This is a genomic window from Streptomyces sp. NPDC002867, assembly GCF_053591895.1.
In genome coordinates, this window is record NZ_JBSFUR010000002.1 from 1 (window position 1) to 55,727 (window position 55,727).

Annotated in this window: 55 protein-coding genes and 4 tRNA genes (1 of these 59 running past the window's edge); 37 read left to right on the forward strand and 22 right to left on the reverse strand. The window is 70.6% G+C overall.

Annotation, left to right across the window (positions count from 1 at the left end):
- Positions 1-461: 461 nt before the first annotated feature.
- Positions 462-794 (reverse strand): hypothetical protein, encoded by a 333-nt coding sequence (locus ACWD0A_RS01525; protein ID WP_451293559.1) that lies wholly within the window; start codon positions 792-794, stop codon positions 462-464.
- A 125-nt stretch (positions 795-919) separates the two neighbouring features.
- Here ACWD0A_RS01525 and ACWD0A_RS01530 point away from each other — a divergent pair, with 125 nt between their 5' ends.
- Positions 920-1,135, forward strand: a complete 216-nt coding sequence (locus ACWD0A_RS01530) for a DUF5988 family protein (protein ID WP_451293561.1) — start codon at positions 920-922, stop codon at positions 1,133-1,135.
- Positions 1,136-1,737: 602 nt separating this feature from the next.
- On the opposite strand, the gene ACWD0A_RS01535 is transcribed toward ACWD0A_RS01530, so the two are convergent.
- Positions 1,738-1,965: a hypothetical protein gene (locus ACWD0A_RS01535; RefSeq protein ID WP_451293563.1), complete on the reverse strand. Its 228-nt coding sequence runs from the start codon at positions 1,963-1,965 to the stop codon at positions 1,738-1,740.
- Positions 1,966-2,374: 409 nt separating this feature from the next.
- Here ACWD0A_RS01535 and ACWD0A_RS01540 point away from each other — a divergent pair, with 409 nt between their 5' ends.
- The 9 genes from ACWD0A_RS01540 (at position 2,375) to ACWD0A_RS01580 (ending at position 10,839) form a co-directional block, all read left to right on the forward strand.
- Positions 2,375-2,971, forward strand: coding sequence for a dihydrofolate reductase family protein (locus ACWD0A_RS01540; protein WP_451293565.1), 597 nt, complete (start codon positions 2,375-2,377; stop codon positions 2,969-2,971).
- Complete coding sequence (locus ACWD0A_RS01545; protein WP_451293567.1) at positions 2,968-3,519, forward strand: cupin domain-containing protein; 552 nt, start codon at positions 2,968-2,970, stop codon at positions 3,517-3,519. The genes ACWD0A_RS01540 and ACWD0A_RS01545 overlap by 4 nt, the downstream gene beginning before the upstream one ends.
- On the forward strand, positions 3,512-4,381 hold the full coding sequence (locus ACWD0A_RS01550; protein WP_451293569.1) for an SDR family NAD(P)-dependent oxidoreductase: 870 nt from the start codon (positions 3,512-3,514) through the stop codon (positions 4,379-4,381). The genes ACWD0A_RS01545 and ACWD0A_RS01550 overlap by 8 nt, the downstream gene beginning before the upstream one ends.
- A gap of 100 nt (positions 4,382-4,481) precedes the next feature.
- Positions 4,482-5,150, forward strand: a complete 669-nt coding sequence (locus tag ACWD0A_RS01555; protein ID WP_451293571.1) for a TetR/AcrR family transcriptional regulator — start codon at positions 4,482-4,484, stop codon at positions 5,148-5,150.
- Positions 5,147-6,808, forward strand: a complete 1,662-nt coding sequence (locus ACWD0A_RS01560; protein WP_451293573.1) for an FAD-binding dehydrogenase — start codon at positions 5,147-5,149, stop codon at positions 6,806-6,808. Before ACWD0A_RS01555 ends, ACWD0A_RS01560 begins: the two co-directional genes overlap by 4 nt.
- Complete coding sequence (locus ACWD0A_RS01565; RefSeq protein ID WP_451293575.1) at positions 6,805-7,605, forward strand: SDR family oxidoreductase; 801 nt, start codon at positions 6,805-6,807, stop codon at positions 7,603-7,605. The genes ACWD0A_RS01560 and ACWD0A_RS01565 overlap by 4 nt, the downstream gene beginning before the upstream one ends.
- Positions 7,606-7,817: 212 nt before the next feature.
- Positions 7,818-8,231, forward strand: coding sequence for a YciI family protein (locus ACWD0A_RS01570; RefSeq protein WP_451293577.1), 414 nt, complete (start codon positions 7,818-7,820; stop codon positions 8,229-8,231).
- 310 nt (positions 8,232-8,541) lie between these two features.
- Positions 8,542-9,141 (forward strand): HhH-GPD-type base excision DNA repair protein, encoded by a 600-nt coding sequence (locus tag ACWD0A_RS01575; RefSeq protein ID WP_451293579.1) that lies wholly within the window; start codon positions 8,542-8,544, stop codon positions 9,139-9,141.
- A 165-nt stretch (positions 9,142-9,306) separates the two neighbouring features.
- Complete coding sequence (locus tag ACWD0A_RS01580) at positions 9,307-10,839, forward strand: M28 family metallopeptidase (RefSeq protein WP_451294017.1); 1,533 nt, start codon at positions 9,307-9,309, stop codon at positions 10,837-10,839.
- A gap of 36 nt (positions 10,840-10,875) precedes the next feature.
- Here the strand turns inward: ACWD0A_RS01580 and ACWD0A_RS01585 are convergent, their stop codons facing one another.
- On the reverse strand, positions 10,876-12,489 hold the full coding sequence (locus ACWD0A_RS01585; RefSeq protein ID WP_451293581.1) for a helicase HerA-like domain-containing protein: 1,614 nt from the start codon (positions 12,487-12,489) through the stop codon (positions 10,876-10,878).
- A 96-nt stretch (positions 12,490-12,585) separates the two neighbouring features.
- Between ACWD0A_RS01585 and ACWD0A_RS01590 the strand changes: the two genes are divergently transcribed.
- Both ACWD0A_RS01590 and ACWD0A_RS01595 read left to right on the forward strand, forming a co-directional pair.
- Positions 12,586-12,882 carry a type II toxin-antitoxin system VapB family antitoxin gene (locus ACWD0A_RS01590; RefSeq protein WP_003955420.1) on the forward strand — a complete coding sequence of 99 codons (297 nt, stop codon included), beginning with the start codon at positions 12,586-12,588 and terminating at the stop codon, positions 12,880-12,882.
- Positions 12,883-12,994: 112 nt separating this feature from the next.
- The gene (locus ACWD0A_RS01595) at positions 12,995-13,621 is read left to right on the forward strand and encodes a LytR C-terminal domain-containing protein (RefSeq protein WP_451293583.1); all 627 of its coding nucleotides are present in this window, start codon (positions 12,995-12,997) and stop codon (positions 13,619-13,621) included.
- A gap of 38 nt (positions 13,622-13,659) precedes the next feature.
- Here the strand turns inward: ACWD0A_RS01595 and upp are convergent, their stop codons facing one another.
- Complete coding sequence (gene upp / locus ACWD0A_RS01600; protein ID WP_177153687.1) at positions 13,660-14,295, reverse strand: uracil phosphoribosyltransferase; 636 nt, start codon at positions 14,293-14,295, stop codon at positions 13,660-13,662.
- 114 nt (positions 14,296-14,409) lie between these two features.
- On the opposite strand from upp, the gene ACWD0A_RS01605 reads away from it, so the two are divergent.
- The 9 genes from ACWD0A_RS01605 (at position 14,410) to ACWD0A_RS01645 (ending at position 19,535) form a co-directional block, all read left to right on the forward strand.
- Complete coding sequence (locus ACWD0A_RS01605) at positions 14,410-14,592, forward strand: hypothetical protein (protein WP_307714646.1); 183 nt, start codon at positions 14,410-14,412, stop codon at positions 14,590-14,592.
- A gap of 161 nt (positions 14,593-14,753) precedes the next feature.
- On the forward strand, positions 14,754-15,296 hold the full coding sequence (locus ACWD0A_RS01610) for a tRNA adenosine deaminase-associated protein (protein WP_451293586.1): 543 nt from the start codon (positions 14,754-14,756) through the stop codon (positions 15,294-15,296).
- 7 nt (positions 15,297-15,303) lie between these two features.
- Positions 15,304-15,795: a tRNA adenosine(34) deaminase TadA gene (gene tadA, locus ACWD0A_RS01615; RefSeq protein ID WP_307714644.1), complete on the forward strand. Its 492-nt coding sequence runs from the start codon at positions 15,304-15,306 to the stop codon at positions 15,793-15,795.
- A gap of 79 nt (positions 15,796-15,874) precedes the next feature.
- A tRNA-Ser gene (locus ACWD0A_RS01620) sits at positions 15,875-15,959 on the forward strand.
- A 163-nt stretch (positions 15,960-16,122) separates the two neighbouring features.
- Positions 16,123-16,284 carry a hypothetical protein gene (locus ACWD0A_RS01625; protein ID WP_215186683.1) on the forward strand — a complete coding sequence of 54 codons (162 nt, stop codon included), beginning with the start codon at positions 16,123-16,125 and terminating at the stop codon, positions 16,282-16,284.
- A gap of 51 nt (positions 16,285-16,335) precedes the next feature.
- Complete coding sequence (locus ACWD0A_RS01630; protein ID WP_451293589.1) at positions 16,336-16,629, forward strand: Dabb family protein; 294 nt, start codon at positions 16,336-16,338, stop codon at positions 16,627-16,629.
- A gap of 188 nt (positions 16,630-16,817) precedes the next feature.
- Positions 16,818-17,663, forward strand: coding sequence for an RNA polymerase sigma factor SigF (locus ACWD0A_RS01635; RefSeq protein WP_177153693.1), 846 nt, complete (start codon positions 16,818-16,820; stop codon positions 17,661-17,663).
- A gap of 234 nt (positions 17,664-17,897) precedes the next feature.
- On the forward strand, positions 17,898-18,755 hold the full coding sequence (locus ACWD0A_RS01640) for an RNA polymerase sigma factor SigF (RefSeq protein WP_307714640.1): 858 nt from the start codon (positions 17,898-17,900) through the stop codon (positions 18,753-18,755).
- A gap of 60 nt (positions 18,756-18,815) precedes the next feature.
- Positions 18,816-19,535, forward strand: coding sequence for a hypothetical protein (locus tag ACWD0A_RS01645; protein ID WP_451293591.1), 720 nt, complete (start codon positions 18,816-18,818; stop codon positions 19,533-19,535).
- Between the two features lie 16 nt (positions 19,536-19,551).
- Here ACWD0A_RS01645 and ACWD0A_RS01650 read toward each other — a convergent pair whose 3' ends face one another.
- A complete protein-coding gene (locus ACWD0A_RS01650) occupies positions 19,552-19,770 on the reverse strand; it encodes a hypothetical protein (RefSeq protein WP_451293593.1) in 219 nt (72 codons plus the stop codon).
- A 203-nt stretch (positions 19,771-19,973) separates the two neighbouring features.
- Here ACWD0A_RS01650 and ACWD0A_RS01655 point away from each other — a divergent pair, with 203 nt between their 5' ends.
- Positions 19,974-20,438, forward strand: coding sequence for a MarR family winged helix-turn-helix transcriptional regulator (locus ACWD0A_RS01655; protein ID WP_451293595.1), 465 nt, complete (start codon positions 19,974-19,976; stop codon positions 20,436-20,438).
- An 8-nt stretch (positions 20,439-20,446) separates the two neighbouring features.
- Complete coding sequence (locus ACWD0A_RS01660) at positions 20,447-22,132, forward strand: MDR family MFS transporter (RefSeq protein WP_451293597.1); 1,686 nt, start codon at positions 20,447-20,449, stop codon at positions 22,130-22,132.
- A 192-nt stretch (positions 22,133-22,324) separates the two neighbouring features.
- On the opposite strand, the gene ACWD0A_RS01665 is transcribed toward ACWD0A_RS01660, so the two are convergent.
- The 8 genes from ACWD0A_RS01665 to ACWD0A_RS01700 form a co-directional block, all read right to left on the reverse strand.
- Positions 22,325-24,436, reverse strand: coding sequence for an ArnT family glycosyltransferase (locus ACWD0A_RS01665; protein ID WP_451293599.1), 2,112 nt, complete (start codon positions 24,434-24,436; stop codon positions 22,325-22,327).
- Positions 24,433-25,773, reverse strand: coding sequence for a glycosyltransferase (locus ACWD0A_RS01670; RefSeq protein WP_451293601.1), 1,341 nt, complete (start codon positions 25,771-25,773; stop codon positions 24,433-24,435). The genes ACWD0A_RS01665 and ACWD0A_RS01670 overlap by 4 nt, the downstream gene beginning before the upstream one ends.
- 25 nt (positions 25,774-25,798) lie before the next feature.
- Complete coding sequence (locus ACWD0A_RS01675; RefSeq protein WP_451293603.1) at positions 25,799-27,418, reverse strand: sensor histidine kinase; 1,620 nt, start codon at positions 27,416-27,418, stop codon at positions 25,799-25,801.
- Complete coding sequence (locus ACWD0A_RS01680) at positions 27,411-28,148, reverse strand: response regulator transcription factor (RefSeq protein ID WP_451293605.1); 738 nt, start codon at positions 28,146-28,148, stop codon at positions 27,411-27,413. The genes ACWD0A_RS01675 and ACWD0A_RS01680 overlap by 8 nt, the downstream gene beginning before the upstream one ends.
- Entirely contained in the window at positions 28,145-29,095 is a 951-nt protein-coding gene (locus tag ACWD0A_RS01685; protein WP_451294019.1) for an amidohydrolase family protein, read from the reverse strand. Before ACWD0A_RS01685 ends, ACWD0A_RS01680 begins: the two co-directional genes overlap by 4 nt.
- A gap of 224 nt (positions 29,096-29,319) precedes the next feature.
- Positions 29,320-30,186: a DUF2797 domain-containing protein gene (locus ACWD0A_RS01690; protein WP_451293607.1), complete on the reverse strand. Its 867-nt coding sequence runs from the start codon at positions 30,184-30,186 to the stop codon at positions 29,320-29,322.
- A 225-nt stretch (positions 30,187-30,411) separates the two neighbouring features.
- Positions 30,412-30,484: transfer RNA gene (locus ACWD0A_RS01695), tRNA-Arg, on the reverse strand.
- A gap of 216 nt (positions 30,485-30,700) precedes the next feature.
- Positions 30,701-30,794, reverse strand: a tRNA-Ser gene (locus ACWD0A_RS01700).
- Positions 30,795-31,022: 228 nt separating this feature from the next.
- On the opposite strand from ACWD0A_RS01700, the gene ACWD0A_RS01705 reads away from it, so the two are divergent.
- Together ACWD0A_RS01705 and ACWD0A_RS01710 are read left to right on the forward strand one after the other, a co-directional pair.
- Positions 31,023-31,466: an SSI family serine proteinase inhibitor gene (locus ACWD0A_RS01705; RefSeq protein ID WP_451293609.1), complete on the forward strand. Its 444-nt coding sequence runs from the start codon at positions 31,023-31,025 to the stop codon at positions 31,464-31,466.
- 168 nt (positions 31,467-31,634) lie between these two features.
- A complete protein-coding gene (locus tag ACWD0A_RS01710; protein WP_451293611.1) occupies positions 31,635-35,582 on the forward strand; it encodes a PAS domain-containing protein in 3,948 nt (1,315 codons plus the stop codon).
- Positions 35,583-35,689: 107 nt separating this feature from the next.
- Here the strand turns inward: ACWD0A_RS01710 and ACWD0A_RS01715 are convergent, their stop codons facing one another.
- The 5 genes from ACWD0A_RS01715 to ACWD0A_RS01735 all read right to left on the reverse strand — a co-directional run bounded on the left by ACWD0A_RS01715 (position 35,690) and on the right by ACWD0A_RS01735 (position 40,666).
- On the reverse strand, positions 35,690-37,336 hold the full coding sequence (locus ACWD0A_RS01715) for a long-chain fatty acid--CoA ligase (protein WP_451293613.1): 1,647 nt from the start codon (positions 37,334-37,336) through the stop codon (positions 35,690-35,692).
- 162 nt (positions 37,337-37,498) lie between these two features.
- Positions 37,499-38,053 carry a SigE family RNA polymerase sigma factor gene (locus tag ACWD0A_RS01720; RefSeq protein WP_451293615.1) on the reverse strand — a complete coding sequence of 185 codons (555 nt, stop codon included), beginning with the start codon at positions 38,051-38,053 and terminating at the stop codon, positions 37,499-37,501.
- Positions 38,054-38,175: 122 nt separating this feature from the next.
- Positions 38,176-39,345 (reverse strand): lipid-transfer protein, encoded by a 1,170-nt coding sequence (locus ACWD0A_RS01725; protein ID WP_451293617.1) that lies wholly within the window; start codon positions 39,343-39,345, stop codon positions 38,176-38,178.
- Positions 39,342-39,746 (reverse strand): acyl dehydratase, encoded by a 405-nt coding sequence (locus tag ACWD0A_RS01730; RefSeq protein ID WP_451293619.1) that lies wholly within the window; start codon positions 39,744-39,746, stop codon positions 39,342-39,344. The genes ACWD0A_RS01725 and ACWD0A_RS01730 overlap by 4 nt, the downstream gene beginning before the upstream one ends.
- Positions 39,743-40,666, reverse strand: a complete 924-nt coding sequence (locus tag ACWD0A_RS01735; protein ID WP_451293621.1) for a bifunctional MaoC family dehydratase N-terminal/OB-fold nucleic acid binding domain-containing protein — start codon at positions 40,664-40,666, stop codon at positions 39,743-39,745. Before ACWD0A_RS01735 ends, ACWD0A_RS01730 begins: the two co-directional genes overlap by 4 nt.
- Positions 40,667-41,087: 421 nt before the next feature.
- On the opposite strand from ACWD0A_RS01735, the gene ACWD0A_RS01740 reads away from it, so the two are divergent.
- The 3 genes from ACWD0A_RS01740 (at position 41,088) to ACWD0A_RS01750 (ending at position 43,982) form a co-directional block, all read left to right on the forward strand.
- Positions 41,088-41,993 carry a bifunctional DNA primase/polymerase gene (locus ACWD0A_RS01740; protein WP_451293623.1) on the forward strand — a complete coding sequence of 302 codons (906 nt, stop codon included), beginning with the start codon at positions 41,088-41,090 and terminating at the stop codon, positions 41,991-41,993.
- A 241-nt stretch (positions 41,994-42,234) separates the two neighbouring features.
- Entirely contained in the window at positions 42,235-43,530 is a 1,296-nt protein-coding gene (locus ACWD0A_RS01745; RefSeq protein WP_451293625.1) for an LAETG motif-containing sortase-dependent surface protein, read from the forward strand.
- Between the two features lie 80 nt (positions 43,531-43,610).
- A complete protein-coding gene (locus ACWD0A_RS01750; protein WP_451293627.1) occupies positions 43,611-43,982 on the forward strand; it encodes a hypothetical protein in 372 nt (123 codons plus the stop codon).
- Between the two features lie 61 nt (positions 43,983-44,043).
- Here the strand turns inward: ACWD0A_RS01750 and ACWD0A_RS01755 are convergent.
- A tRNA-Ser gene (locus tag ACWD0A_RS01755) sits at positions 44,044-44,131 on the reverse strand.
- Between the two features lie 403 nt (positions 44,132-44,534).
- Between ACWD0A_RS01755 and ACWD0A_RS01760 the strand changes: the two genes are divergently transcribed.
- Positions 44,535-47,315, forward strand: a complete 2,781-nt coding sequence (locus tag ACWD0A_RS01760; protein WP_451293629.1) for an nSTAND1 domain-containing NTPase — start codon at positions 44,535-44,537, stop codon at positions 47,313-47,315.
- A 61-nt stretch (positions 47,316-47,376) separates the two neighbouring features.
- On the opposite strand, the gene ACWD0A_RS01765 is transcribed toward ACWD0A_RS01760, so the two are convergent.
- Both ACWD0A_RS01765 and ACWD0A_RS01770 read right to left on the reverse strand, forming a co-directional pair.
- Positions 47,377-47,847 carry an NUDIX domain-containing protein gene (locus tag ACWD0A_RS01765; RefSeq protein WP_451293631.1) on the reverse strand — a complete coding sequence of 157 codons (471 nt, stop codon included), beginning with the start codon at positions 47,845-47,847 and terminating at the stop codon, positions 47,377-47,379.
- Between the two features lie 2 nt (positions 47,848-47,849).
- The gene (locus tag ACWD0A_RS01770) at positions 47,850-48,593 is read right to left on the reverse strand and encodes an XRE family transcriptional regulator (protein WP_451293633.1); all 744 of its coding nucleotides are present in this window, start codon (positions 48,591-48,593) and stop codon (positions 47,850-47,852) included.
- Between the two features lie 119 nt (positions 48,594-48,712).
- Between ACWD0A_RS01770 and ACWD0A_RS01775 the strand changes: the two genes are divergently transcribed.
- The 3 genes from ACWD0A_RS01775 (at position 48,713) to ACWD0A_RS01785 (ending at position 50,545) form a co-directional block, all read left to right on the forward strand.
- A complete protein-coding gene (locus tag ACWD0A_RS01775; protein WP_406197496.1) occupies positions 48,713-48,943 on the forward strand; it encodes a hypothetical protein in 231 nt (76 codons plus the stop codon).
- Positions 48,944-49,192: 249 nt separating this feature from the next.
- On the forward strand, positions 49,193-49,636 hold the full coding sequence (locus tag ACWD0A_RS01780) for a glycine-rich domain-containing protein (protein WP_451293635.1): 444 nt from the start codon (positions 49,193-49,195) through the stop codon (positions 49,634-49,636).
- Between the two features lie 72 nt (positions 49,637-49,708).
- The gene (locus tag ACWD0A_RS01785) at positions 49,709-50,545 is read left to right on the forward strand and encodes a protein kinase (protein ID WP_451293637.1); all 837 of its coding nucleotides are present in this window, start codon (positions 49,709-49,711) and stop codon (positions 50,543-50,545) included.
- Between the two features lie 930 nt (positions 50,546-51,475).
- On the opposite strand, the gene ACWD0A_RS01790 is transcribed toward ACWD0A_RS01785, so the two are convergent.
- Entirely contained in the window at positions 51,476-51,958 is a 483-nt protein-coding gene (locus ACWD0A_RS01790; protein WP_451293639.1) for a GntR family transcriptional regulator, read from the reverse strand.
- Between the two features lie 171 nt (positions 51,959-52,129).
- Between ACWD0A_RS01790 and ACWD0A_RS01795 the strand changes: the two genes are divergently transcribed.
- The 5 genes from ACWD0A_RS01795 to ACWD0A_RS01815 form a co-directional block, all read left to right on the forward strand.
- A complete protein-coding gene (locus ACWD0A_RS01795) occupies positions 52,130-52,480 on the forward strand; it encodes an SCO3933 family regulatory protein (protein ID WP_451293641.1) in 351 nt (116 codons plus the stop codon).
- Positions 52,477-52,689: a hypothetical protein gene (locus ACWD0A_RS01800; RefSeq protein WP_451293643.1), complete on the forward strand. Its 213-nt coding sequence runs from the start codon at positions 52,477-52,479 to the stop codon at positions 52,687-52,689. Before ACWD0A_RS01795 ends, ACWD0A_RS01800 begins: the two co-directional genes overlap by 4 nt.
- Positions 52,686-54,092 carry an FtsK/SpoIIIE domain-containing protein gene (locus tag ACWD0A_RS01805; protein ID WP_451293645.1) on the forward strand — a complete coding sequence of 469 codons (1,407 nt, stop codon included), beginning with the start codon at positions 52,686-52,688 and terminating at the stop codon, positions 54,090-54,092. Before ACWD0A_RS01800 ends, ACWD0A_RS01805 begins: the two co-directional genes overlap by 4 nt.
- Before the next feature lie 57 nt (positions 54,093-54,149).
- Entirely contained in the window at positions 54,150-54,848 is a 699-nt protein-coding gene (locus tag ACWD0A_RS01810; RefSeq protein WP_451293647.1) for a DUF2637 domain-containing protein, read from the forward strand.
- 145 nt (positions 54,849-54,993) lie between these two features.
- Positions 54,994-55,727: the 5' portion of a replication initiator gene (locus tag ACWD0A_RS01815; protein WP_451293649.1), read on the forward strand. 730 nt of this gene lie beyond the right edge of the window; 734 of the gene's 1,464 nt are visible here — the first part of the coding sequence; its start codon is at positions 54,994-54,996; its stop codon lies beyond the right edge, outside the window.

A 55,727-nucleotide genomic window follows, 5' to 3' on the forward strand; every position in this document is an offset into this window, starting at 1 on the left:
GGCACCCTTCTGCCATTCGGGCGCCCCCCAGCAGTCGTTCTGTCTTTCATCGCCTACCCGGAGGCCGGGTGTTGCGACGTTGATTAGAACCCAAGCTCGCGGTGGGGCCCTTCGACGTTCTCCGTCTCAGTTGTCCTTCGGCGACTCCCAGAGCATGTCGCCGACTTGTAGGTACTCGACCGGATGCTGTCCCCCGGGCCCGGACATGCAGTCCCCGGTAGTCCTCTCGATCTCGCGAGTTCCAGTCGTCGCTGAGAACCCTGAGGTCGAGCGGATCTGCCGGGGGCCTGGCCAGAGCCGACAAGTGGGTCACGCCGGCCGGTGGACGTCTCCACCGACGGTGCGGCTCGCTCTGGTTTTCTGGTGTATATCGGATTTTCCTCCGGATTTACCGCAAGTCAAGACCTTCGGGACATCGGACGGGCTCGTGTTCATGGGCCCCGGACGCGTCTCCGACCGGTTCATCGCCGGGTGGCCAGCCACAGGCAGACGTACGGCGGTACGGCTGCGGCCAGGGCCGTGATGACCGCGGCACCGGCCAGCCCCTCGCTGACGGTGGGCAACACGGCGCTCCGCTCGCCGTCAGCGGTCCGGACGGTGACTTCGCACCCCTCCTCCGTCATGCTGATGCTGTCGCCCATCCCATAACCGGTGTCCAAACACTCCCGGGAGGCGACGGCATCGGCGCCGAGCCACAGCAGCGCGGCCATGCCCGCGAGGAGGAGCGCTCCGGTCAGGCCGCTCGCGCGCAGTCTGCGGGTCCGGTCCCGGACCTGAGGGGCATCTGTCGTCATGCGGCCATGTTCCCTGTTCGCCCCGCGAACCGGAACGGGGACCGCATACCTCGCCGCCTGGCGCTCACCACCGTTCCCGGCGCGTCACGGACCGGGCCCGTGCGGGCTTTGGGGAAACTGCCGTCATGACCGACGCATCGAAAGCAGTCCTCGAAGGCGGCCCCGCCGATCTTCCGGAGCGGATCGTCTCCCTCTCCGATCCGGCCGTGCCCGGGACCGACCTCAAGATCCCGTTCCGCGGCGGGTACGAGCACTTCAAGGCCACGTCGCGGCAACAGGAGACCGCCGAAGGGGCGTTGCCCGTCTACGAATGGTGGGAGCGCACGGAACTCCCGGGCTGACCGCCGCTCGGGCCGTCGCCCCGGCGACCTCGTGCGCCGTGCGGACGAAGGCGCGGACCCGCGCCTGTGTCGTCGCCGGTGCGCGCCGGACCGGGCCGTAGCCGACGGGCTCGGTGTCTCCGGAAACGGAACGCAGGTCACGCCGGGCCCTTGATACGTGGCCGGAATGCGCGTCGAGGTCGTCGCCGCCGGCTCGGGCTCGCCCGCGCAACTGCTCGGCGGTTACCGCGCCGGACTCGTCGCACAGATCGGCGCGGCTCTGCTCGCCGCCGCCATCAGGGCATTCGGGCCGCGTTCCCCGACCGGGCGCGATTGTCGAGGATTCGGTCCCGGAATCCCGTACCGAAATCACCGCCGCCCGCTGGTCCGTTCCACCGCGGGAAAGGTCCGCACCTGGGCGGAAAAGGCCCTACCGATACGGGAAAGGTCCCTATCGACAGGGGAAATCCATGCCGTTCCGATGCCGGTCCGGACATGCGCAGGGGCCCCGGGACTGGATATTCCGGGGCCCTGTCCCCGCCCTCATCACCCGCGGATGCGCGGGCGGGGGCGGGCAATGCTCTTGGCCGAGAAGGCCGAGAAGACCGTGAGAGAGGTCGTTCTCAGATGCCGGTGGTCTGCACCGAGACGAGACCCTGGGCCCCACCGGTGACCGCGGCGACCGGCACGACGGACGCGACGGCGTGGGCAGCCCCGACGACGTCACCGACGTTCACGGCCGCACCGTAGCCGTTGACACCGGCGTGGGCGCTGGCGATACCGCCGGAAATGCCGTCCAGCTCGCTGTCGGAAATCTCGGCGGTCTCAACAGGGGTGAAGTCGTTACGCACTTTCTCTCCCTTTCCATACTGGGGGATTCCTGGACTGACGCCGAACGAATGCGCCAAAGGAAAACGGGCCGGCAAACGGTCGCCTGACGCCCGGAGCGGGTATCGGCAATCGCGACTCCCGCACCACAGGATGAGATCACGCCAACGGACCAACCGGCAACTTACGCTCCGGTTTTGACGGTGAATACTTCTTCACGACAACGCCAACTGACGTGCACTTTCGTCTGACACCTCGGCGGACGAATACCGCCGATTGGAATCCGGGCGAGATGTCGTCAGATGTCTAATTCCTGGGCGTATCGGGGTACAGATGAGCCGAAATACACCGCGTCCGATGACTTCACGGAGCGGATGCGGTCCCCCTGCGGGACCGCGAACCCAGGGCGCACGCCCGGAAGGGGTGGCGACGATGCGCAAGCTGATCGTCTGCAACATCATTTCGCTCGACGGCTACTTCGAGGGCCCTGGTGGTGACGTCATGGCCATGCCGTTCGACCACGGGTTCTCCGAGTACAACGCCGAGCGGCTGCGGGCCGCCGACACCCTGCTGCTCGGCCGCACGTCGTACGAGGGGTTCAGGAGCTACTGGCCGGCGGTCGCCGACGATCCGGAGGCACCGCCACTGGAGCGGGAGATCTCGCGCCGCAACAACGAGATCGACAAGATGGTCGTGTCGGACACCCTGACGCCCGACCCGGCGGCGCCCTGGCACGACAACACCCGCGTCGTCGCACGCGCCGAGGCCCACGACCGGATCGCCGAGCTCAAGAAGGGACCGGGCCGCGACATCCTCGTCTTCGGCAGCCGCACCCTGTGGAACGACCTGCTGGCCCACGGACTCGTGGACGAGCTGCATCTCATGATCGGTCCCGGTGTGATCGGCGCGGGCACCCGTGCCTTCGAGAACGGGGCGGCCGCTCCGCTGCGCCTGCTCGGCACCCGCACCTGGGACAACTCCGGGCTCGTCCTGGTCGCGTACGCCGTCGAACCGGCCCGAGCCCGGTGACGGACGGCCGGGACGACCGCGCGGATGCAGCGGAGGTCGCCGCACTGGCCGCGCTCTACGGGCTGGAGCGACTGGCGGTGGAGGGCGGACTGTTCCGCCGGACCTGGGCGGGACCGCCGGACGCCACGGGGCGCCCGGCCGGTTCGGCGATCATCGTGCTGCTCACCGCCGACGACGACGGCTTCTCGGCCATGCACCGGCTGCCGGTCGACGAGGTGTGGCACTTCTACGGCGGCGACGGGCTGGAGCTTCTGCTCCTCGACCCCGACGGCAGCAGCCGGGTCGAGCGGCTGGCCGCGCCGGGCTCCGGAGGGCGGGTGCAGGCCGTGGTGCCCGCGGGCACGTGGATGGGTGCCCGCGTGGCACCGGGCGGGGCGTGGTCGCTGTGCGGCACGACGATGTCCCCCGGCTTCGTCGCCTCCGACTACGAGGGCGGGGACGTCGGCGAACTCGTCGCCCGATACCCGCAGGAGGCGGGCCGTATCCGGGCGCTGTGCCGTCCGCACGCGCCCCTGCGCATGACCGACGAGGAGACCGGCGATGGCTGACCACCCGTCCGACCGCAGGCCCGGCAGCACGCCCGCCCCGCCGGGCGGTTCGGCGAGCGATCCGACGAGGAGCCCGGCGAGCAGCCGGTCCGCAGACCCCTCACTGCCCCGGCTCACGGGCTCCGTCGCGCTGGTCACCGGAGCGGGCGGACTGATCGGCGGGGGCGTCGCGAGGCGGTTCGCGCAGGCCGGCGCCGCCGTCGTGCTCCACCACCGGCCGGGCGGTCGGCCGGTCGCACAGCTCGCGGAGGCGATCACGTCCATGGGCGGCGCGGCGCTGCCGGTCGAGGCGGACCTGACGGACGAGCGCGCGTGCCATCGGCTGATCGAGGCGGCGGCCTCCTGGCGGGGGCGGCTGGACGCGCTGGTCAACAGCGCGGGGATCCAGCCGGTCCAGGATCTCGCGGGCATGACGGCCGACGACTGGCGCCGCATGTCCGACGCCAATGTGACCAGCGCGTTCAGCTGCACCCAGGCGGCCGCCGGCGTGATGTCGGACCAGGGCGGCGGCACGGTCACGCACATCGCCTCGATCGAGGGCAGCCATCCGGCTCCCGGGCACGCGCACTACAGCTCCGCGAAGGCCGCCCTGATCATGTTCGCGCGCGCGGCAGCACTCGAGTACGGCCAGCGCGGCATCCGCGTCAACACGGTCTCCCCCGGCCTGATCCACCGGGACGGCATCGAGGACGCGTGGCCCGACGGCGTCCGCCGCTGGACCCGGGCCGCGCCCCTGACCCGGCTGGGCCGCCCCGAGGACGTCGGCAACGCGTGCGTGTTCCTCGCCTCGGACGCCGCGGCCTGGATCAGCGGCCACGACCTGGTGGTGGACGGCGGCGTCAGCGCCCGCCCGACCTGGTAGCAAAGCGGCCGCCGGAAGGACGGCGCCGGGCCGGTGCACACCCCTTGTCGATACACAAACGCATCCGATACGTTCGCGCATCGAATGAGGGGACCCGGCCATGACCGCCACCGCACCCACACCCACCACCGAAGCGGCATCCGCATCGCCGCCCGCGCCCAAGCGCGTCACCGCACGCCGCGCACAGACACGGCGGCGCATGCTCGACGCCGCCCTCGACGTGTTCGCCGACGAGGGCTTCGGCCGCTCGACCGTGGAACAGATCTGCGAACGGGCCGGCTACACACGCGGCGCCTTCTACTCCAACTTCACCTCCCTCGACGAGTTGTTCCTCGCCATGTGGGAGGAGCGCTCGCAGCGCATGCTCGCCGATCTGCGCGAGGCGCTCGGCGAGGTCTCCGCCGCGGCACCCGAGGAGGCGCTGCGGGCCGCGCTCCGCGCCATCCCCGTGGACGACGCCTGGTACAGGGTGACGGCCGAGTTCACCGCGCACGCGCTGCGCAATCCGTCCCTGCGGCGCGTGATGGCGGCCCGCGAACAGGCGATCCTCGACACGATCCTGCCGGTCGTCGTCGACGCGCTCGCGCGGACCGGGCGGCGGGTCCCCGATGTGACGGCCCTCGGGCAGGCCCTGGTCGCCGTGCACGACGGCACCTCCGTGCAGGTGCTGCTCGAACCGGACAGCGAGGCGCCGCACAGGCGCCGCGAGGAGCTGTTCGGACACGTTCTGCAGGCATACAGCACGCCCGGCGCCGAGGAGGCAGCGTGAGCGAGGACGCCGATGTCATCGTCGTGGGAGCGGGACTGGCCGGTCTCGTCGCGACGTACGAACTGACCCGTGCGGGACGGCGGGTGGTGGTCGTCGACCAGGAGAACGAGGCCAACCTCGGCGGTCAGGCGTTCTGGTCGCTCGGCGGACTCTTCTTCGTCGACAGCCCCGAGCAGCGGCTGATGGGCATCAAGGACTCCGTCGACCTGGCCATGTCCGACTGGCTGGGCTCGGCCGGTTTCGACCGGGAACGCGAGGACCGCTGGCCGCGCAAGTGGGCCGAGGCGTACGTGCACTTCGCCGCCGGTGAGAAGCGCGACTACCTGCAGCGGCTCGGGCTGCGGGTGATGCCGACGGTCGGCTGGGCCGAGCGCGGCAACGGCACGGCGGGCGGGCACGGGAACTCCGTCCCGCGCTTCCACATCACCTGGGGCACCGGTCCCGAGATGGTGCGGGTCTTCCGCGAGCCCGTGCTCGCCGCGGCTGCCCGCGGCCTGGTGACCTTCCGTCACCGCCACCGCGTCGACGGGCTGATCGTCGAGAACGGGGCGGCCGTCGGTGTGCGGGGCACCGTGCTCGAAGCGTCCGGCCAGCCGCGCGGGGTCGCCTCCTCGCGTGAGCCGGCGGGCGAGTTCGAGCTCCGCGCGCAGGCCGTGGTCGTGACCTCCGGCGGCATCGGAGGAAACCAGGAGCTGGTCCGCGAGAACTGGCCAGCCGACCGCCTCGGGCCCGCGCCCACGTCGATGATCACCGGCGTTCCCGCGTACGTCGACGGCCGGATGCTGGGGATCACCGAGCGCGCGGGCGGCTCGATCGTCAACCGCGACCGCATGTGGCACTACACCGAAGGCATCAGGAACTGGGACCCGATCTGGCCCGATCACGCGATCCGGATCATCCCCGGCCCCTCCTCCCTGTGGCTGGACGCGACCGGGCGCAGGCTCCCCGTCCCGCTGTTCCCCGGCCACGACACGCTCGCCACGCTGAAGCACATCGTGGGCACCGGGCACGACCACACGTGGTTCGTGCTGACGCGGGCGATCGTGGAGAAGGAGTTCGCGCTCTCCGGCTCCGAGCAGAACCCGGACATCACCGGCAAGGACCTGAAGCTGGTGCTGTCCCGTGCGAAGAAGGGGGCCCCCGGCCCCGTGCAGGCGTTCCTCGACCACGGCGAGGACTTCGTCGTACGGCCGACGCTCAAGGAGCTCGTCAAGGGTATGAACGCCCTGACGCCCGACTGCGAACTCGACTACGCGCAGGTCGAACGGGAGGTCCTGGCACGCGACAGCGCGGTGGACAACGCGTACACCAAGGACTTCCAGCTCATGTCCGTCGTCAACGCCCGCGCGTACTGGCCCGACCGGCTCACCCGGGTCGCGAAGCCCCACCGCCTCCTCGACCCCGAGCGGGGTCCGCTGATCGCCGTACGGCTGCACCTGCTGACCCGCAAGACGCTCGGCGGCCTGGAGACGACGCTGAACTCGCAGGTGGTCCGGCCCGACGGGTCCGTCTTCGACGGTCTCTACGCGGCCGGGGAGGTCGCCGGATTCGGCGGCGGCGGGGTGCACGGCTACAACGCGCTGGAGGGCACGTTCCTCGGCGGCTGCGTCTTCTCCGGCCGGGCCGCCGGCCTCGCGATCGCCCGGCGGCTGGCGTGACGCCCCGGGGCACGGCCCTGGTGACGGGCGCGTCGTCGGGCATCGGCGCCGCCGTGGCCGCGGCGCTCGTGGAGCGCGGCTACCGCGTCTACGGCACGAGCCGCGACCCGGCGTCGGTCACCGACCCGGTCCCCGGCGTCGAGTACCTGGCCCTCGACCTCACGGACGACGCTTCCATCGAGGCGTGCGCCGCGGCGGCCGGTGCGGTGGACGTCCTGGTCAACAACGCGGGCGAGAGCCAGAACGGGCCGCTGGAGGAGCTGCCCATGGAGGCACTGGAACGGCTGTTCCGCCTCAATGTCCTCGGGGCCGTACGGCTCACCCAGCTCCTGCTGCCCGGCATGCGGGCCCGCCGGCGCGGACGGGTGGTCATGATCGGCTCCATGCTGGCCAGCTTCCCGCTCGCGTACCGCTCCTCGTACGTCGCCTCCAAGGCGGCGATCAAGGGCTTCGCGAACGCCGCGCGGCGCGAGGTCGCCCCGTACGGCGTCGGCATCACCACCGTCGAGCCCGGCTCGATCAACACGGGCATCAGCGAGCGCCGCACACAGTACGTCGCCGACGACTCGCCGTTCCTGGCGGAGTACCGCACGATGCTCGCCGCGCTCAACGCCAACGAGGCGAAAGGCATCCCGGCCCGGCGCGTCGCCGCCACCGTGGTGCGGGCGACAGAAGCGGCGCGCCCGAGGCCGCTCTACGCGGTGGGCAGCAACGCGCCCGTGGTGTTCGCACTGCGCAGACTGCTGCCGAGGTCGGCCGTCGAGCGAATGGTGGCCCGCAGACACGGGCTGCGCTGACGCGGACCGCCGCCGGGCAGGGCAGTCATCGGCGATCCCGCGCGCGGTGTGCATGAAGCCGCCGGGCGACAAGACGCCGCCGGCCGCCGCGACCGTCCGAATAAACCCGGCGCGCCCTGCCGAGAATCCGGTTCCCGCTCCGCCGTCCCCTGTGAGAGTTGCACACAGGGGGCGGCAGCGAGGGGCGAAGGCCCGGACGAAGGAGCGAGACCATGAAGTACCTGGTGATGATTCAGGGCACGCAGGCCGACTACGAGGCGATGCGCGGCAAGGCGTCGCCGGGGGCGCCCGCGTGGAGCGAGACGGAGATGCAGGCGATGTTCTCGTTCATGCAGTCCGTGAACGACGACCTCGCGAAGTCCGGTGAGTTCGTCGACGGGCAGGGGCTCGCCGAGCCCGCGCTCACCCGGCACGTGACCTCCGGCGAGGACGGCCGGCCGGTGATCACCGACAGGCCGTACAGCGACACGCAGGAACTCCTCGCCGGCTACTGGGTCCTCGACTGCGAGAGCCTGGAGCGGGTCACGGAGATCGCCGCACGGATCGCGCAGTGCCCGACCCCGGACGGGACCACGGAGTACCCCGTCGTGATCCGGCCCGTCCTGGACGGCGGAGGCGATGTCTGAACCGCGCGCCCGGGACCGAGGACCTGCTGCGTCGCCGCGCGCCGCAGGTCCTCGGCGCGCTCGTGCGGCGCTGCGGCCGCTTCCGCCTGACCGAGGACGCGGTGCAGGAGTGGCCGGACGCCGCACGGGCGCGTCTGCCGGAGCCTGCGGGTGACAGCAACGGCCGCCCTCGCCGCCTGCCGGGCGGCGGCGCGCCACACGCTCAGACTGCCCGAGGCGCGCCACCTCCGCATGCGGGCGGCCCGGCTCGCGTCCTGACCTGCGGCCCACGGCGCTGGCGGCCCGTACGCCGCCGGGCGATCATCGGGACATGGACGCCACGATTCACCTCGCCCAGCAGCCCGAGGCCGACGCCCTGCTCGGCCGCAGCCCGCTCGCCGCCCTCGTCGGCATGCTGCTCGACCAGCAGATCCCCATGGAGTGGGCGTTCACCGGCCCCTTCACGATCGCGCAGCGCCTGGGCGCCGACGACCTGGACGCCGCTCAGATCGCGGCGTACGACCCGGACGCCTTCGGCGAGCTCCTCCGGCAGAAGCCGGCCGTGCACCGCTATCCGGCGTCGATGGCCAAGCGGGTGCAGGAGCTGTGCCAGTTCCTCGTCGACGAGTACGACGGCGACGCGAGCGCCGTGTGGCGGGACGCGGCGAGCGGCGCCGAACTCCTGGCACGGCTGAAGGCGCTGCCGGGCTACGGCGAGCAGAAGGCACAGATCTTCCTGGCGCTGCTGGGCAAGCAGTACGGCATCACGCCCGAGGGGTGGCGCGAGGCGGCCGGGGCGTACGGCGAGAAGGACTCCTACCGGTCCGCGGCCGACATCACCGGACCCGAGTCGCTGGCCCGGGTGCGGGCGTACAAGCAGGAGAAGAAGGCGGCGGCCAAGGCGAAGAAGTCGGCCACGGAAAAGCGCTGATGGCGGCACGTGGACGCGGAAGCAGTCCGTCCGGGCATCAAGGTGAGGAAAAGCGCCGCCAGTTGTGGAAAAGGTGTTCACAGAACCCCCGGCAGATCGCTAGCTTCCCCTCAACCCACGTTCGCACCGGGAAGGACCTCTGTGAACGCAACCCCTCGCAGAGCCGTGGCCACTCTGGCCGCAGCCGCACTCGCGACCCCGCTCCTGCTGGCATCCGCCTCCCCTTCCGCAGCCCGTACCGACCCCGCCGACCGAGCGGCCAAGGACGCGGCGAAGCTGGCCAGGAAGCTGGTCGCCCGTGCGTCGGCCGACGACGCGTTCGAGCACCTCGAGAAATTCCAGCAGATAGCCGACTCGTCCGGCGGCCACCGCGCCGCCGGCTCCCTGGGGCACGACGCGTCGGCCGCGTACGTGTACCAGCAGATGAAGCGGTACGGGTACGACGTCTCGTACCAGAAGTTCGAGTTCGTCTACACGCAGACACTGGCGGAGAAGCTGTCGGTCCTCTCGCCGTCGCCGCGCGACCTCACCATCAAGGCGATGACGTTCACCAAGTCGACCCCCGTCGGCGGTGTCCGCGCCGCGCTGGCCGCCGTGCCGGTGGACGACACGACCGGCTGCACGGCGGCCGACTACGCCTCGTCGGCGTTCACCGGCAAGATCGCGCTGATCAAGCGCGGCGGCTGCACGTTCGCCGAGAAGCAGGCTGCCGCGGCCGGCGCCGGTGCGGTCGGCGCCATCGTCTACAACAACACGGACGGCGTGCTCTCCGGCACCCTCGGCGATGCCGCCGCGGGGAAGATCCCGACCGGCGGCATCACCAAGGCAGACGGCGAGAAGCTCGCCGCCGACCTGGCCACGGGGCCGGTGAACGTCTCCTTCGAGATCCGCCAGCTCCAGGAGACGCGCTCCACCAACAACGTGATCGCCGAGACCCGCCACGGCAACGCGGCCAACACCGTGATGCTCGGCGCGCACCTCGACTCGGTCACCGAGGGCCCGGGCATCAACGACAACGGCTCCGGCTCGGCCGGTCTGCTCGAAGTCGCCCAGGAACTGGCCAAGAAGGAGCCGCGGCCCGCCAACAAGGTCCGCTTCGCCTGGTGGTCCGCCGAGGAGAACGGACTCCTCGGCTCCGAGCACTACGTCGCGAACCTGAGCGATCTCGGCAAGAAGGAGATCAAGCTCTACCTGAACTTCGACATGATCGCCTCGCCGAACTACGGGCTCTTCGTCTACGACGGCGACGACTCCGACCGCGTGGGCGCGGGCCCCGGCCCCGCCGGCTCGGCGCAACTGGAGCGCGACATCAACGAGTTCCTCGACCGGCAGGGCCACCCGCACGAGGGCACCGACTTCACCGGCCGTTCCGACTACGGCCCGTTCATAGAGGTCGGCATCCCGTCAGGCGGCACCTTCACGGGTGCCGAGGGCATCAAGACCGAGGCACAGGCGAAGAAGTTCGGCGGCACGGCAGGCGTCGCGTACGACCCGAACTACCACGCCAAGGGCGACACCATCGACAACATCGACATGGACGCCTTCGCCGTGAACATCGGCGTCATCGCCAACGCCGTCGGCACCTACGCCCACGACCTGAGCTCGCTGCGCAAGCCGGTCGCGACCGTCCCGACGGAGGGCGACGCGGGCAGCGGCGGCGGCCTGCACGACGGCCACGACCACGAGGTCGCCGAGTAACGGCCCCACGCAAGGGCACAGCGGCGCGCCGCGGGATCACCTCCTGCGGCGCGCCGTTCCGAACAGGGAGCGCGTGATCTCCCGGCCGAGCTGGGTACCGACCGAGCGCGCCAGCGACCTGAAGACGCCGCTGCCCATGACCTGCTCGGCGAGCGACTCCTCCCGCCTCTCCCCGCTCCGCCGCGCGGGCTCCGGCTCGGCCTCGCGCTCTGCCTCCCGAGCCGCCTTCTCGGCCGCCGCCTCCGCCGCCCGCTGCTCCGCTGTCAGCCGCTCGTACGCCGACTCGCGGTCGACGGCCTCGGCATAGCGCCCGTACAGCGAGGACCCCTTGACCGCCGCGTCCAGCGCGGCCGCCTCGGCCGGCCCCATCCGGGACCGCGGCGCGCGCAGCCGGGTCACGGCGACCGGTGTCGGCGCGCCCGTGTCGCTCAGCACGGTGACCACCGCCTCGCCCGTCCCGAGCCCGGTGAGGACCTCCTCCAGGTCGTACGGGGACTTCGGGAAGGTCCTGACCGTGGCCTTGAGCGCCTTGGCGTCCTCGGGGGTGAAGGCGCGCAGCGCGTGCTGCACCCGGTTGCCGAGCTGCGCGAGGACGTCGCCGGGCACGTCCTTCGGGGTCTGCGTGACGAAGAAGATCCCGACCCCTTTCGAGCGAATCAGCCGCACGGTCTGCGTGATCGACTCCAGGAACGCCTTCGACGCCCCGCTGAACAGCAGGTGCGCCTCGTCGAAGAAGAAGACGAGCTTGGGCCGGTCCAGGTCCCCGACCTCCGGCAGGTCGTGGAAGAGGTCGGCGAGCATCCACATCAGGAACGTCGAGAAGAGCTGCGGCTTGTCCTGCACCGCCGGCAGCTCCAGTACGGACACGCGCCCGCGCCCGTCGGGCGCCGTGCGCAGCAGCTCGGCCGTGTCGAAGGCCGGTTCGCCGAAGAATCCGGAGGCGCCCTGCTGCTCGAAGGCCGTGATCGAGCGCAGGATGACTCCGGCGGTCGCGGTGGACAGTCCGCCGATGGTCTTGAGCTCCGCCTTGCCCTCGTCCGACACCAGGAAGGCGACCACGGCCCGCAGGTCCTTGAGGTCGACCAGCTCCAGGCCCTTGGCGTCGGCGTAGTGGAAGATCAGCCCGAGGGACTGCTCCTGCGTCTGGTTCAACCGGAGCACCTTCGCGAGGAGCAGGGGGCCGAAGTCGGTGACCGTGGCCCGCACTGGAATGCCCGGCCCGATGCCGCCGAGTCCGTAGAACTCGCACGGGAAGCCCGCCGCGGACCAGCGCTGGCCGACCTGACCCGCCCGCTCCAGGACGCGATCGCCGCCCTGCCCCGGGGCGGAGATCCCCGACACGTCCCCCTTGATGTCGGCGAGGAAGACCGGGACGCCGTTCGCCGAGAGCTGTTCGGCGATCAGCTGGAGCGTCTTGGTCTTGCCGGTGCCCGTCGCGCCGGCGACCAGGCCGTGCCGGTTGAGCATCGACAGCGGGATGCGGATCTGCGCCCCGGGCAGGCACTGCCCGTCCCACAGCAGGGCGCCGAGGTCGAGCGCGGGGCCGGCGAAGGAGTAGGCGGAGGCGATCTCCCCGGCGGGCGGTGGGAGGGCCGCGGCGGACCCGATCTCCTCGCCGGCGCCCTGGCGCACTGGCTCCTGAGGTGTCATGAGAGACCCCTGTTTCCCGTTTTGCATACTTTTCCGCAGGATCGCACTGCGGCTCCGCGGCTGCGCCCGGTGCCCCTCGGCCGGTAGGCTTTCCGTGTGATCTTCAAGCGCATCGGCAACGGGCGGCCGTATCCCGACCACGGCCGGGAAAGCACCCGGCAGTGGGCGGATGTCGCGCCGCGCCCGGTCCGCCTCGATCAGCTCGTGACGACCAAGGGCCAGCTGGACCTGGAAACGCTGCTCGCCGAGGACTCGACGTTCTACGGCGACCTCTTCGCCCATGTCGTGAAGTGGCAGGGCGACCTCTATCTGGAGGACGGGCTCCACCGCGCCGTGCGCGCCGCCCTGCAGCAGCGCCAGGTGCTCCACGCCCGCGTGCTCGAGCTGGGCTGAGCCCCCGCGGCAGGGTCGGCCGCTGATCCTTTCGGGGTCTTTCGGCACCGTACGGACGCAATGTACTGATCGTTTAGTAGGCACGGCGACCAGGCCGCACTACGCTGCGCCCATGAGCATGCTCACTCCCCCCGGCATGGGCGGAAAGTACCGCATCACGGGCGACAAATACCCACGTATGCGACGCCGCCGGAACCGCCGCAGAGTCGTCTTTGCGGCGGTGGCCGTGGTGGTGGCCCTCGGGCTGGTCGGCTGGGGCACGGTGCAGCTCGTCGACGCCTTCACCGGCGGAGGCCAGAAATCCACGGCGGGCGTCGCCAAGCGCAAGTGCGAGCCCGTCCCGACCGTCTCCGCGGCGCCCCCGCCGCCGAAGCCGCGCCAGGTCACGGTGAACGTCTACAACGCCACCCCGCGCAGTGGTCTGGCGAAGGCGGCGGCCGACGAGCTGAAGAAGCGCGGCTTCACGATCGGCAAGGTGGGCAACGCGACGCCGGAGTACGACAAGAAGGTCCCCGGCACCGCGGTGCTGCTGGGCGGGCCGACGGCCCACGAGGGCTCTTTCCGGGTCCTGGGCACGCAGCTCGTCGGCACCCAGCTCAAGACCGACACCCGCGAGACGGCGGACATCGACCTGATCATCGGTACGGCCTACAAGGCCCTGGAACCGAAGAAGAACGCGGACGCGGCTCTGGCCGCCATGGCCGAACCCGCGCCCGCGCCCTCAGCCACCTGCCGCTGAATCGGGGCAGGCCGTCCAGCCCGAGGCGAACCGAGCCCTCAGCCGGCAGTCCCGTACATGCGGTCGCCCGCGTCGCCGAGGCCCGGGACGATGTAGCCGTGCTCGTTCAGGCGCTCGTCGACCGAGGCCGTCACCACCGTCACCGGCGTGCCCGCCAGTTCGCGCTCCATCAACTCGACGCCCTCCGGGGCCGCCAGCAGCACGACGGCGGTCACGTCGTCCGCGCCGCGCTTGATCAGCTCCTGGATCGCCGCGACCAGCGTGCCGCCGGTGGCCAGCATCGGGTCGAGCACGTACACCTGGCGGCCGGACAGGTCCTCCGGCATCCGCGTCGCGTACGTCGACGCCTCCAGGGTCTCCTCGTTGCGGATCATCCCCAGGAAACCCACCTCGGCGGTCGGCAGCAGCCGCACCATGCCGTCGAGCATGCCGAGGCCCGCCCGCAGGATCGGCACGACAAGGGGGCGCGGATGCGACAGCTTGACGCCGGTCGTGCCCGTCACCGGGGTCTGGATGTCGACCTGCTCGGTGCGCACGTCCCGGGTGGCCTCGTACGCGAGCAGGGTGACCAGCTCGTCGGCGAGGCGCCGGAAGGTCGGGGAGTCGGTGCGCCGGTCGCGCAGCGTGGTGAGTTTGTGCGCCACCAACGGGTGGTCGACGACGTGGATCCGCATGGCGCCCACACTAGCCCGCACTCGCATCAACAGGGGTATCGGAGGGAAGGTGGTGGGGTACCCCCGGGCCGCAGGCACGAGGGCAAACGGAGCACTCGTGGGGTGGTGTGACCGATGGCGGAGTCCGAGCCGGAGCGCGACGAGGAACCGGAGACCGACGCGGAGCGCCGCAGGCGACGCGCCCAGTTCCTGCGCGAGCTGAACGAGGCGAAGGCACTGCGCGACCGGGTGCAGCCACGACGGGCCCGCGCGGCCCGGATGCGCCAGCAGATGCGTATGCGGACGTTCCGCTGGTGACCTCGCGGGGTTCCCCCGGAGCCGGCCCTCGCGGAACTGGTGGCCGACGCCACGACGGAAGACCTCTCGCAACGCGGATGTTTCTGCCACGATTCCGAGTGGGCGGGGCAGACATCAGCGCACCGCCGGTCGTCACACCTCTGATCAGTGGGAGAGTCACGGTGTACTTCGCCGCACTGCTCGCGCGCACTCATGACGGGTGGGAAGCGAGCGACACAGAGCTCGACGATGTGGAGACGCTGTCGGATCTGACCGACCTGGCCCGCGATGCCTCGGTGGACGAGGACACGGTGCTCCTCTTCATCGAGCAGGAGGACGCCTGGTTCGGCATCGTCCGCGTCGAGGGCGAGGAGGACCCTCGTATCTTCGTCTCGGACGCGGCCGCGGCCGCACGCTCCTCCTATGGGGAGATGCTGACCAACGAACTGCTCGGCGGGGACGATGACGACCCGGCCGACGACCTGGACGCCCTGGACCTCGACGGAACCGAGGACGGGGACACGCAAGCGGACGACGACGAGGACACGGCGGACGGCGGCGCTCTGGAGAGCGGCGACACCGTACCGGCCGGCCCGGTCGGCGACCGCGAGATCCTGATGGACCTCGGACTGTCGGAGAAGGAGCTGCTGGCGCTGGACACAGACGCGCTGCTGGAGATCGCCGAAGCGCTCGGCGCGGGCGAGGTCCTGGAGACCGTGCGCTGACGATCACATGACGGACGATCCGAACGACGACCCCGTACGCGACCCCTGGCAGGCGCCCATGCGTCTGGCGATCGAGGAGGCCGAGCGCGCGGCGCGGGCCGGTGACGTGCCGGTCGGCGCCGTCGTGCTCGCCGCGGACGGCACGGTTCTGGCCACGGGCCACAACGAACGCGAGGCGACGGGCGATCCGACGGCCCACGCCGAGGTGCTCGCGATCCGCCGTGCGGCCGCCCGTCTCGGCGAGTGGCGGCTCACCGGCTGCACGATCGTCGTGACGCTGGAGCCGTGCACGATGTGCGCCGGCGCGATCGTGCAGTCCCGTGTGGACCGCGTGGTCTACGGCGCACGCGACGAGAAGGCGGGCGCGGCCGGTTCGCTGTGGGACGTCGTACGGGACCGCAGGCTCAACCACCGGCCGGAGGTGGTGCTCGGCGTGCTGGAAGGCGCGTGCTCGACCCAGCTGACGACCTTCTTCCGGGACCGTCCCGCCGAACGCTGAGGCCCGGCCGGCGCCATCGGCGGGCGCCGTGCGGATACCGATTTCGGCGTACGGGCCACCTTGGGCTAAGCTCTCTCCCGGTAGCGTGTCCGAGCGGCCGAAGGAGCTCGCCTCGAAAGCGAGTGTGGCGCAAGTCACCGAGGGTTCAAATCCCTCCGCTACCGCTCTTGTCGAAGGGCCCCGGTGCAGTCGCACCGGGGCCCTTCGCGCATGGTCCGTGACGCCTTCGTGCATGGTCCGTGACGGGGGTGGCCGGAAAAAGCGGCTCGGTTAGACTCACGCGACGCATGGGCAGGGCAGGGCCGGCAGGGGAGACAGGGGCCGAGGGTGGAAGCGAAGAAGGTCGCTCTTTACATAGTCGTGGTCTTTGTCCTGTACACGATCATCACCTCCCCTGAAAAGGCCGCCGATCTGGTCGGGATAGGGTTCGAGGGCATTTCGGACGCCGCGCAGGGTGTCGGACAGTTCATGACCGAGCTCGTCAACTAGACCGGCAGGCATCCCGTTCAGCCCCATTCCCAGTCCCCCAGGAGTGCCCCCTTGATCCGCCATCTGGTCCTCTTCAAGCTCAACGACGGCGTCGGGCGCGACGAGCCGCGCGTGAGCGCCGGCGCGAAGGCCTTCCAGGAGCTGGACGGGCTCGTCCCGGAGCTGGAGTTCTGGGAGTGCGCCTGGAACATCACCGACCGGCCCATCGCGTACGACTTCGCCATCAACTCCGCCGTGGCCGACGCCGACGCCCTCAAGCGCTACCTCGAGCACCCGGCGCACCAGGCGGCCGCCGCGCAGTGGCGCGAGTTCGCCACCTGGGTGATCGCCGACTACGAGTTCTGAGCACTCCGCACCCCCGGACCCCTCGCCGCCACGGCGAGGGGTTCTTGTGTTTTGCGGCTCATCGGACGCCAATCCGCTGTCAACACGGAGTTATCGGGTGCTTGCACACGGTGGACATGTCTTGTGATGCTATGACCGCTTTTGACGGATGAGTTGACCGAAATCGACCGCAAAGGGGTGGCGTGACCGTGTCGGCCAGTACTGCGCCTCAGGTACCACCCCAGAACGAGCGGCCGGACGAGACCCCCTCCGCCGTCGCGAGGCCTCAGAGCAGGGGCGCCGACACCAGGGCCCTCACCCAGGTCCTCTTCGGCCGCCTCAAGACGCTGGAGCCGGGCACCAAGGAGCACGCCCGGGTGCGCTCGGCACTCATCGAGGCCAACCTTCCGCTGGTGCGCTACGCCGCCGCCCGTTTCCGGTCCCGGAACGAGCCCATGGAGGACGTCGTCCAGGTCGGCACGATCGGGCTGATCAACGCGATCGACCGGTTCGACCCGGACCGGGGCGTGCAGTTCCCGACGTTCGCGATGCCGACGGTCGTCGGTGAGATCAAGCGCTACTTCCGCGACAACGTCCGCACCGTGCACGTGCCGCGCCGGCTCCACGAGCTGTGGGTCCAGGTCAACGGCGCGACGGAGGACCTCACGACGGCCCACGGCCGCTCGCCCACGACCGCGGAGATCGCCGAGCGCCTGAAGATCGGCGAGGACGAGGTGCTCGCCTGCATCGAAGCGGGCCGCTCGTACCACGCCACGTCACTGGAGGCGGCGCAGGAGGGCGACGGGATGCCCGGCCTGCTCGACCGGCTCGGCTACGAGGACCCGGCACTCGCCGGCGTCGAGCACCGCGATCTCGTACGGCACCTGCTCGTCCAGCTCCCCGAGCGCGAGCAGCGCATCCTGATGCTCCGTTACTACAGCAATCTGACACAGTCCCAGATCAGTCAGGAACTGGGCGTCTCGCAGATGCACGTGTCGCGGCTGCTGGCGCGAAGTTTCGCGCGACTTCGATCCGCAAACAGGATCGAAGCGTAAGCAGAACGGGTAGACCCTCTCCGAGTCTCTGAGGGTGCATCAAAAGCCGTACCCCCCTGGTTTCCTGGGCATTTCGACCCGATACTTGTCGACATGTCGCTACAGCGTGTTGCCGACATGTGACATTCTGCGGAAAGCGCGTTTGCCGCAGCCCCGCCGCCGGTATTCAGGTGGAGGCTGCGTTCCTCAGTCGGTCGCGGCCACCGCGACCGTCCGCGACCTCAAGGGGGTGGCATGTCCGCAGAAATGGGCAGCTCGAAGGTGCTCACGCGCGCTCCCGGCGCACCCGCACCCGTCGTGTCCGACAGCTCGGAAGCCATCGACACCCGCACTCTGTCCCGCTCCCTGTTCCTGCGGCTGCGCGCGCTGGACAGCGAGGGCGCGGCCGACGACAGCCCGGAGCGCACCTACGTGCGCGACACCCTCATCGAGCTCAACCTCCCCCTCGTGCGGTACGCGGCGGCCCGCTTCCGCAGCCGCAACGAGCCGATGGAGGACATCGTCCAGGTCGGCACGATCGGGCTGATCAAGGCGATCGACCGGTTCGACTGCGAACGGGGCGTGGAGTTCCCGACGTTCGCGATGCCGACGGTCGTGGGCGAGATCAAGCGCTTCTTCCGGGACACCTCGTGGTCCGTGCGGGTGCCGCGCCGGCTCCAGGAGCTGCGGCTCGCGCTCACCAAGGCCAGTGACGACCTGTCCCAGAAGCTCGACCGCTCCCCGACCGTGCCCGAACTGGCCGCGGTGCTGGGCGTGTCGGAGGAGGACGTGGTCGACGGCCTCGCCGTGGGCAACGCGTACACGGCCTCGTCTCTGGACTCCCCCTCGCCCGAGGACGACGGCGGCGAGGGCTCCCTCGCGGACCGTCTCGGCTACGAGGACAGTGCGCTGGAGGGCGTCGAGTACCGCGAGTCGCTCAAGCCGCTCCTGGCCAAACTGCCGCCCAGAGAGCGGCAGATCATCATGCTCCGCTTCTTCGCCAACATGACGCAGTCGCAGATCGGCGAGGAGGTCGGCATCTCGCAGATGCACGTCTCCCGGCTGCTGACGCGCACGCTGGCGCAGCTACGGGAGGGACTGATCGCGGACTGAGTCCATGCCGAGTCGGCTCGGGCTCTTCTGCATTGACGGTCCGTCAGCGACACTGCCGCCATGCGGCGACGACGGCGGACCGGGATCGTGGCGGTGGCGCTCTGCCTCGGCGGGGCGTTGACCGCGTGTTCGGGCAGCGACGACGGGCGGATACCGCTCGGGGCGGCGGGCGCCGGTCCGGCGCCGACGGGCGCGGTCCCGCCCAAGGGCGGCGTCGTGCTGGTAGCCCTGGACGAACCGGACGCGTCCGGGCCGCCGCGCACACCTGCCGGCCGTGCCATCCCCGTCCCACCGCTGCCCGACGGGCCGTCCCGGGACGAGGCGCCCCCGGCCGCCGAGCAGCCTGGCACGGGTACGGGCGACTCGGCGGACGCGCCCGTGCCGAGCACTCCGGGCGGCCCGCCGCCCCGGCCGCCGTCCCCTGCGCCGGCGCCCGAGCCGCCGCCGTCCGGCAGCCCCGCACCTCCTGCGGGCCCGGCGCTGCTCCAGCTCACCGAACCGGTCCGCGAGGCGCTGGACGAGCGCTGGTGCGAGCGGGTCACCGTGGAGTTCCGCAACACGGGCGGGAAAGCGGCGACTTCGGGAACGGTCACGTTCGCCACGCATGTCATCGGCGTGCTCGGTATCGACTGGGCCACCATCGAGACGGCCCAGCCGCTGCCCGCGCCGATCGGCCCCGGAGCCGTACGGAAGAAGGCGTTCACGGTGTGCGTGGAGGCATGGCGGGTGCCGCTCGGCATGCACATCGAGACGCGGGACGTCACGGCCGAGTGGACGTGAGCCCCCGCCGTACCGGTCAGCCGAGGGCGAGCCAGGCCACCGCGCCGAGGACGACGACGGCGGCGATCACGCCGACGATCAGACCGACCCGCGAGGACGACGACTGCGCGGGGGCCGCCGCGCGGCCCTGCGGGGCGCCCTCGTCGACGAACGCGCGGAACATCTGCGTGCTGCCCGCGGGGTCGTAGTTACCCTCGGGGCCCTGGCCTTGGGGAGCATGGGGGTTGTGTGCCATGGGGCAGGACCCTAGCGAACCGCGGTGTCCGGCCCAACCCCGGGCGACCGCCCGACGCGGATTCCGGGCGTGATGACCGCCGCATGGCGCTGCACATGCAAAGCCTTTTGGGTTCCTTTACCCGCCCCGCCCCCTTTTCGTTTGCCTGTAGCAACCAATGGATTCTATCGTTGCCCTAAGCAACGAGATGCTCGGGAGGACCCATGGCGGAGCGGAGTCGGTTCGAGGAGCTGGCCCGGCAGATCAGCGCCATGGGCGCCGTGAAGCGGAGCCTCGCGCGGGTGCTGCCCCTCGAGTGCCCCTCCGGGTCCGCAGCCGTTCTGTCCCTCGTCGGGCGGTACGGAGAGATGCGGATGAGCCGCCTCGCCGAACTGCTCGCCGTGGACATGTCGGTGACCAGCCGGCACGTGGCGCATGTGGTGGAGCGCGGGTGGATGGAGCGTTCGCCCGACCCGGACGACCGGCGCTCGCGCATCCTGCGGCTCACCCCGGCGGGGGCGGACCTGCTCGACGACCTCGGCCGTCGGACGACGGACATGTTCGCCTACTACCTGAAGGACTGGTCCGACGACGACGTCGGGCAGCTGAACGCGATGCTGGCCCGCCTCCGGGAATCCGTCGGGGACTGCCGGGCCCATGCCACCCGTACACCCGCACAGACGACGTAAGGAAGTTCATGGCTACGACCACACCGACCGGTGTGCGGGGCGGCCACGCCGAACACGGGGGCGGGCACGCCCCCGACGGCGGCACGCCGATGACACACCGGCAGATCATGGAGGCGCTGTCCGGGCTGCTGCTCGGCATGTTCGTCGCGATCCTCTCGTCGACGATCGTCTCCAATGCGCTGCCGGAGATCATCAGCGATCTCGGCGGCGGTCAGAGCGCCTACACCTGGGTCGTGACCGCCTCGCTGCTGGCGATGACGGCGACCACTCCCCTGTGGGGCAAGCTCGCGGACCTGTTCTCCAAGAAGCTGCTCGTCCAGATATCGCTGATCATCTACGTCCTGGGCTCGGTGGTCGCCGGCCTGTCGCAGAACGCGGGCATGCTGATCGCCTGCCGCGTGGTCCAGGGCATCGGCGTCGGCGGCCTGTCCGCCCTCGCCCAGATCGTGATGGCCGCGATGATCTCCCCGCGCGAGCGCGGCCGCTACAGCGGCTACCTCGGCGCCACGTTCGCCGTCGCTACCGTCGGCGGCCCGCTGCTCGGCGGCATCATCACCGACACCGACTGGCTCGGCTGGCGCTGGTGCTTCTACGTCGGCGTGCCGTTCGCGGTCATCGCCCTGATCGTCCTGCAGAAGACCCTCAAGCTCCCGGTGGTGAAGGGCGAGGTCAAGGTCGACTGGTCGGGCGCGTTCCTCATCAGCGCCGCCGTCTCGCTGCTGCTGGTCTGGGTCACCTTCGCGGGCGACAAGTACGACTGGATGTCCTGGCAGACGTACGCGATGGTCGGCGGTTCCGTCGCCCTCGGCGCGCTGTTCCTCCTCGTCGAGTCCAGGGCGAGCGACCCGATCGTCCCGCTGCGGCTGTTCCGCAACCGCACCATCACGCTCGCCTCGCTCGCCTCGCTCTTCGTCGGTGTCGCGATGTTCGCCGGCACGGTCTTCTTCAGCCAGTACTTCCAGCTGGCGCGGGACAAGTCGCCGACGATGTCCGGCGTCATGACGATCCCGATGATCGGCGGCCTGTTCCTCTCCTCCACGGTGAGCGGCCAGATCATCACCAGGACGGGCCGCTGGAAGGCATGGCTCGTCAGCGGCGGTGTGCTGGTGACCGCGGGCCTCGGCCTGCTGGGCACCATCCGCCACGACACGGACTACTGGCAGATCGCGCTCTTCATGGCGGTCCTGGGCCTCGGCCTCGGCATGATGATGCAGAACCTGGTTTTGTGCACGCAGAACCAGGTCGCCCCCTCGGACCTGGGCGCGGCCAGCTCGGTCGTCACCTTCTTCCGCTCCCTCGGCGGCGCGATCGGCGTCTCGGCGCTCGGCGCGGTCATGGCCAACCGGGTCACCCACTACGTCAAGGACGGGCTCGCCGAACTCGGCCCGCAGGGCGCGGCGGCGGGCCACGGCGGCACGGCCGGCGGCTCCATCCCCGACCTGGACGCGCTGCCCGGCCCCATCCGCACGGTGATGGAGACGGCGTACGGACACGGTGTCGCGGACGTCTTCCTCTACTCCGCGCCGTTCGCCCTGGTCGCCTTCCTCGTGACCCTGTTCATCAAGGAGGTCGCCCTGAAGAGCAACGCCACGGAGGAGGGCGCCGCACCCAAGGCCGCCCTGGCCGAGGCGCCCTCGACGCCGGCGAGTACACGGTCGTCGCGACCGGATACCCGCCCGTCGCGGGCGCGCTGACCCTGGCCGGGCCCGGGGTCGACGGCCACGACATCGAACTCGCCCACCCGGGCGAGTAGTCGGCCTCCCGGTCGCTCCTCGAGCGGAGAGGCGACCGGGACGGGGCGGCAGGCAGGGGACGGCCTGCCGCCCCCTGCAGTTGTGCGAGGAGAGAGAAACGGGATGGGACTGCACGCGCCTCCATTCGCAGCGCTACGAGGCCGCCGTCAGGTCGTAGAGGGTCGTGCCTCCCACGGTGACCTCGGTGAAGTTCTCCTCGACCCATGCGGTGATCTGTGCGGCGGCGCCTCCGCCCGGCCCGTTGCGCATGCCGTCGCCCGCGGAGACGAACCAGTGGATCCGGCCGTCGGCGACGTACTGCTTGAACTGCGCGAGGGTCGGGGAGGGGTCGCTGCCGTTGAAGCCGCCGATCGCCATCACCGGCTCGCCGGTGGCGAGTTGATGGCTCGCGGCGTTCTGGGAACCCACGGCCGCGGCGGCCCAGGTGAAGTCGTCCGCGTCCTGCTCGATCCTGGCCGCGGTCGCGGCGTCGACGGTCGTGCCGCCGAGCAGCCCTCCCAGGCCGCCATCGCCACGGGAGGGGGCGCCGGCGGGCATCTGCCCCCGGCCCTGCGCCGGCCCCTGGGCGCCCCGACCCGGCTGCCCGGGAGGCTGCATCCGGCCGCCCGGCGGGCCGTCGGCCCGGCCGCCCGCCCCACCGTCCGTCTGCCCGCGCGGCGGCGTCCCGGGGCCGCCCCCGCCGCCGGGTCCGCCCGGGCCGCCCCGGCCGCCCGCCACCGCGGGCCCCGCCGTGACGATCGAACCCGCGTGGGCCTCGCCCACGGTCGTGAGCGAGTACGCCGCCGGGCCCGCCAGCGAGACGACGAGACCCAGCCCGGCCGCGGCCAGCGCCGCCCTCCGCCCGGCCCGGACCGCGAACAGCAGCCCCGCCGCGGCCACGAGGCCGCCGATCGCCACCGCCGTACGCAGCCACGGCAGATAGTCGGCGCTCCGGCCCAGCAGGACGTACGACCACCAGGCCGTCAGCGCCACCGTGCCGCCGAGCACCGCCGCCCACCCGGCCCTCGCCCGCTCCTCCCAGAGCATGCTCGCGCCCATGCCGACCAGCGCCGCGATGTACGGCGCGAGCGCCACCGTGTAGTACTCGTGGAAGATCCCCGCCATGAAGCTGAAGACCGCCCCGGTCGTCAGCAGCGAGCCGCCCCACACCAGGAACGCCGCCCTCACCGTGTCCGTGCGGCCGGCGCGACGGGTCAGGACGAGCCCCGCGACCAGCAGCACCAGCGCGGCGGGCAGCAGCCAGGCGATCTGGCCGCCGATGTTCCCGGCGAACAGCCGGTCGACGCCCGTCTCGCCCCAGCCGCCTCCGGCCCGGCCGCCGCCACCGCCGCCACCGCCGCCACCGCCGACGCTGCCGGTCTCGTTGCCGTTGATCCGCCCGAGGCCGTTGTAGCCGAAGGTCAGTTCCAGGAAGCTGTTGGTCTGCGAGCCGCCGATGTACGGACGCGAGGACGCCGGCCACAGTTCGACGACCGCGACCCACCAGCCGCCGCAGACCACGACCGCGAGCCCCGCCAGAGCGAGCTGACCGAGCCTGCGCAGCAGCGTCGTCGGCGCGCACACCGCGTACACCAGCGCCAGCGGCGGCAGGATCAGGAACGCCTGCAGCGTCTTCGTCAGGAACGCGAGCCCCACCGCGACGCCCGCCCACACGAGCCACCTCGTGCGTGCGCCCTCGAGGGCGCGCAGCACGCAGTACACGGTGACCGTCATCAGCAGGGCGAGGAGCGCGTCCGGGTTGTTGAAGCGGAACATCAGCGCGGCGACCGGCGTCAGCGCCAGCACCGCGCCCGCCAGGAGCCCGGCGGCCGGACCGAAGCGCCGCCGGACGGCCGCGTGGAGCACGGCCACGGTCGCGACGCCCATCAGCACCTCGGGCACCAGGATCTGCCAGGAGCCGAGTCCGAAGAGCCGCACGGACAGGGCCATCGGCCACAGGGCGGCCGGGGGCTTGTCGACGGTGATGGAGTTGGCCGCGTCGGACGAGCCGAAGAAGAAGGCCTTCCAGCTCTCGCTGCCGGCCTGGACGGCCGCGGAGTAGAAGGAGTTGGCGTAACCGGACGCGCTCAGGTTCCACAGGTACAGCAGCGCGGTGGCGAGCAGCAGCGCGAGCAGGGCCGGCCGGGCCCAGGGACCGTCCGCCTCCCGGCCGCGCCACAGCCGCGCGAGCGCGCCGCGATGTCCGCGGGCGGGTCCGGCGCCGTCGGCCCCCGCCGCCGCGGCGGAAGGAAGGATCGTGGTCATCGGATGCACCTCATCGAGTCGTCGGGCGTGCCGGGGCGGTCGGGCCCCGCGGGGGCGGCGGGCGTCGCAGGGCCGGCGGCACGTGCGGTGCCGGACCGGTGCCCTTCGGGGAAGACCCAGGCGCGGAACAGCAGGAACCGCAGCACGGTCGCCGCGAGGTTCGCCGCGATCAGGACGGCCGGCTCCGTGCCGTGGGAGGGGCTGCCCGCCGCCGCGTCGAGGGCGGCGAGCGAGCCGCTGGTCAGCGCGAGTCCGATGCCGAACACGACCAGTCCCTGCGCCTGGTGGCGTACGACGCGGTCGCGGCCCCGGACCCCGAAGGTGAGCCGGCGGTTCGCGGCCGTGTTCGCGACGGCGGAGAGCAGCAGGGCGGCCGCGTTCGCGGCCTGGGGGCCCGTACCGGCACGGAAGAGGGAGTACAGCAGCAGGTAGAGCAGCGTGGAGAACGCGCCCACCGCGAGGAAGCCCACCAGTTGACGGGTCAGTCCGCCGGGCACCCCGGCCAGCCGCCGGTCGCGCGGGTCGTCGCCGAAGGGCCGCGCCAGCCGGTCGAGCGGCAGCGCGCCGACGGCCAGCGCGCGGCCCACCCGCCAGACGCCCTTCAGGTCCTCGACGGCCGTACGGACGATGTGCACGGTCGAGTCCGGGTCGTCGACCCAGTCGACGGGCACCTCGTGGATGCGCAGCCCCGCCCGCTCCGCGAGCACCAGCAGCTCGGTGTCGAAGAACCAGCCGGTGTCCTCGACCATCGGCAGCAGCCGCTCGGCGACGTCCCGGCGGATCGCCTTGAACCCGCACTGGGCGTCCGAGAAGCGCGCCGCCAGCGAGGACTTGAGGATCAGGTTGTAGGCCCGCGAGACGATCTCCCGCTTCGGGCCGCGCACCACCCGGGAGCAGCGGGCCAGCCGGGACCCGATGGCCAGGTCCGAATGGCCGGAGATCAGCGGAGCGACCAGCGGCAGCAGCGCGTTGAGGTCGGTGGACAGGTCGACGTCCATGTAGGCGAGCACAGGCGCGTCCGAGTGCGACCAGACCGTGCGCAGCGCCCGCCCCCGCCCCTTCTCCTCCAGCCGGTGCGCCCGCACCTCGGGGATGCGGGCGGCCAGGCCCGCGGCGATCCCGGGCGTGCGGTCGGTGCTCGCGTTGTCGGCGACGGTGATCCGGAAGCCGTACGGGAAGGTCCGCGCGAGGTGCTCGTGCAGCCGCAGCACGCACCGTTCGAGATCGGCCTCCTCGTTGTAGACCGGGACCACGACGTCGAGTACGGGCGGACCGGCCGGGCCCGCGAGCAGGTGCTCACGGGCCGGAAGGGTCCCGCCTGGGGTGTCGGTTCGCATACGGCGACCCTCGGCGGGGGCGCTGTCACGGCTGTGTGATCAGCCTGTGGCCCGCCTGTGAGTCCTGCGGGGCCTCCTCCGCCGGGCCCGCCCCGGCCCGCGCGGGCGGCAGCGCGACCGTGAACACGGTGCGGCCGGGGACGGACCGCACGCCCACCGTGCCACCGTGCGCGGTGACGACGGCGTGCGCGATGGCCAGCCCGAGCCCGGTGCCGCCCGCCTGCCGCGAACGGGAGGCGTCGCCGCGCGCGAAGCGCTCGAAGACGGACCGCTGGAACTCCTCGGGGATGCCGGGGCCGTCGTCCTCGATCTCCAGCAGCACGGGCCCTGCGGGCGGGTCCCCGGCACGCACCCGGGCCGTGACGGTGGTGCCGGGAGGGGTATGCGTACGGGCGTTGGCGAGCAGGTTCACCAGGACCTGGTGAAGCCTTTCCCGGTCCGCCCGTACGGTCACCGGTTCGGCCGGCAGCTCCAGCCGCCACGTGTGGTCGGGGCCCGTGGCGCGGGCGTCCGAGACGGCGTCCACGACCAGCGGCGGCAGATCCGTGCTCTCGTACGCGAGCGGGCGTCCCGCGTCCAGCCGGGCGAGCAGCAGCAGATCCTCCACCAGGCCCGTCATCCGCACGGCCTCGGACTCGATCCTGCTGAGCGCGTGCCGGGTGTCCGGCGGGACGGCGTCCCTCCCTCCGGGCCTTCCGCCTGGGGGTGCCTCCGCCTCGTTCCGCTCCCGGCCGCGCCGCGTCAGCTCCGCGTAGCCGCGGATCGAGGCGAGCGGCGTGCGCAGTTCGTGGCCGGCGTCCGCGACGAACCGCCGCACCCGCGTCTCGCTCTCCTGCCGTGCGCTCAGTGCCGAACCGACGTGTCCCAGCAGCGTGTTGAGCGCCGCCCCGACCTGTCCGACCTCCGTGCGCGGATCGGCCTCGGCGTCCGGCACCCGCTCGTGCAGCGCCACCTCCCCGCTGTGCAGCGGAAGTTCGCAGACACGCCGCGCCGTCGCCGCCACCCGCCGCAGCGGGCGCAGTGCCACGCCGACCATGGAGGCGCCCGCGATACCCGCGGCGACCAGTCCCGCACCGGTGACGCAGACCTCGACCAGGATCAGCGTCCGCAGCGCGTCCTCCACGTCGCGTGTCGGGACCCCGACCAGGAACTTGCCGCGGACGCCGTCGGCGTACTCGACCCGGTAGCCGCCGCGGTCCGGCAGCTCGACCGTGTGCGGCTCGCCGTCCCGCGCCACGGAGGCGAGCGCGTCGCGCTGCGCCGCGGTGAGCGGGTCCTCGGTGGGCCCGAGCCCGTCCGGCTCGCTCTGCCTGCTCGCGACGGCCACGGTGACCGTCCCGTCGTCGCCGACCAGCGCACCGACCGTGCCCACGGGAGCGCCGCCGCCCGTGACGAAGCCCAGCGGCGTCTTGCGGGGCAGATCGCCCGGCGGCCGCTCGCCGTCCGGGAGCGGGGGGCCGGTGGCCCGCATCGCCACCGCGCCGAGCTGCGCGTCCAGCTGCCCGTACAGGTAGGTGCGGAACGCGACGGTCGTGACCGTCCCGATCACCGCGCACACCACGGCGATCAGCAGCACGGCCGAGACCACCAGCCGGGTCCGCAGCGACCACGGCCGCCCGCGCCCGCCCGCCGTCACCTCACTCACCGGGCTTGATCAGGTACCCCGCCCCGCGCCGGGTGTGGATCATCGGCGACCGCCCCGCGTCGATCTTCCTGCGGAGGTACGAGATGTACAGCTCGACGACGTTGGCCTGGCCGCCGAAGTCGTAGTTCCACACCCGGTCCAGGATCTGCGCCTTGCTCAGCACCCGGCGGGGATTGCGCATGAGGTAGCGGAGCAGCTCGAACTCGGTCGCCGTGAGACGGATCGACTGCCCGCCGCGCGTCACCTCGTGGCTGTCCTCGTCGAGCACGAGGTCGCCGACGACGAGCAGCGACTCGCTGCGCACGGCCGCCGCCCTCGACCTCCGGATCAGGCCGCGCAGCCGGGCCACGACCTCCTCCAGCGAGAACGGCTTGGTCACGTAGTCGTCGCCGCCGGCCGTCAGCCCCGCGATCCGGTCCTCGACCGCGTCCTTCGCGGTGAGGAAGAGCACGGGCACGTCGGGCACTTCGCGGCGCAGCCGGCCGAGGACGGCGAGGCCGCCCATGTCCGGCAGCATCACGTCCAGCACGACGGCGTCCGGCCGGAACTCGCGCGCCGAGCGCAGCGCGCCCGCGCCGTCGCCCGCGCTGCGCACCTCCCACCCCTCGTACCGCAGGGCCATCGACAACAGCTCGCTCAGCGGCGCCTCGTCGTCCACGACGAGCACCCGTACGGGACCGCCGTCGGGCCTGAGCAGTTCGGTGCGCCCCAGGGGCGAGGTAGTGGTCATGCTCGCCACCCTGGGGGCCCGCCCTGAGAGCCTTCTTGCCCGACCCTGTGAATTCCCTGAGAAAGCCGGACCGGCGCGAGGAGCCGGGCGCCGTTGTCGTGGCAGACGGCCCGCAGCCAGTCGTCCCCGAGTTCCAGCCGTTCGAGGGCGCGCAGCTGATGGACGTACGGGTACGGGATGTTCGGGAAGTCCGTCCCCAGCACGACCCGGTCCCCGAGGCCGGCGAGCCGCCCGCGCTCCCGCACCGGGAACGGCACGGTGGCCTCGCTGAAGTCCGTGAACGCCATTGTCGTGTCGAGGTGCACGTGCGGGTACCGCTCGGCGAGGCCGAGGAAGTCGGTGTACTCCGGCATGCCCATGTGCGCGACGACCAGCCGCAGCCGCGGATGACGCGCGAGCAGCCGTGCCACCGGTTCCGGCCCGGTGTGCTTGCCGGGCGCGGGCCCCGAGCCGCAGTGCATCACGACCGGCACCCCGGCCTCGGCGAGCAGTCCCCACGCGGGATCGAGCAGCCGATCGCCGGGATCGTACGCGCCGACCTGCACATGCGCCTTGAACACGCGCGCCCCGCCCTCGACCGCGTCCCGTACGTACGCGGCCACGCCCGGCTCGGGGAACAGGGTCGCCGTGTGGGCGCAGTCCGGTGTGCGCGCCGCGAAGCCGGCCGACCAGCCGTTGAGCCAGGCGGCCATGCCCGGCTTGTGCGGGTAGAGCATGGAGGTGAAGGTCCGCACCCCGAACGCCCGCAGCAGTTCGACGCGTTCGTCCTCGGCGCGCCGGTAGGTGATGGGCCACTCCCGGCCGGTCAGCGGTCCCGCGGAGTCGAAGTACGCCCACACCTTGCGCAGGACGCGCTCGGGCATGAAGTGCGTGTGGACGTCGACGAGCCCCGGCAGCCCGAGCCGCCCCCAGAACTCCCGTACCTCCGCGGCCTCGCCCTCGTTCACGCCGTAGCTCCGCTCCACCTCGGCGACGTGCACGCCGTAGCTCTCGTCCCACTCGTCCCGGCCGCGCCGCCGCGCCGCCCGGCGGCGGGTTCGCCAGTCATGGGGGTCACCTTCCGATCCGAACGGCGGCGTTGTCCACCGTCATCGCAGAAAGGGAACCGAAGGGGACCGTGTCCTGTGCCGTCGGGGTGCCTGCCGTCCGGCGCCTGCCACCGGGGCGCCGGTCAGAACAGCCCGTCCTGCTCGCTCCCGGACGGCACCGCGGTCAGCGGCACGCTCACCTCGGCACCCGGGTCGGCGCCCACCAGCGACCATCCGGTCATCAGGCGGGTGTCGACCACGACGACCCGGCCGGCGGCGGTCCGCAGATGCAGGTCCGGCCCGACCGCGGCCAGCAGCCGCCCGGCGACCACGCCCCCGTCGACCAGCTCGCGCACGACGCCGGTCGTGGCCGGCAGCCGGTCGAGCCCGAACACCGCGGCGTGATCGACCACCTCGCACGGCATCCGCTCCAGGGAGCCGGCCCACCCGCCGAGCGCGACGGCACGCGCGTGCAGCTCCTCGACCTCGCCGGCCCGCTCGGCGACCGGCGGCAACGCCGTGCGCACCGCCCGCTTCCTGCCGTACGGGATCCGGTCGGGCACGCCCAGCGCGGCGCGCAGCAGCTCCTCGGTCCGCCGCGCGGCCATCAGCGGCCCGCGCCCGAGCCAGCTGAAGGCCACGGCCCCCTGCTCCCGCAGCCGGGCCGCCCCGCGCTCCTCGGCGGTGATCCCGACCTTGACCGTCCCGGGCCCGAACCAGGCCAGGTACACGCGGTAGGTCCGGGGGTCGTCGGGCACGGCGTCCGCCGCCACGGAGTGCGCCCGGTCCAGCCGCGCGCACTCGGGGCACCGCGCCTGCGTGGCGCGCGCCGAGACCTGCGCCCGCAGCGGACAGGCGTTCCCCCGCGCCCCGACGCAGTGCCGCTCGCCCATGGCGCGGAAGCCGATCCCCCGGCCGGCCCCGAGCGGACTGACCCGCCCGCCTTCCCAGCGCAGCACCGCGCCCGGCCCACCGTCGGGCCAGGCGACCCCCGCACACCGCCACGCCATGCCCACACCTCCGGCGACCCGCTGCGTCCACGCCGGTGACCCGTGGTCCCCAGCCGGCTCGGGCACGCACGGATCGCGACGCCCCTCCATGATCTCGCGGCGCCCGGCCCGTACGCCGACCGGACGAACCGCTCTCGGCACCTTCTCCTCGTGCCCAGGTGCTCCGCTGCTCCACGGCCCCAACGCGAGAGGCCCCGGACTCTCGTCCGGGGCCTCTCGCCTGTGTGCACTCGGCAGGATTCGAACCTGCAACCTTCTGATCCGTAGTCAGATGCTCTATCCGTTAAGCTACGAGTGCTTGTGCTTCCCGGGCTTTTCCGCCCGGTCGGCGTTGCGGGAACAACATTACATGACCTGCGCCGTCACGCGAAATCCATTAGCCGCACCCGCCCTGACCTGCACAGATACCCGAATGGGCGCAGTGGGCGGGCGCGGTGGGGCGCGAGGGGAGCAGGCGGGCCGGGGCCGGAACGACCGAAGCCCCGGCCGTCGGGCCGGGGCTTCGGTGATCAACTGGCGGAGGCGGAGGGATTTGAACCCTCGATGGGCTTTAAGACCCAAACCGCATTAGCAGTGCGGCGCCATAGACCGGACTAGGCGACGCCTCCAGCACACCCGCGCGAGCGGTGCGTGCAGATGATGACACAGCACGGCGGCCTGTCACCAATCGCCGTCCACGGTACTAGCCCCTGGGCCCGCAGAGCAAAGCATCTCGGGTTGCGCAACGCGGCGGCACACGCAGCGTTAGAGATGCCGGGGCCCGACCCGGCCGCCCGGCCGAGATCCGCCGGGAGCCGGCCGCCCCGCACGGACCCGACACTTTCCAGGAGCCCTGCATGCTTCGTCGCCTCGTCGTCACCGCAACCGTGTCCGCCGCCGCCCTGGCCTGCGCCATGCCCGCCGCCGGGGCGGTCACGTCACCCCTCCCGCTGCCCGTACCGCTTTTGGACGCACCCGATCGGCTGATGGTCGTGGTCTCGGAGACCGGGACCCGGACAGACGGCCGCTACAGGCTGAAGTGCGCCCCCGCGGGTGGCACCCACCCCTCCGCGAAGTCCGCCTGCGAGCGGCTCGACGAGCTCGCCCGGCGAAACCACGACCCGTTCGCGCCGGTGCCAGAGGGACAGATGTGCACCCAGCAGTTCGGCGGACCGGCCACCGCGCGGATCACCGGCACCTGGCAGGGGCGGCGCGTGAACGCCACCTTCAACCGGTCCGACGGCTGCGAGATCTCACGCTGGCAGATGCTGGAGCCGGTCCTGCCGAACACCAGGTCATAGGCCGAAGGCGTACGCCATCCGCACACAACCTTGGTGAGAGCTCCCCCGCATCCGCCGTCCCCGCGCCGGACACTGCCCTTAGACTCCCTCAGTGACAGGCCGAGGCCCGAGGGGCAAGATGGGACCGGCCGTCCGCAATACGCAGTAGGTCAGGGAGGAACCGTCGTCGTGAGCAGCAGGCCATCCCGAGGCGCTGCTCGCCTCGCAGCCATACTCGACGCCCTCCCTGACGGGCTCGTGCTCGTCAATGCCAACGGCACGGTCGTCAACGCCAACACCATCGCCCTCGAGCTCTTCGAGGCGCCCGGCACCGCTCTCGTGGGCCGGGGGCTGCTCGACCTGCTTCCCGAGTTCGACTCGCGCCTGATCCCCGGCTCCATGCGCCGGCCCGACACGGCCGACGCGCACGGGCGCACCAAGCCCACCCGGATGACGGCGCGGCGGACGGACGGCAGCGAGTTCCCGGTCGAGGTGACCAGCGCGAGCCTGGACGGACGCGAGGCGTACGACTCGTACAACGCCTACACCGGCGACGAGCTGCTGATGCTGGTCGTGCGGGACCTGTCGGGGACCATGGACACCGAGGCGGAGCTGGCGCGTTCGCAGCGGCAGACCGAGATGATCCTGCGGGCCGCGGCCGAGGGCGTCGTCGGCACCGACACCGACGGACGGGTCGTCCTCGTCAACCCGGCGGCCGCGCAGATCCTCGGCTTCCGCGCCAGTGATCTCGGCGGCCAGGAGCTGCACCCGCTGATCCTGCACTCGCGCGCGGACGGCGAGCCCTTCCCCTACGAGGAGTCGCCGCTCGCCGACACCCTCAAGTCCGGGCGCAAGCACCGGGTGCGGGGGCAGGTGCTGTGGGCGAAGAACGGCTCCAAGATCTCCGTCGACCTGACCACCGCGCCGGTGCGCGACGGGGACCAGCTGGTCGGCGCGGTGATGACGTTCACCGACCGGCGGCCGTTCGAGGAGCAGGCCCGCAAGCACGCGGAGGAGCTCGCGGAGACGACCGAGCGCCTGACCGGCGAGCTGTCGCGGACGACGGAGCGGCTGACGGCCGAGCTCACGGCCGCCTCGGAGAAGTACGAGGCCGAACTGGCCGACAAGGCCGATCGGTACACCGCCGAGCTGGAGGCCGGCGCCGAGCGGTACGGGGAACTCGCCGCCCGGCACGCCCAGCTGACCGCCGTGCTCGGCGAGTCGCTGCGCGGGCCGCTGGAGGAGCTGCGCAGGGAACTGGGCACGCTGGCCGACGACCCCGCCGGACAGCTGTGGCCCGAGGCGAACCAGATCCTGCACCATCTGGCCGCCGGATACGCCCGGATGACGACGCTCGTCGACAACGTGCTCGGCTACCAGCGCCTCGACACGGGCGAGGAGGCGCTGACCAAGTCCAAGGTGCTGCTCGACGCCGTCGTGGCGGCAGGCGTCGAGGGCGCCGTCGAGCTGATCGGCCCGGGGCGGGCCCAGTTCGCCGTGCACGCGCCGCCGATAGAGGCCGAGGTGGACGGGACGCGGCTGGCGACGGCGCTCGCGCACCTGGTCGCGGACGTCGCGGGCGTCGACTCGACGGGCAAGGCCAAGGTCGTGCCCGGCGGCGGCTACGTGGACTCGACGGTCGTGGTCGCGGCGGCACAGCGCGGCGACGTCGTACGGATCGAGGTGCGGGGACCGTTCAGCGGCGGGGACCCGGTGCACGAGCCGATCGTGCGCGGGATCGTCCGGGCGCACGGCGGGGTGCTGCAGACGCACGAGGTGCCGGGGATGAGCGGCAGCGCGTACGTCCTGGAGGTGCCGCTCGGCGAGGGCGCGGGCACGGTGGCCCCGCCGCCGGCCGCGGAGCTCGCCCTGCCCGCCCAGCAGACCTCCGAGCCCGCCCCGGCCACGGCCGGCGGCGGTCGGCGGCGCGCGCGCCGGGCCTCCACGGACGCCTTCCTGGAGAGCCCCGTGGCGATGGAGGACCCGGTCGCCGCACCGCCGTCCGGGCGGCGCCGTGCCGCCCAGGCGGACCCGGCCGAGGCCGAACCGGTCCCCGCCCCGGACGCGGGCGACACCTCCGCCGACGGAAGCGTGAACGCCAACGGCACGGGGCGCCGGCGCGGGCGGCCGAGCCCCGCCGAGCAGGCCGCGGCCACGCCGCAGGCTGCCGCGGAGGGCTCGGTGGTCACGGCCGCGGAAGGCGCCGGCGGGCGGGCCGCGCGTGGCGAGACCGTGCCGCCGCAGGGCGTGCCGGTCGACGCTCACGGCCTCGCGGCCCCTCCGTCGGGGCGGCGGGCCCGGCGGGCCGTGGAGAGCGGGCTGCCCGAGCTGGCCGCCGCACCGTCGGCTGCCCAGCCCGTCGCACCGCCAGCAGCCGCCCAGCCGACCGGCCGGCGGGCCCGGCGGGCGCTCGCCCCCGCACCGGCCGAGGCGGAGGGCGTCGCACGGACCGCGTTCGCGCTGCCGCCCGCCGAGGCGGACCGGGTGCAGCCGGGGACCGCCGCCGCGGTCCCGGCCGAACAGCACGACGCCGTGACCACGGCCCCCGGCGCGGAGCACCACACGCCGCCGCAGCCGCATCCGGCGCCCACCGGCCGCAGGCGTGCCCGCGGTCAGGCGCAGGCGCCCGCCACCGGCGAGACGGCCGTCGGGACGGCCGAGGAGGCCGCCGAGGGGACCGCCGTTCAGCAGCCCGCTCCGCAGCCCGTTCTGCCCGGCCAGGCACAGCGGACCGCGCCGGACAGCACGTCGAGCCGCGGACCTGCGGCGCAGGCGACGCCTGGTACGTCGGGCGGCGGGCCCGCGGCTCAGGCGACGCCTGCCGCACCGGAGAACAGGCAGACGGGCTCCGCCCCGGCGGCGGCCACGGCTCAGGCGCAGGACTCCGCGGACGCGGCGAGCACGCCCGCGCGGGGTACGGACACCGGATCCGTGTCCGTACCACTGCCGCCGGCGCGTCCCGTCACGGGACCGGCGGCCGCGTCCGGAGCGGCCGTGCCCCCGCCCCGCGTCGCCCAGCCGCTGCCCGCCGAGGAGCCGGTCACGGCGGACTCGACGCAGGGGCGCGCGTTCAGCGTGCGCACCCTCGGGCAGGGCGTGCCGTTCGTGCAGCACCTCACGCAGCAGCAGAACCAGACGCTCGGCTCCGGCCGCCGCCGCAAGCTGGGCACGCGACCGGACAGCGACCTCCCCCAGGCCGCCGCCCGCCCCCATCCGCAGCCGCAGGCCGCGCCGAGCCCCGCGCCCGTCCCGGCGCCGGGCACCTCACGGCTGCCCGCCGACCGCTCGGAAGGCCGCGCGTACGCGATAGGGGCGCCCGACGAGGGCGCAGAGGGCCCCGAGCCGCTGGACGGACCCGGCGGCGCGGTCGAGGTCGCCAACAGGCCCCAGCCGCAGCCCGTCGACGACGAGCTGCCGCCCGAGCCGCTGGACAACCCGCGCAGGCTGCTGGTGTGGCCGGCGCCGGACGTCCCCACGCAGCAGGCGCTGAGCGACCGCGGCTACCGGCCCGTCGTCGTGCACTCCCGCGAGGAGGTGGACGCGCAGATCGCGGCGTTCCCCGCGGCCCTGTTCGTGGACCCGCTGACGGGTCCGATCACGCGGACCGCGCTGCAGTCGCTGCGGCAGGCCGCCGTGGCCGCCGAGGTGCCGGTGCTGGTGACCGCGGGCCTCGGGCAGGCGACACGGGAGGCGGCGTACGGCGCCGATCCGGCCGTCCTGCTCAAGGCGCTGGCCCCGCGCGACAGCGAGCAGCACCCCTCGCGCGTGCTGCTGATCGAGGAGAACGAGGAGATCGCGCTCGCGCTGACGGCGACGCTGGAGCGGCGCGGGATGCAGGTGGCCCGGGCCGGCACCGACGCGGACGCGGTGACGCTGGCGACCCAGATGCGGCCGAACCTGGTGGTGATGGACCTCATGCAGGTGCGCCGCCGGCGCGCCGGGATCATCGACTGGCTGCGCGCGAACGGGCAGTTGAACCGCACGCCGCTCGTCGTCTACACCTCGGCGGGTCTCGATCCGGCCGAACTGCCGCGGCTGTCGTCCGGGGAGACGGTGCTCTTCCTGGCCGAGCGGTCGACCAGCAGCGAGGTCCAGGCCCGCATCGTCGATCTGCTCGCGAAGATCGGCACCAACTGACGCCCACGCGCGGACGTCCACCCGAAAGACGTCCACGCGAAAGGGGCCGGCGATGATGACCGCCGGCCCCTTCGTCGTCCCTCGCCGCCGCTGCGGCGGCGAGACGACTACAGCTCGGTGACGTCCAGCTCCCCGTCGGCGTACTGCCTGCGGATCACCTTCTTGTCGAACTTGCCCACGCTCGTCTTGGGCACCGCCGGCACGATCGCCCACCGCTCGGGCAGCTGCCACTTGGCGATCGACTCCGCCAGGAAGTCCCGCAGCGTCCCGTAGTCCGCCGTCGATCCCTCCTTGAGCACGACCGTCGCCAGCGGACGCTCGCCCCACTTCTCGTCCGGGACGGCGACGACGGCCGCCTCGACGACCTCGGGGTGCGCCATCAGCGCGTTCTCCAGCTCGACGCTGGAGATCCACTCGCCACCTGACTTGATGACGTCCTTGGCCCGGTCGGTCAGCGTCAGGTAACCGTCCGGGCTGATCACGCCGACGTCGCCGGTCTTCAGCCAGCCGTCCTCGCTGAACTTGTCGCCGGGGCGGAAGTCCTCGCCGCCCGCTCCGCCGTAGTAGGCGCCGGCGATCCAGGCACCGCGCACCTCCAGCTCGCCCGCCGACTCGCCGTCCCAGGGCAGGAACTCGCCGCCGGGGCCCACCAGACGTCCCTCCACACCGGCCGGGAAACGGCCCTGCGTGACGCGGTAGGGCCACTCCTCCTCGGCGCTCAGACCGGCCGGCGGGTGGGCCATGGTCCCGAGCGGCGAGGTCTCCGTCATGCCCCAGGCCTGACACAGCCGCACGCCGAGCTTGTCGTACGCCTCCATGAGGACAGGCGGGCAGGCGGCGCCGCCGATAGTGACCTGCTGCATGGAGCTGAGGTCGCGCGGGTTGGCGGTGACCTCGGCGAGCAGGCCCTGCCAGATGGTGGGGACGGCCGCGGCGTGCGACGGCCTCTCGCGCTCGATCATGTCGGCCAGCGGCGCGGGCTGGAGGAAGCGGTCGGGCATCAGCATGTTGATGCCCGTCATGAAGGTGGCGTGCGGCAGGCCCCAGGCGTTGACGTGGAACTGCGGGACGACCACGAGGGTGGTGTCCTTTTCGGTCAGGCCCATCGACTCGGCCATGTTGACCTGCATGGAGTGCAGGTAGATGGAGCGGTGGGAGTAGACGACGCCCTTGGGGTCGCCCGTGGTGCCGGAGGTGTAGCACATGGCCGCGGCGTTGCGCTCGTCCAGCTCGGGCCAGTCGTAGGTGGTCGGCCTGCCCGCGATCAGCTCCTCGTACTCGTGGACCTGCGCCTCGGTGTCGGCGAGCAGCGACCGGTCGCCGGGGCCGGAGACCACGATGTGCTCGATGGTCGGCAGGTGCGGCAGGAGCGGGGCGAGCAGGGGGAGCAGCGAACCGTTGACGATCACGGCGCGGTCGCTGGCGTGGTTGACGATCCACACGAGCTGCTCGGCGGGCAGGCGCAGGTTCAGTGTGTGGAGCACGGCTCCCATGGAGGGGATCGCGAAGTACGCCTCGACGTGCTCCGCGTTGTTCCACATGAGGGTGGCCACGCGCTGGTCGCCGTCGATGCCGAGCTCGTCGCGCAGGGCGTTGGCCAGCTGAGTGGCGCGCCGGCCGACCTCGGCGAAGCTGCGGCGGTGGGGTTCCGGCTCGCCGGTCCAGGTGGTGATCTGCGACTTTCCGTGGATCGTCATCCCATGCTGAAGGATGCGGGTCACAGTCAGCGGTACGTCCTGCATGGTGCTCAGCACGGCGTCCTCCCGTGGGCGCTGGCGCTACGTTGCGGCAAGTGGGAAGATTCTGCGCACATACCAAGCGGTATGTCACTACCAGGGAGTAGTGAATACCGCACATCACCGACCAACACCGCACACGACGCGTCGGTGGCGTCAGGATCGGGCGTCCACGTCCGGTCAGCGGACCGCGGTCAGCTCCGGATCGTCGCGCAGCTTTCCGAGCGCCCGCGACACCGCGCTCTTGACCGTCCCAATCGACACACCGAGCACCTCGGCCGTCTGCGCCTCGCTCAGGTCCTCGTAGTACCGCAGGACGACCATGGCCCGCTGTCGGTCCGGCAGCTTCATCACCGCACGCCACATCGCGTCGTGCAGCACCTGCTGCTCGGCCGGGTCCGTCGCCGCGACGGTCTCCTGCTCGGGCAGCTCGTCGCAGACGAACTCGTCCACCTTGCGCTTGCGCCACTGCGACGTACGGGTGTTGAGCAGCGCGCGGCGCACGTAGCCGTCGAGCGCGCGGTGGTCCTCGATCCGGTCCCACGCGACATAGGTCTTGGTGAGCGCGGTCTGCAGCAGGTCCTCGGCATCGCTCGGGTTCGCGGTGAGCGACCTGGCGGTCCGCAGCAGTACGGGCCCCCGCGCCCGTACATACGACGAGAACGATGTGTAAGGCGTGTACGACGGAACCGGCGCGGCGGCCTGGGAGGCGTTCGTACAGACTGGCGTGGTCATGTCTCCACGCTAGGAGCGGGCCCGCCGCGGCGGATCGGCCCCAGGGACCGAAGCGGTGTCCCCCTCAGGTTGTAGGGCCGGCGCGGGCCGCACCTCCTGAAGGTGGAGGGCACCCGCAGGGGCTACGCGCCGTCGGCCCCGAGGACCAGTCCGGAGGTGGGGACCCCGGTGCCCGCCGTGACCAGCGCCCTGGACGCGCCCGGTACCTGGTTCACCGAGGTGCCGCGCACCTGCCTGACCGCCTCGGCGATCCCGTTCATCCCGTGCAGGTACGCCTCCCCCAGCTGGCCCCCGTGAGTGTTCAGCGGCAGCTCGTCCGCCGCCACGAAGGCGGCCCCCTCCCCGGGCCCGCAGAAGCCGAACTCCTCCAGCTGCATCAGCACGAACGGCGTGAAGTGGTCGTACAGGATCGCCACGTCGATGCCTGCGGGACCAAGCCCCGAGGTGCGCCACAACTGGCGGGCCACCACGCCCATCTCGGGCAGTCCGGTGAGGTCGTCGCGGTAGAAGCTGGTCATCTGCTCCTGGGCCCTGCCCGCTCCCTGGGCCGCGGCGAGGACCACCGCGGGCGGATGCGGCAGGTCACGGGCGCGCTCGACACCGGTGACGACGATCGCCTGGCCGCCGTCGGTCTCCTGGCAGCAGTCCAGCAGCCGCAGGGGCTCGGCGATCCACCGCGACGCGGCATGGTCCGCGAGGCTGATCGGCCTGCCGTGGAAGTACGCGGCCGGGTTGGTCGCCGCGTACCGCCGGCCGCTCACGGCGACATGGCCGAACACCTCGGGCGTCAGCCCGTACACGTACAGATAGCGCTGCGCGGCCATCGCCACCCAGGAGGCCGGGGTCAGCAGTCCGAAGGGCAGGCTCCAGCCGAGTGCGGCGCCCTCCGCCGACGGCTCGCGGCGGCGTACCCCGGAGCCGAAGCGGCGACCGGAGCGCTCGTTGAACGCCCGGTAGCAGACGACGACGTCGGCGACGCCCGCGGCGACGGCCAGCGCCGCCTGCTGCACGGTGGCGCAGGCCGCGCCGCCGCCGTAGTGGACGCGCGAGAAGAAGGACAGCTCGCCGATGCCCGCGGCCTGGGCGACCGTGATCTCCGGGCTCGTGTCCATGGTGAAGGTGACCATGCCGTCGACGTCGGCGGGGGAGAGGCCGGCGTCGTCGAGCGCGGCCCGCACGGCCTCCACGGCGAGCTTCAGCTCGCTGCGACCGGAATCCTTGGAGAACTCGGTCGCGCCGATCCCGGCCACGGCCGCCCTGCCGCCGAGCGCGTCCTTTCCCCGGATGCTCATGCGCTCTCCTCCGGGAGGGTCACGGTCACGGTGCCCGTCACATGGATGCCCAGGCCGTTGACGCCGACGACCCGCACCTCGGCCGTCGTGCCGTCGCTCGCCTCGACCGTGCCGGTCAACACCATGGAGTCGCCGGGGTAGTTGGGCACACCGAGCCGTACGGCGACCCGGCGCAGCACGGCACGCCCCCCGAAGAAGTCGGTGACGTACCGCCCGACCAGGCCGTTCGTCGTCAGGATGTTCATGAAGACGTCCGGGGACCCCTTCTCCCGCGCGAGTTCGGCGTCGTGGTGCACATCCTGGTAGTCGCGGGAGGCGATGGCTCCGGCGACGATCAGCGTGCGCGTGACGGGAACGGTGAGCGGAGGCAGCTCCGTGCCCGCGGACGGGACCGGACTCATACGGCCTCCCCCCGGTCCGGCGCGGCCCGGAAGACCGGCAGCTCCAGGTCGTCGTCCACCCGCAGGAACTCCAGCTCCACCGGCATCCCGATGCGGACCTTGTCGTACGGCACCCCCACGACGTTGCTCACGAACCGCACGCCCTCGGCCAGCTCGATCAGCCCCACCGCGTACGGCGGGTCGAACGCGGGGAAGGGCGGATGGTGCATCACCACGTACGAGAAGATGGTGCCCGCTCCGCTCGCGGCCACCGTGTCCCAGTCGGGCGAGCCGCATGCCGCACATCCCGGCAGCCAGGGCAGGCGCAGCCTCCCGCAGCCGCCGCAGCGCTGGATGAGCAGCCGGTGGGCGGCCACGCCCTGCCAGAACCCCTCGTTGTCCCGGTTGACCACCGGGCGCGGGCGCTCGGCCGCGGGGGAGGGTGCGGCTCGGGCCGACCGGGCGGCCGGTGCGTATTTGAGGATGCGGAAGCGGTGCGTGCCCGCCGGCTCTCCGCCTGCCCGCACGTCCGTCCGCGTGGTGATGAAGTACCCCGCCCCCAGCTTCGTCGTCTTGCGCGGCGAGACCGACTCGATCACCGCGTCGAAGGCGATGCGGTCGCCGGGGCGCAGCGGCCGCAGGTACTCCTGCTCGCAGTCGGTCGCCACCACGGACCGGAACCCCGCCGCGTCGAGCAGGGCGAACAGCTCGTCCTGGGCGGGGGCCCGGCCGCTGTGTCCCGACAGCCCGCCCATCGTCCACGCCTGCAGCATGGTCGGGGGCGCGATGGCGTCCGGCCCCCGGTACGCGGCGTTCGTGTCCCCCATCGCCTCGCACCAGTGCCTGATCATCGGCTCGTTGACGGGGTCCTTGCCTTCGCGGGCGAGGGCGACGGGCCGCCCCTCGTACGTCTTCAGCCGTGCGTAGAGCTCGTCGGTCACCGCGTCCTCCCCCTCCCAGGAGATCTGACTGTCCGTCAGATCGCCTGGGGTGTCAAGGCCGTGAACCGATGGCCACATGTGGCACACCCGTACGCCTGCGCGACGGCCCCCAAGTGCCGTCGCGCCGCCGGTTGTTCACCTCCTTCCCCCTCCCCCTCGGGCCGGCCGCACCCCCACCGGTGCGTGATGTCGACGCCTGTTCCGCGGCGTCGCGAGAACAGAGCTGCCCACCGGATTCCCGGCGAACGCACCAGAGCCGGACGATTCGCTCGCAAGCGTGATGACACGTCGACAAACCACTCGCGCCCACCGAACCGGCGCACCCCTCGAACCCGTCCGCCGTGCGGGATGAAGCGTTCCGCCACCCTCTCGCCCCATCCGTTCCCTACCCTTCTTCGAACGTGTGTACGAACATAGAGGCATGGCCATCACCGACCGGCAGACCGCCACCCTGGCCCTCGCCCACGCCCTCACCGCCGCCGAGCGCGGGCTCCCCGTCATCCCCCTGTCGCCCACCAAGCTCCCCGCCCTGCGCTCTCCCCACCGGGACGAGCCGAGGCCCTCCCTGTGCCGTGGCGAGTGCGGCCTTCCCGGCCACGGCGTGCACGACGCGACCACGGACCCCGCCGCCGTACGCGCCCTGTTCGCCGCCGCGCCCTGGGCGACCGGCTACGGCATCGCCTGCGGACGCCCGCCGCACCGGCTCATCGGCATCGACCTCGACACCACGCCGCACACCGACTCCGTGGCGGAGCTCCGGCACCTGGCCCTGCGCCATCTGTTCACCATCCCGGAGACGGTCACGGTGCTCACCCCGAGCGGCGGCCGGCACCTGTGGCTCACCGGCCCGCCCGACGTGCTCGTCCCCAACTCCGCGGGCCGTCTCGCCCCCGGCATCGACGTGCGCGGCGTCGGCGGGTACCTCGTCGGACCGGGCTCCGTCACCGCGCACGGCGCGTACCGCCTGGCTCCCGGGACCGCGCACCTGTCCCCCGCGCCCTGCCCGCCCTCCCTCCTGCGTCTGATCGCACCTCCCGCGCGCCCCCGCCACGCCGCGCACACCGGCGGACACCCGCCCGCCGGGGCGGCGGGCGCACCGAGCCGTACGCACCAGGGGCAGGGACTGGTCCAGTTCGTCCTCGCCGCACAGGAGGGACAGCGCAACACCCGGCTGTTCTGGGCCGCCTGCCGTGCGTACGAACACGGCTTCGGCGACGCGCTCGCGGACGCGCTGACCGACGCGGCGGTCCGGGCCGGCCTCCCGGAACGGGAGGCCCGCGCGACGATCGCCTCGGCGGCCCGGCTCACGGCGGGACCGCGCGGATGACATGGATCACACAAGAGGGTGCGGCCCCGGAGGCAACTGCGGCTTATCCGCCGGTTTGCCTTCCCGCCGTACGCCCGCGGCAGTCCCCGGCATCTGCATAACCTCCTTCCTTCTCCCCCATTTCCGGTCATACGATCGCCGGGCAGCCGCGATGCGTGAGTGCCCCCGCAGCGGCTGCCCTGTACTTGCGTTCTGACCGCGCCTCGGACCCGAGAAAAGGGCTCTCTTGAACATTCGCCGCATGCTGGCCACGGCGGTCGTCACCGCAGTGACCACCCCCGCCGTACTGCTCACCGTCACCCCCGCGTTCGCCGACGCCAGGCCCACCGCCGGACAGTCGGCGACGCAGCAGGCGTCGGAGGACAAGCCGACCATCGAGGAGCTGGAGGCGGCGGCCGCGGAGGCACAGAAGGCGTACGACGCCGCCGTCGCCGCGGAGAAGGCGGCGAAGGAGGCCTTCGACTTCGCCTGCTCCGACGAGGCGCCCCACGCGGTGGCCGCCAAGGCCGCGGCCGACGAGGCCGCCGCCGCGAAGACCGCCAAGGAGGTCGCGGACCAGGCGCTCGCCGACGCCGAGGCCGAACTGGCCGAACTCCCCGAGACCGCCACGGAGGAGGAGAAGGCCGCCGCCGAGAAGAAGGTCGCGGACGCCAAGGCCGCGGCCGACGCCGCGGAGGCGACGAAGGCCGCCGCCGACGAGAAGGCGAAGAAGGCCGCCACCGACGCCGACAACGCCCGCGTCGCCGCCGGGCAGGCGCTGACCAAGGCCGAGAAGGCCACGGCCGAGGCCCTCAAGGCGAAGGAGGCGGCCGACAAGGCCCTCGCCGACGCCAAGGCGGAGGAGGACGAGGACGACGACAACGACGGTGACGACGGCGGTGACGACGAGGGCGCCTGTGTCCCCGAGAACGGACTGACCACCGTCGCCCAGGGTCTCCCCTCCAAGATCGTCGCCGGTTCCACGGTCGACTTCTCGGTCCGCGTCACCAACGGCACCGACAAGACCCTCGACGAGGTCCTGCCGTTCGTGTACTTCCACGCGACCGACAAGAGCGGCTACAACGTCATCGACGAGTACTTCGACCTTCAGTGGTCCACCAAGAACTCGCCCGAGTGGAACGACGTCGCGGACGGCGAGTACGCGGGCTCCATCAGTCCGCTGAAGGCCGGCGCCCACGCCGACGTCAAGCTGCGCCTGAAGGTCGACGCCAAGGCGCCCGCCGGCGAAGGCATGGCCTTCGTGGCCGGTGACTACGTCAACGACGACGGCACCTGCGGCGGCAACTTCTTCACGGAGTACGAGTTCGACCTGCTGGCCGCCGGCAGCAAGCCGGGCAAGGTCGACGACGCCGAGCCCGGCAAGACCTCGAAGACCAGGCCGGCGGTCGTCCCGCAGGGCGGCACCACCGGCACGCTGGCCAACACCGGCGCCGACTCCGCGCTGCCGCAGCTCGCGGCGGCCGCCGGCGCGGCAGTCGCGCTCGGTGCGGGTGCCGTCTTCGTCGTCCGTCGCCGGACGGCGGGCTCCGCCTCCTGACGCACCGTCCGAAAGCGCCGCCTCCGCCCTCTCGGGCGGGGGCGGCTTTCGCGCCCATCCGTCTGTGGAACCGTGACGCCATGTTCCTGCCACGCCACAACGCTCACTTCGTCATGGGCCCCACCCCACTGCTCCTGCTCGGCGGTGCCCCGGTCCACGAGTTCCTGCCCCCGCTCCACGCGCCCGACGGCCGCGTACCGCTGTGCGACGGCTGGCAGCTCATGCCCCGGCTCGTGATGACGGTGGTGGACGGCCCGGGGGACGCCGGCTGCCTGGTCCAGGGCGCCCAGGCGGAAAACGAGGCCGAGGAGATGTCCGCCTGGTGCTCGGCGGTGGAGCAGGCCGGCGGCGCGGTGGTCCTGTCGCTGGACACGCTCCCCGAGGACCTCGACTGGCCTGCCCTCCTCACCGACGGCCGCGCCCACGGCGGCTTCGTCCCGGCCGCGGCGTAGCCCACGGGGCGGACATGCAAACGGCCCCTGACCATCAGCGATGGTCAGGGGCCGTTTCATCTGGCGGTGGGTGTGGGATTTGAACCCACGGTGACTCGCGCCACGACGGTTTTCAAGACCGTTCCCTTAGGCCGCTCGGGCAACCCACCTGCGCCCCGCCCACCTGGGGCGGAGCGGGTACAGCCTACCGGCCTCCAGCCTCGCGCGGGTTCTTGGTCCACACAGGGTCCACTGCCTCCTGCTCGGCCCAAGATCCTTTCGGATCGACGCTTGGGCCAAGGCTCACGCCGACACCGGGCAAGCCTATTGCCATGCCGACCGCATCCGTCGCCCCCGGTTCCCGCGCCGTGGCGGCAGGGCCTGGGCGCTGGTGCGCCTCGTCCGGACCACGCGCACAACAGCCGGCCACTTGCCCTCGACCAGGCCATGCAGAACGCCGGCCGCTGGTTGTGGGTTCTGTGCAGGTCTATACGGCAACTGGCCACCGAGGCAGGGAAGTCCAGTTATGCCAAGGTCATCCCTGATGTCACACCTCACAGCTACCCTGATGCGATGGAGCGCCTTGCCGTACAAGATCATCAGGTGCTGGTTCTCGCTGCGGGGGACACAGTCGCCGCCCGCAACAACGCCAAAGGTCACCTATTCGAGAGCTTCGTTGCACTCCTATTGCACGAGTACGGCTATGAGGCGCCCACAACAAGCGACCTGAATGTACATTCCGACAGCATCGAAATTGACATTACCGCCACAAGCACGATCACGCGCCAAAAGGCGGTAGTCGAGTGTAAGGCTTACACTTCCAACGTCCGCGCACAGGCATGCACATCGTTTCTCGGGAAACTTCAGTTGGCGCGATACGAAGGGGACGATAACGTCTTCGGATACTTTTTTGCCTTACCGCGGCTTGTCGCCGAAGGTGAAGAAGTGGCAAGAAAGGCCATGGCCAAGGATAAGCTTTTCAGGTACTTCAATGTTACGGACGTAGTCGACCTCCTCAAAGGGAGGGGACTGATATCAGATCCACCCACAGAAAGTCAGGCCGCTGCACATCTATTTAGCGATCCAGCGGTCATCATCACCCAATACGGCATTTACAGCTGCGCTAAATCCCTAGACAGCGAAACACATCGAGCTGACTCAGTCCTAGTCTGGGCTGCCGAAGCAAAAGTGGTACCTGACCCGGTTATTGAACTACTGGAGGGCGATCCCTACGCAACGGGGCTTACCATCCGAACGGCTCAGGGTGAGGGGACGCGTCTAATTCCCACCACACACGAAGAAGACACCCTTCCGACGATTGTGCGAGTAAGGGGAAGTTCAGAGGATTTCGAATATCAACTGCCAGCTTCGCCTGAGTATTTCGTGGGGCGGGGATCTGCAGTTCAAGACTTGGAAACGTTTGTTGGTCAGCACAGGGGCTCCCTCGTCCTTAACGCACAGTCTGGCTGGGGGAAAAGTTCGCTCGCTCTACAGCTTAAGAAGATCGTAGAAACTCGTGGCGGTTACGCCATTGTTGTAGACAGTCGAACCGCTACATCTGCCCGATTCATCAGTGAGGTACTTCGAGTAGCCGCGCATGAAGCGGAAGCGCTGGGCATACTCAAGCTGCCGGCAGACTGCTCGTGGGCGAGCTTGGCCAGTGCCGTATGGACTCTACAAAGAGCAAAATGGACGAACGAGTCCAAGCCCTTCCTGGTATTCTTTGATCAGTTTGAGAATGTCTTTCAAGATCAACGCATGACCCAAGAGTTCAGAGACCTGACACTCATGATCCGCGATTCCGAGATTCCGGCTCTCGTTGGTTTTGCTTGGAAAACCGACCTTGTGGCGTGGACGGAATCACATCCATTCAGACTTCGTGACGAAATCCGAAGTAGCAGTACTTTTATTTCCGTAGGCCCCATGAGGGCCCGCGAGATCGAAACTCTCCTCCGTCGTCTGGAGAAAAAGCTTGGTACATCGCTCTCCCGCGACTTGCGGCAACGACTCAGAGAGTATTCTCAAGGACTTCCATGGCTTTTCAAGAAACTGAGCGGCCACATTATCCGAGAACTGCAGGCCCGACAGAAGAGCCAGGAGCAGCTTGTCAGCGAAGCCTTGAACGTGCAAAGCCTCTTCGACTCTGACCTGTCTGGTCTATCTCCAGTCGAGAATGAGGCACTTCGCCACATTGCAAGATTTGCCCCGGTATCCGCCATCGAAGTCACAGAGAGATATAACAGTAGCGCCATCCAATCTCTACTCGACTCGCGCCTAGTCGTGGCCTTGGCTGGAAAGCTGGATACATACTGGGACACGTTTAGGGACTTCCTAAACACAGGCCGAGTGCCGATCGAAGACTCATACATCGTCCGCCAAAGTCCACGCGCTGTGGCAGAGTTGCTCTATGCAGTTTTGGCAGCAGGAGGAGATACCTCTGTCAGCGACCTTGCCGATGAACTTAATGTAAGCACCAAGGTCATTTATAATCGCTCCCGTGAACCTCGACTCTTCGGATTGACTGCCTACGAGCCGAACCGGGTGAAATTGCTGGATGAGGTGCTTAACGCAGTCGACATTGAAGCAGAGATGAGACGAAGAGTCGCTTCTGCTTTGAGAAGAAATAGGGCTTACTCAGCGTTCCTTGGCCTTGCCGAGCGACATGGTGACAGGGTCACTATTTCTATGTACTCGCGTGAACTAACCAACGTCTTTCCCGCCGTAGAAGCCCAGCCGAAATCCTGGTTGGAGTACGCCCGTTCCTTTGCGATGTGGTTCCATTATGCTGGACTGGCAATCATGGACAGCGACCAACTGCAAGTACCTCCGGATGGCTACATACCCGCCGTCACTTTGCGCGGAGGGCGGGCGCAGAGCAGAAATGGTGAATCTTTCACGCTGCGGACACCGAAAAGCGCTTTTGACCTTCTCAAGCAGTTGTCAAGCAGCCCGATGACAGCACGCCAGTACAGTTTGCTTCCGCGGAATCAGCGTCGAGCGGTGACTGAGCTTCTGACGCTGAACCTCGTTCGGCAATTGAACGGCGATATCCACATAGTGGACGACGTAACTGATAGCTCTGGGCAAGTGATTCCAGAGAAAATTCTTAGTGCTCTGCAACGACTTCCTGGTGGCACTCCAGCCCTGAATTTGATCCAAAGCGACCCTCAGGTAAGCAACTACCACCTGGGGCTCGCTATTCAAGACTCTATTTCTGCCACATGGGGAGAGTCCACCACGTCGAAAGTGGGCAAAGATTTCCGAGCCTGGGCCAAGAGAGCAGGTGTCCAAGTTTTGCGTGCTCGGGGATTTGACCCGTCCGCAGATGAAGAGGAGCCCTTTCGCCTGTTCTAAATCGCGCAAAGCTTTTGTACGGGCGGACGGGAAGATTTCACCGTCACCGCAATATACGAGGTCAGCCGAGGTACGGCCGCTCCCGATGTTCGAGGAAGTGCTGAAGTCGTAGCCGCTGGGTGTGGTGCATGGGCAGCTCAGCCAGCTCCTCCGTCGGCACGAATCGCAACTCCGTGGATTCGTCGGAGATCGCGAGTTGTCCGCCGACCACGCGGGCGGTGAAACAGACATTGAACTGTCGACGCACCTCACCGTCCGTGTAGGCGATGACGTGGAGCGGGTCGGTATACGTCCCGACGAGCCCAGTGATCTCCACGTCCAGGCCCGTCTCCTCCTTCACCTCACGGACGGCGGTGCCCGGCAGCGAGTCGGTCATCTCCATGCCACCGCCGGGCAGCGCCCAGAGATCGTTGTCTCGTCGGCGCTGTAGAAGGATGCGTCCCTCGTCGTCGGTGACCACTGCGGACGCCGCTACGACCAAACTGTTGGGCTTGGGCGCATCTGGGTCGTCGTAGTACTCGGTCCGTGCCATGCTCACCCTTCTCGTACTGGCGTGGCGGTCGTCCACACCGCGTCGAAGCTGTCGGCGTAGGTGTCGAACATGCCGCCCGCCCTACTTCGGCGCAGGTGCCAGACAGGGGCACCGAAGGCGTTCACGCCCCAGACATGAGCGTTGACCAGGGCCTGATCGTCGGCCCGGTAAACCGAGTTGTAGAGCGTCGTTGCATGGGTCCGCACCTCGATGCCAGGTACCCCGACGAGGGGGCGATAGTGCATCAGCGCAAGGCGACAGCGGGACTGGATCCCGTGTCCGAACTTCTCTTCCTCGCCACGCTCCTGGACGTTGGAGCTGTCCGCGTCGCCAAGTGCGATACGGATTGCGCACCCTTCGGCCGCTCGCTCCTTCAAGAGCTCGTTGAGTCTGGGGTACGCCTCATGCAGGAAGACGGCGGCGTACACCAACACATCAATCCGCTCGCGGGCCTGGGTCAGCATGTCCACGAAGGTGGACACAGGGACGTCCGCCCGCTGGTCGTAGAGAGCCACAAGTTCCGGGCTGACGGCGCGGGCCGGGCGTGCCTGCCTGAGCGATGGCCATAGAGCGTGCACGTCTTCTCCTAGCGTTTCTGCTGCCAACATGGCCGTGGCTCGGCGCGGCGTACGCCCCAGGTTGACCCATCGTTCGACGGACTTGGGATCGACTTCGACCTTGTCCGCGAGGGCGTTGTACGTCCAGCCGCCGGCCGCCATGGCAGCACGTAATCTCTCGTTCGGCATCTCAATCTCTCCCAACATCCGGGGACGGCACTAGGGACGTTCTACCCCACGCGGGACGTCCCAAAGTGGGGTTTGTCGGTGGTTCCAACGTCCTGATGGGCGGCGGGAAGCTCGTGGGCATGGCGAGCAATCAGCAGACCAGGCCAGGCATCGGCGAACTGGCGAAGGACAGTGCCAACGGACGCATCGGCGTCGTCATGGGTCAGATCGGCGGTCGTGTGCAGATACGGCCGGTCTGTGGCGGCCGGGAGTGGGATGCCATGCCGGGCAACGTCGTGGCCCTCAGCGCTCGGGAAGAACTGAGCGCACGTTTGGCCATGAAGAACGGCAACAGTCGGGCTGGGCTGTGATGCGCGCCGTCGGCCGGTACGCCGGGGTCCTGTTCATCATCTGCATCAGCGGTTCATGCGGCTTGGTGATCGGCATGGCCCTCGGACTGGCCTGAACTAGACCGGCCGCCCCGAATGGGTGCCGCTTCCGGCTCCCCGTCCCCGTTCGGGGCTGGCCTCCAAACCCGCTTGCGATCGCCGCCGAGCCAAGCGCGGCGACCAGGACGGGACCGTTCATCCCCTGCACCACCTCACACGAGGAGACTGCACATGACGGCAACGACGAACGCTCAGAGGACCGGTCGCGCCGCGGCGGGTGAGGAGTTGTTCGAGAGCCTCGCCCACTTCGTGGTCACCCACAACGGCCAGTCGGCCGAGCGGGCCGAGCGCATCGCCGACCAGGCGGTGGCCTTCGTGGTCACGGCGGCCACCGCAACCGTTCCCATGGTCCCGTCGGACGACGTGGACCTCGGCCTCCACGCACTCATCCTGCACACCAAGGAGTACGCCCAGCTGTGCGAGCGGTACGCGGGCCGATTCCTCCACCACAACCCGAAGCCGGGTGGCGGGGGCCGTGACCCCGAGAAGGTAGCGACCTCTGCCCATGCCATGAAGGCCGCTGGGTTCCTGGTCTTCGACGAGCTGTGGACCGTCGACGGGACGAACCTCGCACAGTGCGACGCGGACTGCGGCCGTCCCTACGGTCAGGACTAGCACCCGATATCAGCGACGCGGCCGGCCTCGACCCAGGGTCGGCCGCGTTGGTCCGGAAGGAGAACAACGACGTTGTCCGGCTCGATCCCTGAAGTGCCGACCGTAGTGCTCGATGCGCTCATGCCGAACACGCAACGCCTGGTCATCAACCGGCGCGGTTCGACCGTATGGGAGGTGTTCGGCCCTCGGGGCCATTACGCCGTGAAGGTCGGTTATCCGATCAAGGCCACGGCTGACTGGCCCGCGCAGCCCTGGACTGCCCTGGCGCCGGCCCGTGAGGGTGCTGTCCTCCATCGTCTTGGCTTCGATGAGATCGCCTATGGCGAGTGGGAGCAGGGCACTTGGAACTTCCAGCCATGGCACGAAGGGCCGGACCTGTATCGGTTGTGGGAACCCTGCCGTGGTCCGGACCCGGTATTCACGCCAGACACCGAGGTCGCCCTGGGATGCGTCGAGGCCCTCGCCGAACTCCACGGCAAGGGCTGGGCTCACGGAGACGTACAACCCGCCCACTTCATCATCGGCCTCGAACGAACACACCTCATCGACCTCGCCCTGGCCCACGGTGGACACGTGCCTCAGGGGTACGACTTCCCGTTCCGTGGGTGCCTCGTCCACTACGAGGCCCCGGAGATCGCCCGCAGCGTGCTTGCCACCGGCGAGGCTGAGCCGACGCAGGAAGCCGACATCTATGCCCTCGGCGCCTCCCTGCTCGTCTCCGCCACCGGCTGCCGAGCGGTCGAGTACCCGGACGATGCTCCCCGTCCAGTACAGAGAGAAGCCGTGGCGAACGGTCGGCGTCGCCCCGTGAAGGCGCACGGCGAGCTGGGCGACCTGATCGACGCGATGCTCAGCCATGCTCCCGAGGACCGGCCGACGATCTACGAGGTGGGCAAAGCCCTGAGCTGATCTTGAAGCCGCTCGCCGTGGGTTGCTCGTACGGCGGCGGCCGGACAACAAGAGACCGGACCACCCCTCAGCCTGGACAGCATTCCGGGTGGTCCGGTCGTGGAAGCCCTGATCAGGACCCCGGTGCCGATGGTACCGGGGTGGTCGGCGTGCTCGAGCAGAGGAGCACCTACAACCTCACTGTTCCGCCTACCGAGTTGGAGAGGGCTCCGATGAAGTCACGCCAGGGAATACCACGTTCTGGCCCGCACCACCGAAAGTCAGCCACGGCGGCGGGCTCGCCGAACGAGCACCCGTCACGTATGCCTCCAGCAACCCCGTACGGAGCTCAGCCACGCTTCCTCGATACGTCACGGTCTGTGCTCCCTCCTGCCGACGCGTTGTGGACGTACGGACGGCATTTCGGCTCGGTTCCGGTCCCCCTCCTGACGGAGAGGAGGCGGTGTGGTGTGGGCGTCACTCCGTCTTTCGCCTGGTCCAGGCGCTCGGGTTGGTCGGGTTGCCTCCTGCTCTGGCTGTCCGCCTTGGCGGTCTTGCGCGCTGAGTGGCGGCGGGCCGCCGAAGCGGTGGCGGAGACAGGGAGCGGCGGCGGCCCGTGGCCGCCAGCGCGCGCGGCCCGCCGTAGGCGGGCCGCCTTGATCCAGTAAAGAAACTCTGAACAGCACCGCAGGGCAGTGATCAATCAACAGGGGAGAGGCACGGATGCCGTGGGCAGGGTCGGGCGGCTCGGACGACGCGGCGCGGAACGACGGCACGGCAGCAAGCAGGGAGCGATGACCGAGCACATACCGGACAACGAAATGGGGACGACCAGCATTCACGTCGGGGAGACGGATCAGGTAGTCGCGCTGGTCGAGGAGATGCGGGCCATGGTCGTCCGCCTCAGCAGAGAGACCAGGGAGTTGCGAGAGGAAGTGGCCCAGCTCAGGACTACGGCTTCGGCTGCTGCGATGCCTTCAACTCCTCAACCTCACGGCGCAGTTCCTGATGATCAGCGCTGAGGGCGCGGATCTCGTCGCGTAGTGATGTGAGGATTTCAGCGAGGTTGGCCCCGGCGGCTTCAGCGTCGTCGGGCCTTCCCTCCCCTGGCCCTGCCTGGCCTGGCTTCTGGCCACTCTTCGACAAGTACCAAGCTGGCGCTGTGTAGTTGGCAGAGAACTCGCCCCCACCGTCATGGTCTGCGACGAAGCTACCCCGGCCATGGATCGTGTAGATCAGGCCCTCCTCGCGCAGCACGTTGAGCGCGGACCTCATGGTCATGTTGGCCACGCCGAAGCGTTCCTGTAGCTCGCGAATGGCCGGCATCTGCTCGCCAGGCTTGATCCGCCCCTGCAAGATGTCGCGCCGAAGCTCGTCGGCAGCGTGCTGATACGGCGGCCGGCGGTCCTGCTTGCTCTCTGGCGCGGGGCTCATGGCCCAAGAGTAGCGATTTCTAGCACCTCTAGCACACCCCACTGACATAGGTGACCCATGCCTGTGAGCACCTAGCTCACCCGATTCACTTGACACTGCTAGGTGAGCTATGTTCAATGGTGATCACGCCCCGCCGCCTTGGGTGGAGCGCAACGAAAGGAATCAACTCTCATGGCACGCATCCGTGTTGGCCTGCTCCCCACCTCGTCATTCATGGTCGGAACCCTGCCGGTGCCGAAGTACGCGGACCAGGAGAAGACGCAGTTCGCCACCGACCGTGAGACCGGCGCGAAGCTCTACACGATCACCCTCTTCTTCATGGAGGAGGACCGCGCCGAGGCTCTGAAGATCACCGTCCCGGAAACGGGTCTGCCCAACGGCCTCCGTCCGGGTGTTCCGGTCATGCCGGTGGACCTGTTCGCCACTCCGTGGGCGCGGATCTTCAACGGCTCCCTCTCGGACGGCATCGCCTACCGCGCGGGGCGGCTGGACCTGGTGGCCCCGGTGGCGGAAGCGGCGTGAGCGGCACCGTCCTCCGGTCCGGCGCTGAGCGCAGCTACCCGCTGCCTCACGCCGGGCCGGATGCCTGGTTCACCGAATTACTCGTGACCTCGGTGGCGGCCGTGCTCATCGCCTACGGCTATCCCCACCTCGACGCCTCGGCGGATCGGGCGGCCCTCGAATCGGCCCTCGGGGCCTTCCTCTACAACCCGTTGGAGAGCCACGCATGAAGGATCCGAACGCCCCGGTGGAAGGGATCTTCGGTCACCTCCCGATCATCGTCGCCCTGGTGCTGACCTCGCTCGTCGGATGGGCTGCCTGGTGGGTAGTCCGCTACGTGCTCGCCGACGCCATGACCCGGCAGTCCATACGGCAGGCCATACGAGTGCGGTGGGGCTGGAAGCGACTGGCACCGATGCTCAAGCTGTCGGCCACGGACAAGACCCCGACCGCGCTCGCGTCGCTGGCGAACACACAGGGCAAGCCCAACAAGCCGCGCGTCCTCATCCCGGCCCTGAAGGTGAAGCACGACGCGTACGGAGTGATCGCGCGGGCACAGTGCCTGCCTGGCGTTGGACTTCAACAGTTCCAGAAAGCGGGTCCGCACCTGGCGGACGCCTGGCGGTGCACACGCGTGGCGGTGACCCAGGACAAGCCTGGGGAAGTCCTCATCCGGGGTGTGCGACTGGACCCACTAAAGCTCCCCACCGAGCACCACCCCTCGGGCGACGCACCGGAAGAGACGGCCCGGTGGGATCTGGGCCTGGACGAGTACGCGCAGCCCGTATCCGTGAACCTCACGCAGGTGCCCGGCGTGACCGTGGCCGGCCTTCCCGGCTTCGGCAAGACCAGCCTGATCAACCGGCTTCTCTCCGACTGGGCACCCTCGCCCGCAGTGCAGTTCGCCTGTGCGGACGGCAAGGTGTCTGCTGCCTATGAAGGCGACTACGCCGACTGGGTACAGCGCATGTTCGCCTTCGTCGGCGATGACCTGGAAGAGGCCAACAAGCTGTTCCGGCACCTGGTGGAGCTGCGCCGCGCACGGTCGGCCTCGGTGCGCCAAGTGCTCGGGGTGAAGTCCATGTGGGACGTCGGCCCCTCCGAGAGCTGGCCCCTGGTCGTGCTGATCGTCGACGAAGCCCACACCTACTTCCGCGACCACAAAGGCAGCGACCAGCAGACGAAGAAGCTGGCCGCGCTCGCCGCAGAGAACGCCCGCCTCGTGGAAGACCTGGTGAAGAAAGGCCGGTCCGTGGGTCTACTCGTCATCCTCACCACTCAGAAGTCCACGGGCGACGCGATCCCCACCTTCATCCGCGACGTCTGCCCCGTCGGCCTGAGCTTCGCCCAGAAGACCGCCGAAGCCGCCGTGGCCGCGCTCGGCGACGAGATCCGGGAATGGCCGGACGCCAACCCCATCAACCTCCAGGACCCCACCTACGTCGGCGTCGCGTCCATGAACCACCAGTCGCAACCCGGCTTCACCCGCATCCGCACGCCCTACGTACCCGACGCGGAAGCGGCTCGCATCGCCGAAGAGACGGCGAACCTCACCGCCGACCCATCCGCCCTGCTGGAAGCCTTCCTCGGTCCTCGCATGGGGGACGTGGATCTCACGAAGCTCGACGCCTAAGCAGCGCTCCCCACCACCCCGCACGTCCCGTCACCCCAAGAGAGGAGGTGAACACTCATGGCAGAAGACCGGATCACTCAGCGCACCATCACCGCCGTCATGATCGTCATTGCTGCGCTGGCGTTCGTCTTCTCCTTCGGCAACGTCTGGTCCCTCGCCCTGCGCCTCGGCGTCCCCGGACCGATCGCACCGCTCATCGCCCCGATGGTGGACCTGTCCGTGGTCGGCCTGCTGGTCGCCCTCCGCTACCTCTCCCTGCGCGGCCTGCCCGCAGACCAGATGACGGCCGCCACCCGCCTCATGCACTTCTCCGGACTGCTGACCCTTGCCCTCAACGTCGCAGAACCGATCGTCGTCGGACACTACGGCCGCGCCGCCGTCGACGCGGTGGCCCCGCTGCTCCTCCTCGGCTGGGGTTTCGTCGGCCCGCAGCTCCTGCGTGCCTTCCACACCGTTGCGCGCCCCGCCGTACCGGCTCCGCTGGCGGACGAGATCGAACCAGAGTCTGAGACGGGCTCTGACGCCTCCAGCCCTGCGATGCCGCTCATCGTTCCGCCCCCGGCGCCGGTCGCTCCTCAGATCGCCTCGGCTCCCGCCTCGCCCGTGGTCAACGTTCCTGAGCCGCTACTGACCGAAGCACGCTCCATCGCGTCGTCGCACCACACCGAGCACGGTGAACCGATCACGGCGGCCCAGCTCAAGACCCGCCTCGGGATCGGCCTGCCCATGGCCACCGCGCTGCACGCCGCTCTGTAGGGCCACCCCCTCCGCCGGCCTCCCCGGCACCCACCACCGCCCCCTGGGCCCGACTCGCCATGCCTGCGGGCAGCAGCCCGAGCGCACTGAATCGCTGCTGCCCGCAGGTCCTCACCCTCGCGCCAGAAAGGACACCCCGCCACCCATGCGCCGCCCCCTCGACCTGCGCCACGTCATCAGCCCCGGCCTGCGGGACCTGGTCGAACTGGCCAACACCGACGACTTCGACCGCGTCACCGAACAGGTCCGCGATCTTCGCGGCTGCACGAGTCCCGTCAACCTGCACGGCTGGACGATCACCACCGACCAGACCACCAAGCAAGTGGTCCGCTCCTACCGCTCCGAGGACGAACCCTCCGGCCGCCTCCTCACCACCTGCGGCAACCGTCGTGCCTCCCGCTGCCCGGCCTGCTCCCGCCTCTACGCGGCCGACACCTATCACCTGATCAAGGCCGGACTGTCCGGCGGCAAGAACGTCGCCGAAACCGTCCGCGACCACCCCCGCGCGTTCGTCACCCTCACCGCCCCGTCCTTCGGCCCCGTCCACAACCGCCCCACGACCGACGCGGGCAAGCCCCGCCCCTGCGCGTGCGGCGAAAGCCACTCCCAGGACGCGCCCGAACTCGGCACCCCACTCCGCCCGGCAAGCTACGACTACACCGGCGCCGTGCTGTGGAACGCGCACGCTGGGGCCCTCTGGGCACGCTTCACGACCTACCTGCGCCGCGCCCTCGCCCAACACCTCGGCATGACGCAGAAGGCACTCAACTCGGCTCTCCGCATCTCCTTCGCCAAAGTCGCCGAGTACCAGCAACGCGGCCTGGTCCACTTCCACGCGGTCGTCCGCTTCGACGGTCCCGATGGCCACACCACCTCGCC

Coding starts and splice junctions, on each gene's coding strand:
- ACWD0A_RS01525 (WP_451293559.1), bottom strand. CDS start 794: ATGACGACAGATGCCCCTCAGGTCCGGGACCGGACCCGCAGACTGCGC.
- ACWD0A_RS01530 (WP_451293561.1), top strand. CDS start 920: ATGACCGACGCATCGAAAGCAGTCCTCGAAGGCGGCCCCGCCGATCTT.
- ACWD0A_RS01540 (WP_451293565.1), top strand. CDS start 2,375: ATGCGCAAGCTGATCGTCTGCAACATCATTTCGCTCGACGGCTACTTC.
- ACWD0A_RS01550 (WP_451293569.1), top strand. CDS start 3,512: ATGGCTGACCACCCGTCCGACCGCAGGCCCGGCAGCACGCCCGCCCCG.
- ACWD0A_RS01555 (WP_451293571.1), top strand. CDS start 4,482: ATGACCGCCACCGCACCCACACCCACCACCGAAGCGGCATCCGCATCG.
- ACWD0A_RS01570 (WP_451293577.1), top strand. CDS start 7,818: ATGAAGTACCTGGTGATGATTCAGGGCACGCAGGCCGACTACGAGGCG.
- ACWD0A_RS01575 (WP_451293579.1), top strand. CDS start 8,542: ATGGACGCCACGATTCACCTCGCCCAGCAGCCCGAGGCCGACGCCCTG.
- ACWD0A_RS01585 (WP_451293581.1), bottom strand. CDS start 12,489: ATGACACCTCAGGAGCCAGTGCGCCAGGGCGCCGGCGAGGAGATCGGG.
- ACWD0A_RS01595 (WP_451293583.1), top strand. CDS start 12,995: ATGAGCATGCTCACTCCCCCCGGCATGGGCGGAAAGTACCGCATCACG.
- upp (WP_177153687.1), bottom strand. CDS start 14,295: ATGCGGATCCACGTCGTCGACCACCCGTTGGTGGCGCACAAACTCACC.
- ACWD0A_RS01605 (WP_307714646.1), top strand. CDS start 14,410: ATGGCGGAGTCCGAGCCGGAGCGCGACGAGGAACCGGAGACCGACGCG.
- tadA (WP_307714644.1), top strand. CDS start 15,304: ATGACGGACGATCCGAACGACGACCCCGTACGCGACCCCTGGCAGGCG.
- ACWD0A_RS01640 (WP_307714640.1), top strand. CDS start 17,898: ATGTCCGCAGAAATGGGCAGCTCGAAGGTGCTCACGCGCGCTCCCGGC.
- ACWD0A_RS01645 (WP_451293591.1), top strand. CDS start 18,816: ATGCGGCGACGACGGCGGACCGGGATCGTGGCGGTGGCGCTCTGCCTC.
- ACWD0A_RS01650 (WP_451293593.1), bottom strand. CDS start 19,770: ATGGCACACAACCCCCATGCTCCCCAAGGCCAGGGCCCCGAGGGTAAC.
- ACWD0A_RS01655 (WP_451293595.1), top strand. CDS start 19,974: ATGGCGGAGCGGAGTCGGTTCGAGGAGCTGGCCCGGCAGATCAGCGCC.
- ACWD0A_RS01660 (WP_451293597.1), top strand. CDS start 20,447: ATGGCTACGACCACACCGACCGGTGTGCGGGGCGGCCACGCCGAACAC.
- ACWD0A_RS01665 (WP_451293599.1), bottom strand. CDS start 24,436: ATGACCACGATCCTTCCTTCCGCCGCGGCGGCGGGGGCCGACGGCGCC.
- ACWD0A_RS01670 (WP_451293601.1), bottom strand. CDS start 25,773: ATGCGAACCGACACCCCAGGCGGGACCCTTCCGGCCCGTGAGCACCTG.
- ACWD0A_RS01680 (WP_451293605.1), bottom strand. CDS start 28,148: ATGACCACTACCTCGCCCCTGGGGCGCACCGAACTGCTCAGGCCCGAC.
- ACWD0A_RS01690 (WP_451293607.1), bottom strand. CDS start 30,186: ATGGCGTGGCGGTGTGCGGGGGTCGCCTGGCCCGACGGTGGGCCGGGC.
- ACWD0A_RS01705 (WP_451293609.1), top strand. CDS start 31,023: ATGCTTCGTCGCCTCGTCGTCACCGCAACCGTGTCCGCCGCCGCCCTG.
- ACWD0A_RS01720 (WP_451293615.1), bottom strand. CDS start 38,053: ATGACCACGCCAGTCTGTACGAACGCCTCCCAGGCCGCCGCGCCGGTT.
- ACWD0A_RS01725 (WP_451293617.1), bottom strand. CDS start 39,345: ATGAGCATCCGGGGAAAGGACGCGCTCGGCGGCAGGGCGGCCGTGGCC.
- ACWD0A_RS01730 (WP_451293619.1), bottom strand. CDS start 39,746: ATGAGTCCGGTCCCGTCCGCGGGCACGGAGCTGCCTCCGCTCACCGTT.
- ACWD0A_RS01740 (WP_451293623.1), top strand. CDS start 41,088: ATGGCCATCACCGACCGGCAGACCGCCACCCTGGCCCTCGCCCACGCC.
- ACWD0A_RS01745 (WP_451293625.1), top strand. CDS start 42,235: ATGCTGGCCACGGCGGTCGTCACCGCAGTGACCACCCCCGCCGTACTG.
- ACWD0A_RS01750 (WP_451293627.1), top strand. CDS start 43,611: ATGTTCCTGCCACGCCACAACGCTCACTTCGTCATGGGCCCCACCCCA.
- ACWD0A_RS01760 (WP_451293629.1), top strand. CDS start 44,535: ATGGAGCGCCTTGCCGTACAAGATCATCAGGTGCTGGTTCTCGCTGCG.
- ACWD0A_RS01765 (WP_451293631.1), bottom strand. CDS start 47,847: ATGGCACGGACCGAGTACTACGACGACCCAGATGCGCCCAAGCCCAAC.
- ACWD0A_RS01770 (WP_451293633.1), bottom strand. CDS start 48,593: ATGCCGAACGAGAGATTACGTGCTGCCATGGCGGCCGGCGGCTGGACG.
- ACWD0A_RS01775 (WP_406197496.1), top strand. CDS start 48,713: ATGGCGAGCAATCAGCAGACCAGGCCAGGCATCGGCGAACTGGCGAAG.
- ACWD0A_RS01780 (WP_451293635.1), top strand. CDS start 49,193: ATGACGGCAACGACGAACGCTCAGAGGACCGGTCGCGCCGCGGCGGGT.
- ACWD0A_RS01790 (WP_451293639.1), bottom strand. CDS start 51,958: ATGAGCCCCGCGCCAGAGAGCAAGCAGGACCGCCGGCCGCCGTATCAG.
- ACWD0A_RS01795 (WP_451293641.1), top strand. CDS start 52,130: ATGGCACGCATCCGTGTTGGCCTGCTCCCCACCTCGTCATTCATGGTC.
- ACWD0A_RS01805 (WP_451293645.1), top strand. CDS start 52,686: ATGAAGGATCCGAACGCCCCGGTGGAAGGGATCTTCGGTCACCTCCCG.
- ACWD0A_RS01810 (WP_451293647.1), top strand. CDS start 54,150: ATGGCAGAAGACCGGATCACTCAGCGCACCATCACCGCCGTCATGATC.